We start from the raw sequence: 57671 nt of genomic DNA on the forward strand, positions 1-57671 counted from the left end.
TTTGCAGCACGGCAAGAGGAGTTCTGAGCTCGTGGGCCGCATTTGCGGAAAATCTTCCTTGCATCGTAAAGGCATTATCCAGCTTGTCCGCCATTTCATTAAACGTTTCCGTAAGCCCTGCAATTTCATCCTTTGTAGGCGGCACAGCTAATGTTTCAGATAGATTATGCACATTTATATTTTTCATTTGATCATTTAGCGTATGAAGAGGCTTTAATGCCTTTCCCGAAATAGAGTAGGTTAAGAGTCCACCGCCAATAATAACAGCAATCATATATATCACGCTTTTCATTCTAAAATCCATTCTTGCTTGAAGGGAATCCGTAGTGGGGACGGGAGATGAAATGTCGCTTGCTGGCGATTGAGGGGTTTCATTCACCCCTCCATCCTCGCCGATTTGTTTGGCCGGTAAAATCAATGTGGCATCAATCCTTGTAGCCATTGTATCTGCTGATACGTTCAGTATGAAGGTTAGGCCCACACAACAAAGGATCAGAAGCGCAACGGTCATCACCGTTAGTCGCAATCGAATGGGCACTTTCTTAAGCATGAGCATCATCACCCTTATCCAGCAACAAGTAACCTTCGCCGATCTTCGTACCAATGGGGTCATAGTTTATTATCGCCTTCAGCTTCTTCCGGAGAGTTGCGATATGTACCCGTATTGCACCGCTAAAGCTATCCGCATGCTGATCCCACACATGCTCAATGAGCTCTTCTTGGCTAACCACTCGATCCTTGTTAAGCAAGAAATATTCAAGCAATGCAAATTCCTTTTTGGTCAGCGATACCTCCATATCATGAACAACTGCAACACGCTTCGATAAATCCACATGAATAGCGCCGCAGGTAAGCATACGACTTTCTTGCACAAATTTTCGCCTTAACAAATTTCGTATTCTGGCTTCCAACTCGGCAAAATCAAACGGCTTCGCCAAGTAATCGTTTGCCCCTATGTCTAAGCCCTTTACTTTGTCATGAACGCTACTTCTTGCACTGAGAATAAGCACCTTTAATTCCGGTTTCTCATCTCGTATTTTAGCTAATACCTCAAGCCCATCCCATTTCGGGAGATTTAAATCAAGTACAACCAGGTCGTAATCGACTTCATATAAAAGCTCGTAAGCATCTTCACCGTTGTCACACGTATCCACCGCATAACCATCTATTCTAAGCCCATCTGCAATGCCTTCTTGCAAATCTAGCTCGTCCTCGACAACGAGTATCCTCATGCGCCCATCACCTCATCTCTATTGTATCTTAACAGGGATTTAACATCGTTTGTTATATGATGGTGGCATCACGTTAAGGAGGAACAAAACAGATGTTCGAAATCAAGAATGTATCCAAACAGTATAATGGCGAATTCGCATTGAACAATATTTCCTTTTCCATAGCCAAAGGAATGAATTTTATCGTCGGTGCATCGGGCAGCGGTAAAACGACTCTTCTGAAAATTATTAGCGGGATGGAACAAGATTTTGACGGAGAAGCTTACTATTGCGGTAAGAGCGTTAAACAATTAACTCCCAGCGAAAAAAGCTATTATTATAACAACATTTTCGGATTTATTTGGCAGGATTTTAATTTGCTCGAGGATTTATCGGTTTTAGACAATGTATTGTTACCGCAGTATTTGAAAAATAATCAAAGCCGCAAGAACGCCGAATCGATTCTAAAAGACCTCAAAATATCGGACCTTGCACAACAAAAAGTAAAATATCTCTCCGGCGGTCAGAAGCAGCGCGTTGCCATCGCCAGAGAGCTGATGAAAAATCCGCGGGTCATTATCGCCGATGAGCCGACAAGCGCTTTGGATGAAAAAACCGCGAAAGTCACAATGGATATTCTGAAAGCTATTTCTAAAAAGAGGACCGTCATCGTAGTCACCCACAATACCCATTTCATCGATCATACATCGAACGTAATAAGCTTAGATAAGGGAGAGTTGGTTACATCACCGCAAGAAGTGGTCACTACAACAGAAAGCCTTAAATATGATCAGCGCCATTCCTTATCCGTCAAAAATGCTTTTGCACTTACCAAGTCGACTATCAGAAGCAAATGGGGACGGTTTGGCGTATCGGCCCTTACTCTCATGGTGGCGGGAGTATTATGTCTGACAACCGTAAGCGGAGCAATCGGGGACAGCAGTCAAGGCGAGTTTGACAAGCTGATCGATACGTACGGCGAAGGGCTTAAAGATATTAGCGTCGTTGGCAGCTTTATGAGCGCGGGAGGAACAGACGGCAAGCAAGAAGAAAAACCGAACGCTAATGTAACACAGAATATTGGCGGCTTATATGCTAAATATGTAGACGATAAGCGTGTTGATTTTATTGCATTTTCGCAAGCGTTTAATGATATCAAAGTAACGATGAACGGCAAAGAATTCAGCATCCCCAGCACAGGCAGCGCTCCGGTCATCAATAAGCTGGTAGCCGGGAAAATGCCGACGGATAAAGCGAACGAGGTTGTTGTCCCGGATGGCTTTGTTCAAACCTTGGGCATATCCAACGAGCAGGCCATAGGGAAAGAAATTCATTTTAGCAGCAAAATATACAATTGGGACACCGGCGAGCCTGTCTTAAAAGACGCCTCCATAACCGCAACCATAGTAGGCGTTGCAGATACGACCGTCTATTACGAATATGAAGGTAAAGTATCCGAATACAGCGTGACTGACTCCTTCTTCTTCAGCAAGGTCGCACTTGACGATCTGAGAAGGCAAGCAGAGATGAAAAATGAAAACATCAACTTTACGATTCGCGCAAAGACCCCTGCCGATATGATTTCCATTAAAGACGAGCTTAACGAAGCAGGCATTGTCCCTCTTGGCAGATTCGAGCTTGTTGAAGATATTGTTCGATTAAATGCGCAAACAATCGAACAGTCAGGCTCTGCAAATGCGATCATCGGAATCCTGTCCGTCGTTATCGTGATTGCCATCTTCCTGATCACAGGCTTTATGAGAACCAGAGAATTTGCCATTTATAAAGTCAGCGGCTTTCGCAATCTCCATCTGGGCTTGCTTAACTTGACGGAAAGGATGACGGAAACCGTAACAGCGATCCTTGTGATGCTCATCGCATCGCCTCTTATTAACGTAGCCACCAAGGGCTTGTTCAGCATAAACCTATTTCATTCCAACCTGTTGTTTACGGGAGTGCCGTTGATTGCTTTAGTCGCCGTTGCGGCTTACTTTACAACAACGATTGCCATCCTGAACACCCATACCATCAAAGCTTTGAAGACAGGTGATCGATAATGATTCAGATCAATAACCTTATCAAAAGATATGGTCATTCGCTCGTTCTGGACGATATTAGCTTTACTTTGCCAAGCAAAGGACTTATTTGCCTCTTAGGCGCATCGGGCTCTGGCAAAACCACTCTGCTGAATCTACTTGCAGGCTTTGACAGCCAATACAGCGGGGAGATTACGGTTTGGGGGACGTCTATAAGCGAACTGGACGCAGATGAATTGAGCGCGTATCGCCGAGATCATATCGGATTTGTTTTTCAAAACTACCACCTATTAAGCGGCTACACCGTACTAGAAAACATCTTGCTTCCTTGTGAGCTTAATCCATCAGATGAAGAGGATTATAGAAAAAAAGCTAAAGAGCTGCTAAATAAGCTGGGATTATCGCAAAAGACAAACGCAAAAATCGAAAATCTGTCGGGCGGTCAGAAACAAAGAGTTGCTATTGCAAGAGCCCTAATTCGTAATCCTCGTATCGTGTTGGCCGATGAGCCGACAGGGGCATTGGACCGCAGCAACTCGAATGAAATGATGGCGCTATTAAAGGAGATTTCGAAAGACCGCCTGGTTATTGTGATTACCCACGATCAGAAGATTTGCGGTTTTGCCGACGATGTCGTTCATATCGAGAATGGAAAATTGAGGGCCAAAGAGATCGGCACTGGAACAGCTCTTACCGAACCCCATAAGCTCAGCTTAAATAAGGCTGTCAACGGTTCTGCGTTCAAGCGAGGACTTAAGAACTTCAACGTTCATTTCACACGTTATATGGCTATCAGCTTAGCTATTTCCATTGGCATTCTGGCCTTTATGTTGTCTCTATCTTCGGAGAATGTGATGGAGAAGTCGATTTCAGATTTTAAGGAGAAGAACACTGCCTATAACAACGGCTATATTAAAAATCAAGGCGACAACGACGGAACTGTTTTTCAACTGCTGAACTCCGATAAGCGTATCGAGAATGTGTATTATCAATACAAAATATCGGATGTTACTTTAAGCGTGGGAGATCAAACGGAAGCTTTGGCAGAGAAATGCCCCATGCCCAAGGCAACTGAAAGTATGTCTTATGGGACGATGCCCAAATCGGGTGAACATGAAATCGCCCTAAGTCCAAGCCTTGCAAGAAAATTCGGAAATGACATTCGTGACTTGCTGGGCAAAGAACTCGTCTTAGACTATGGTCATAAAGACTACAAGCTTACGATCAGCGGTATCTATAATGCGGGTTACGATGATTTCTTTGTGAGCTCCGATATTGAACAGGATTTCTACAAGGCTGTGGATGGCGATAAAACCTATTCCATTAGTTACGACGTAAAAAACTTTGAAGATATTGTACCCGTAAGTCGAATGCTCGCTGACCATCAAATCGATAGCAAAACTTCAGCTAAAGAAGTAAAAGCTCTACAAAGCACATTCAACAATCTTAGCCGTTTGTTCTTGATTCTATCTATTTTAATATTAGCGGTTGGTTTGTTCATCAGTACCGTACTGCTTATCAAGCTGCAAAATCTGCGATACAGGGAAATCGGGCTGTTGTCCGCTTTGGGATTTACGAAAGGAGCAATAGGAAAAATGATTGTAAGCGAAAATCTGCTTCTATCGGCGATGTCATCCATGATTAATGCTGTCCTTGTTGGCTGTACTTATTTCATCCGTACGACCTTCCATTTCGCCATCATGATTACGCCATTGCAAATCTTACTTTCCATCCTTTCCACAGGCGTTGTTGTGATTCTGATTAGCATAATAGCCAGCTACAAATTAATCCGTACAGAACCTGCTGTTGCGTTGAGAATGTAAATGATCCAGTCAACCGCAGAGATTATTTTCCAAGCCAATTGTCAAACCTAAAACGGAGTGATCAATTTAGGGGAAATGTCCCCACAACAGTTGAGGGGGCACTTGAATGGCTATTCATAGCGACACGATACAAATGGATATTTATCAATGCGGTGATGAAGCTGCAAGGCAATTACCGGTATCGTTCGACGAATGGGAAAACCGGGCAAAGGAAATTCTCGCCGCAGCGCCATTTGGCTACGTTTATGGCGCTGCAGGAGCAGGCGATACACATCGCGGCAATGTCGATGCTTTTCAGAAATATCGAATAAGACCAAGAGTATGTTGTGATATTACCAAACGCGACCTCTCCGTATCGATTTTCGGAACCCAATTCCCTGTTCCATTCCTACTAGCCCCGATCGGAGTCAATACCATTCTCCATCCCGATGGCGAACTTGCCCCCGCTAAAGCCGCGGCAAAATGCGGAGTCCCGTATATCCTAAGCAACGTTTCCAGCGTTTCTATGGAACAAGTGGCAGAAGCTGCGGGGGATGGGGTGAGATGGTTCCAACTTTATCCTCCGAAAGATCACGAGCTTACGAAGAGTTTCCTCAAGCGCGCGGAAAGTGCCGGATTCAAGGCTATCGTTGTCACCGTGGATTCAACGCTTCTTGGATGGCGCGAGACCGACTTACGTAACGCATACTTACCGTTCCTTACAGGACAAGGGATGGGCAATTATTTCTCTGATCCCGTCTTTTGTTCAAAGCTCAAGGAGGCCCCTGACAAAAACGTCAAAGCAGCGGCTTTGAAAGCGTTAGAGGAAGGGAATAATACGTGCTTTACTTGGAAAGAGCTTGACTTTATTCGCGAACATACCCGATTGCCCTTACTTATTAAAGGAATTACCCATCCGGACGATGCCCTTCTGGCTTTGGAGCATGGCGTTGACGGTATCATTGTTTCGAACCATGGAGGCAGACAGCTTGACGGAGCCGTGGCTACTTTGGACGTCTTACCTTCCATTAGCGAGTCGATACGGGGGAAAATTCCGATTCTCATGGATAGCGGTATTCGCAGAGGAGCCGATATCTTAAAGGCCATCGCCCTTGGCGCTACAGCCGTTCTCATCGGTCGCCCGTATGCTTACGCCATGGCTGTTGCAGGCGAGGCCGGGGTAGAAGAGGTCATTAAGCACCTTGTTGCCGAAACCGAATTGCAACTCGCGATATCCGGAAGAGGCTCCATTCAAGATGTGGACCCATCCTTGATCCTGAAAGTGAAATGACTAATAAATCAGAACCCTCTTATCTAGAACAGATTGGTTCTGAACTTGATTTCCCAAAAGATATAACTTCTGCAAACGTTCCAGCTTCGCTAAAGGCTCCACATCGGAAATCGCATTATTTTCCAAGTGAAGCAGTTCGATATGCCGCCAATTTCTCATGAATTGCAACGATTGAAGCGAATCGTCCTGTAACGTAAATGAACGCAAGGTTGTCAGAGCGGCGAAGTAAGGCATAACCTTATCGATTTCATGCAGCCAATCCCCGTTGCCTATTCGAAAAGAGGAATGGTTCAAAGTTAAATGTTCCAGTGTATCGTTCGCAAACGGATTCTGACTATTGAATTGGAACCTGCATTCCTTGCAATTTATCGTTTTAACCTGCTTTAGGCTGAATAGCGCGCTCGTCTCACCGTAAAACGCCGTCTCATTCAAATTTAAAGTTTGCAGCTTGGGCAGACGATTTAAAGCAGGAAGCTCTACAAATTCTCCGGACTCCATCGCGGAAAGCTCTTCGAGCTGCGGGAATTTTACTAATTGTGCCCCATTCAGTTCGTTGCCCGACCCGCCAATGTATACGGTCAGCGATTTTAAAGCAGGTGCTTCCAGCTTAGGGATGAAAGAACCTTCTAATTCGGCTTTCCTTAAATTCGGCGCCGAGATCGACGATACCGCGCCGCTATACCCGGTTACAGTCAACTCGGTCAGTGAAGGTAAGCTGTTCAATACTTCAACGGATTCGATTTTATAGAGAGAAGATAAACGCAACTTCGTCAATGACGACTTATTTCTCAGGCGTTCTACATTCGTAAGGTCAATGGAATCCAGATCCAGAGACTGCAAATTCGGCATGTTTTGTATGAAATCAATCGTTTTTAAATTCCTTACAAGCGAGAGCTTCAGTTCTTTTAATTGACTTAGCGCATACATCGCGCTAAAATCCGTCGCATCGCTATTCTCTAACGTTAATGATTCTAAACCGGTTAACGAAGACACCCATTTCAAATCTTTGACGAGACTTAAAGACAATGATTTGATCGGCAGCTGACCCAATAGATGAAAGTCCGTTACAGACTCGTTGATATAGGTGATTTTAAGCGAATGCAAATTCGGAAACTGCAATAATAAGGCCAGTTCCTCGTTGCTTCGGATTTGCGTGGTGAGTTCGGTTATTTTAGAGTTATCGCTAAAATATTGCGCAATTAACCTAAACGATTCGTTAAACCCGCCTGAATAGCTCTGCAGCCCTTGCAAATGCCGAAAACTGATTTTCTGGCCTTGCGAGATTTCGTATTCGCCCATGAGATTCAGCACGGTCAACCCGCTGAACGCCTCAAAATCCTTCTGCTCTATCTTCTGCGTATTCAATATTTTATCCATGACGACATAGTTGGAAATTTCAGCTTTCTCGTTCGTAAACGGATCTTCAAGGCTATAATCAAAGCTCCACTGATCATCTTTATGGCGAGCAGATAAATAGCGGATGCTAGCGAGTTCTTCTTCCGTTGGCATGGCTTCGCCTTTATTAAAAATGTCCTTCAGAAAGAACAGAAGCGCCTCGCTCTCGGGCACTGTACGAATCGGCAGCGGCGTCTCCCCGATTTCTCGAAAGGAGCGGTTGTTCCAAAAGAGATAACCAACAAATGCAAGGATCAGTATGAACGAGACAACGAACAGCCTCTTGAAATTCGCTCGAGGCTGCGATGGTGTACGAGCAGGAGCTGCTCCGTAATAATTGTTAATCGTCTGGTCGACATAATAAACGTTGTTCTCTTTCAATAATAGTTCCGCTTGGCAATACGGACATTTGAGCGTAGAAGTAGAACCTTCTTTGTATTCGATATTTCCATTACAGTTAGGACATTTCAGTAGAATAAGTTCCACGGCTGCTCTCCTAGTATCCTAGTCTCTTAAGGTCATGCTATCATCCGCTAAATTCCATTCATTATACTACACTCGTCAAGCTTGCATTTTGGATCAAACTGCTGTAAAATAATATTTCTGACCAACATTAAGTTCATATTGCTTAGTCATACTTTCGCGGGGTGGAGCAGCCCGGTAGCTCGTCGGGCTCATAACCCGAAGGCCGCAGGTTCAAATCCTGCCCCCGCAACCAACTTACAATTTAAGCTCTGCACATATACTTAAATGCCTTTAATCTGCTGAATGTGGATTAAAGGCATTTTTTCGTTGTCTGTCCCTTATTTGTACAACACCTTATCCACATTGTACTTGGCCTTATGTTCATTGATAATGAACGTCTCGTAAATTTCTCTATGAACGGGGTTCTCGACTAAACAAACCTCGATCTTGGTCACTTCATTCCGATGGTCTTTGATGTCCGACACCGTATCCTCGAAGTGCTTCTTGATTCGAGGTCTTAGCTTCCGTGCCTTACCGACGAAGAGGAGTTCATCCTTATCATTGTAGAACATGAAGATCCCCGCTTTATCTCTAGGAATCAGAATGAAATCCGTAAACCCGTAAATATGGCTTAATGTTGGGGCCTCCTGCTTGTAAATCGTAACTTCCGGAGTCGGCACTTTTATGAGTATCACTTACATCCACTCTCTCTTCTCGTCATTGTTAGATCGTCGCTACATTCATTTTATCAAGAACGGGGCGCCCTTTGCCAATCCTGATGAAAATGGCATCAGGCTGTCGAGAAAGCCTCGACAGCCTGAACACAGATTATCTATTTACTTGGTCAACTCTTCTCCGCCTTCAGGTCGAAGCGTAAAAGCGTGATCCGTCGAAGCCTCTTCGATGCTTGCGTATGCCCAGTGGGACGGAGCCACATCCGGCCAGCTCGGCTTCGCGTTCCCTTGAAGCGGCCCCCGCTTCAGCATCCGATTCAGGATGGTTACCGCTTCGGCGCGGGTGAGCTTATCGTTCGGACGGAACGTCCGATTCGGGTAGCCGTCCATATAGCCGGACAGCGCCGGGATCATGCTGCTCGCCCAATGGGACGCAGGTACGTCCGAGAATGCGCGGGAAGACGCGCTGTCCGGCTTCAGATACCGATAAGCGATGGTAGCCATCTCTGCGCGCGTGATCGAAGCGTTAGCCCGGTAGGTTCCGTCCGGATACCCGACAAGAAGCCCCGACTTCTCCGCCTTGCCGATATTCGCGAATGCCCAGTGCGACGACGCAACATCCGGGAACAACTCTCCAGCCGGATCCGAAGATGCCGGTACAATGCCGCTGTTGACTAGCAGCGTTGCCATCTCAGCCCTCGTAACGTTGCGATCCGCTCCGAATGTGCCGTCCGGATAGCCGCCGACATACTTGGCGTGGGTCCCGGACTGCCCGGCGCCGCCCCATGCAGCCATATGCAGAATCGTGAACGTACTGAACTTGTTGATGTCGAATTGCAAGCCCAGCTTGCCGTCCGCTCCGGTAACCGCCTTGCCGGTCACCACTTCTTTTTCTCCATCCGAATGCTCGATAAAGATGCCCATATGCTTCAAATACGCCGCCCGTTCTTGCGGGTCTTGCGGCAGAACGACATCTCGCAGAGGAAGCGTCAGCGTAATCGCCCTGCTGGACAAGTTCGTCTCGATCGTCATCGGACGGGCTACGACTTGGATATTTTCCTTGCCGGCAATCTTCCTGACGACTTCTTCCGTTCGGGCACGCTGCTCAATCTCTTGACGAAGTGCAGCCTCTCTAATGGGAACGAGGCGGAAGTAAAAATCTTCGTCCAATCCGTTCAGCGAAGCGATCGGAACGCGAATGACCGCGTTGTCGGTATAGATTTCCAGGTCGATCTTGTTCTTCTGAAGCACGGCCAGCGCGTTCCGCGGCACGTTCACGCGAACTTCGCCGACTTCGTCTTTGACGTCGGGGATCACGATTCTCGCTACGTGCCGATTGGCCGCCGCAGCCCGCTCGGCGACTTCTTTCGCCTTGGCTTCGTCGAACGTGACAAGGTCGGATATTTTTCCGTCGGAATGCCTTGTCCGCTCGATCTCGACTTTGGCGGTGTCGGCCGGCTGATCTCCGCCGATGACGACGTCCACCGATATGATTTCCTTGCCGCCGTTCGATGGGGACGTATTGTTGTTGTTATTGCTGCATGGCGTCGTCTGCTTCACTTGACTGCATGCGAGCATTACATCCGACCAGTAAGCTACTTTCTTATCGCCGTCCTCCACGTACTCCGCCATGACATAGATGTGCTGTCCCGGAGAGACGGCCAGCTCGTCGCCCGACTGAAGCTCCGTGTCGTAGTCGAGATCAGCCGAATCCTCGTTGACATAAGGATGTCTGACGCTTCCCGCATTGCCGATCCGATATTTCAAAGTCAGCTCGCCGTAACGCTCGTCCTGCAGACTGCCATTCGCAATCGTCGCCGCCGTCGTGCCGATCTCGCTGCCGGGCGACCATGACAAACCGCCGATGGACGGTGCCGGGTTGACCGTTTCGCCGTGCACGTTATTCCCCCAGCCGACCAGGGAACCGTCCGACTTCAACGCGATCAGATGGGACCTTCCCGCTGCGATCGCTACGACGCCGTTGAGCCCGGGCGGCGGCTGCAGTCCTCCGCCGTCTCCCCATACGACAACTTTCCCGTCTCTCTTAAGCGCCACGGAATAGTTGTCATTCGCATCGATCGCCACGACGTCCGTCAAGTTTTCAGGGGGCTGCTCAGCCCGAGATCCCCACAATCTGACCGTGCCATTTGTCAGCAGTGCCAATGTGTGATTGAGTCCCGAAGCGATGGCCGTCGTTTCCGGCAAGTCTTCATGCACTGAAGTCGCCCCGGTCGAACCTTGGCCCCAACTGACGACATTGTTATCCCACGTCAGCGCAGCCGCATGGTTATCTCCACCCGAGATGGATTTAAACGGCCCATAGAGTACTTCCCATCCCTCCGGCATCTTGGACCATCCAAATCCCCAGTTGACGATCGTCCCGTCACTCATCAGGACGGCGGGAACAGACCCGTCAAGTACGAGCCCGACGACATTGCCGTTCGGGACGTCGTCGGGAACTTCACAGCCGTCGCCCAAGGCCACGACAAAACCGCCTGTCTTTATCGCATATCCGCATTCGTTGGACGCGTAAACCGCCTGCACGCCGGTTAGGCTGTCAGGCACCTCGATCTTGTGTTCGTTAATCCGACCATAGGCCTTGACCGTACCGTCATTCTGAAGGAACAGCGTAAAGCCTTTCCCTGCCGCAATTCGTGTTTGCTTAATCGGCAGTTCGACGGCCGCCATCGTATAGGAAATCTTCAGCTTAGGACTGAGCTCACCGGACGCTGCAAATTGGAAATGCCCCTCTGAATCTTCATACGGCCAAGAGCCCGACAGGACGAGATCGAGCTTGTCCTCTTGTTTGGCGATCTTGTCACGCACCAGCGACGCAATATTAAATTTCATCCATTTGCCGTTGCCGCCTACATCCGTTATGGCAGCCTTGCGTGAACTCGGTTCGCTGGAAGAAGGCCAACCAGCCGAGGCCTCCGTAGGCGATTGGGGCGCCGTCCAGCTCCCGTGGTGCTCGTAAATCGTCAGCCCGGGCCTGCCTTCTTTATCGGTTACGTACAGCTCTAGATCAGCATCCAGCACCGTTCCGCCGAAGCCGCTCAAATCGAATTTGAGTGCGCCTGTATACGCGTAATCCCCCTTAGCGCCGATCGATATTGTATCCGGGCAGGACACGGTTGTGATCCCATTGTCCATAATCATTTTATACTCGCAGCTTGCCAGCAGCCTGCTGTCATACGTGCCCGTCGAGGGCTCCGCATTCGCTGTGCCAGCCATCGCGATCGGCGGAACCGCCAGGACAATAGCAAGCAGCAGTTGAATCTTTATTCTGGACAATAAGCGGAACATCGATCGTTCTTTCAATGAACCTCTCCCCTTCTGCAATGGAATCGTGTTGCATGGGAGAAGATTAGCAATCGAGCTCTAAACATTTTCCAAACAAATCGATCAATCGCCTTTATTCATATTACTCCTCATAAGGATGCAGCTCGAGCAATTTGCGCAGCAGACGTTCCTTCAGCGATGAGTCAATCTCATGCTCCGCCCATTGCTCGAGATGCCGAACGACTGCCTCGCGCAGCTCGTATCTTCTGCTATTCGCCCAACCGTAGTTTTCCGTCTCGAAATAATCGCCGCGATAGAGCGACAGCAGTTCCTCCGCATCGCTCGCCCTTCTCCCATTCCCGATTAACTCTTCCAGCCGCGTCACATCGCATGCGACTTCGTCGGTTCGCATCCAGTAGCGCTCATCTCCGAAACCGATCATTTCCGGACAGCCGGCCAACTTCAGTGTATTCCGCAAATAGTACATCGTCGTATGGAAAAGCGCTTGCGCGCGTTCTGCATCCAATTCCGGCCACACATGCTCGAGTATGCGATACCGATAAACGGGAGTTCCGCTATGGTGCCACAAATAACCGAACATTTCTTTCGTCTTCTTCGTCCGCCATGTGATCAAACGACCTTCGGCATCGTACAGTTCCATGCTTTGGAGCAGCTTCAGAGATAACGTTCGTCTGGACGGCTCGGGGGACTTCATGCTGTCCCGGCTGCGGGTCAATCTGTCAGCCTCTGCCCGCCGAGCTGCTTTCTCGCGGAGCTCCGCGTGCCTCTCCAATGTTTTGACAAGCCGATGCTTGGCTACAGGCTTAAGCAAATAACCGATCGCTTTCGTATCGAAAGCATCTACCGCATACTGATTATGAGCGGTCACATATACGATATCCGCGTCGGGAAAAATCGCGAGAAGCGCGGCCGAAGCCGCAAGTCCGTTCGTCTCCGGCATCTCGATATCGAGGAAGATCAGATCCGGCTGCACCCCTTCGGACTGCGCAATCGCATCGGACACGAGGCGGAATTTACCGAGTACCGTTACTCCGCCGACCTCCTGCAGCACGATCTCCATCACGTCGAGCGCGATTTCCTCGTCGTCAATCAATATCGCCTTTACCACCGCTTTATTTCGCCTCCGGTATGTGCAGCTTGATCTGCGTGCCTTTGCCTACGCTGCTGTGAATGTCCAATCCGCCGTCGCACGCCATCTGAAGGCGTCGGTTCACATTGCCGATGCCGACCCCTGCGGCTCGCCCTTCTCTCAGTACGAGCAGCAATTCCTCGCCGATGCCGACGCCATCGTCTTCCACCGTTATTTCCGCTCTGCCTTCGCGCCTGCATGCGGCAATCCGCAGCGTGCCTCCGGACGGTTTCGGCCCGATGCCGTGCCGGACCGCATTTTCTACGATTGGCTGAAGCGCAAGCGGAGGCAACATGCAATTGAAACCCTCTTCGATCTCTATTCGGACAGCCAGCCAGCTGCCGAAACGCAGCTGCTCGATCGCCAAATAGGCCGTGACCAATTCCAATTCGCGTTCGAATGGAACGAGCTCCCCCGAGAACACGAACGTAAATTTGGCCCGCAAGTAGGTCGTCAGATGGTGAATCGTCTCTCTCAGCTTGTCAACGTTTTTATAACTAAGCCCCACGAGGGCATTCATACTGTTGTAGAGGAAATGCGGCGTAATTTGGGCTTGCAGGAAATCCATTTCCCGACGTACCGCACGTTCCGAAGAGCTCTTCATCGCCAGCAGCGACTGTACCCTCGCCCGCAATTCGGCTAACTCGAACGGTTTCTGTACGATATCGTTCGCGCCGGCAGCGAACGAGGCCACGATATCTCCCGTCTGACCGGAGGCGGTCATCATCAATATCGGCAGCTCCGCAAGCCCTCGCAGCAGTCGAATCTCCCGGCATACGTCAAGGCCGGAGATGCCCGGCATCATCAGATCAAGCAGCAACAAGTCCGGTTTAATCTTCCGGCGGCGCAAGGCATCAAGCGCTTCTTCTCCGCTTCCGACCGCCGTATACCCATAACGCATGGAAGAAACTTCATCGATCAGCACCTTCAGATTGGAAGGTTCGTCGTCTACGATAAGAAGGTGAAAATCGGCCGCTTGATTGTCCCGCATCGGCGCGAACAATGGGGATGTTAAGACCTCCTCGACAGCCGCGGCGGTTGCCGCCTCTTCCGATGCCAGGTCGATCGGCAGCGTGAACGTGAACCTCGAGCCTGCGCCGACCGTGGATTCCGCCTCCAAATTGCCGCCTTGCAGTTCGACCAGTTGCTTCGCAATGCTCAGCCCCAGCCCTAATCCCTCACCGGCATCCCCCGACTCCTCCAACTGTACGAACGGCTGAAACAAGCCGGCGATTTCATGCGCGGGAATGCCTCTCCCCGTATCCGACACCGAGATGGCCAGCTCGTCCCCCCTCCGCTCCGCGGAGAGGATTACCGTCCCTTTTTTCGTATATTTCAGCCCGTTTTCCAGCAGGTTGTACAATATTTGCTTCACCCGGTTCTCGTCCGCTAGGACGAGCGGGAGCTTGGCCGGCAGCGAGTTGATGAGCCGCACCTCTTTATTGACCGGCGAGATGGACAGCGTCTCCATGACGAACCGAACCGACAGACCCAAGTTGACTGATGTCGTATGGATCAGGAGTTGTCCATGACGAATCCGATTCAGATCGAGAATATCGTGCACGAGACCCGCAAGCCTTCTGCCCAGCAGATGCAGCATGTGAATATTGTCGCGATGTTCCGCCTGAAGAGGTATCGTCTGATTGTCCAGCAGCGCCTGCGACAAGTTCACGATCCCGTGCAGCGGCGTTCGCAGCTCGTGTGAGGTCTTGACCAGAAATTCGTCTTTCTGACGATCATATCGCAGTAATCTTTCGGACAACCGTTCGCTTTTCCGGTAATTCTGCTGAATTTGTTCGGACATGAGCAGCGCTTGCGACAAAACAAGCAGCGCCGGCGTCACGACCATATAATAGGGATTATCCAGCGCTAGCTGGTAACGCAAGTGTGCATATAACCAACTGACAAGCAGGAAGAAGATGCCCAGCGTCATATAATGTCTGCTGTGGTTCTCGCGGCTTCGGCTTCGGAAGACAGCATAGAACATCACCCCGAAGGCGGCCGCTCCGATCGCGATCCCGACGTCGAGGAAGCTGACCAAATATCGATTGGGAAGCAGCACAATTGTCGCAAGGTACGCGTAGGACAATCTGCGAAGCCATACAAATGCAACGTTATCCCTTTCCTTCAGGTAACGGTATACATAAAGCGTGAAGAAGAAGAAAGACACGAGCGGCAATAGGAAAAGCATTTTCTGAAGCCATGGAAACGTCAATCCGGGCACGAAACCAAGCGCCAATATTTCGTTATCGATGCTAAAGAACAGTCCGAGCGCCAGACAGAAAAGGCAAAAATACATCAGATGCGGCTCCCGTCGCCACTGTCTGAACATGCCCGCATAATACAACCCGAACGCAAGCAGGATCGTCGTCAGAATCATATCGGCGAGCTTGGAATCTTCGCGGCGGTTCATCACGTCATTCGCGAGTCCGAATTCCGGCGGCTGAACCAAGCCGCCTTCCAAGTAGTTAAAGCTGGCTACCTGAATAATAATCTCGACGACTCCCGAATCCGCTTGGACGGTGCCGAAGAAAGGCGCATTGCTCGGCACGAAGCCTTCCGCCGATAAGGTGGGTTGACCATTGCCGCCCAAATCGATGCCATTCATGAATATGCGGCTGGACATTCTGATTTTTTTCGCCCGTATGCTGAACAACGCCGCTTCGTTCGTACGGACGAGCAGCCGATACGTGCCTGCTCCGTAACCGTTCTTGTCTCCCGAAGCCAGCTGGCTTTTCCAGCCTCCGGGCACTTGAACGAACCGACCCCCGATTTCCCCGCCAGATCGAAAATCTTCCGGCCCTAGCAATTTTCCTTCATAGAACTTCCATTCCCCGCGCAGCGAGAGGACGCCATGCTTCGAGAAATCCCATTTCGACGCGTCGAGCACTCCGCCGCTCGCCCTCTCGGCTTGCGTCGGGGGACTTAGCCATTGAAACACATTCACGATTGTAACGATGACGAACACGCCGATCATTCCGAGCAATATGGCATTTTTCCTAACCAATACAACTCAGCCCTCTTTCTCGACAAAACGCCGCCCCACGGAGTAATATTGATCCTTATTGACGGCGTCGTCCAGCCACTTCATCAGCTTCACCCCGTCCTGTTCGGCTTTGTAGAAATGATTTAGTGGGGAGAGCGTATGCGGTGTCCTTCCCGTCTTCTTGTTAAGACCGTAATCCGTGATGAAATAATAGTAGCCTGGTAATCTTTCAGTTAGCTCTCCGGCAGATTGCAGCATGCGGGCCGACCAGCGATGCACATATTCGTCATTGTCCGAGACGTCACCGTTCAGATCCTTTTCAAAGTCGAACAGCAGCTCATCATAAAGCGTATTGGACTGCAAAAGTACCGCGTTGTCCGGAAGCAGCTTGCGGTTCGCCGCGAATACGGATGAAATCAAATCGCCGTGGACTTCATAACCAAAGGTTGCCGCAAAGTTGGCCTTCCATTCGTTATCGATAATATCCGGCCAGCGGTCGGCATTTAAGTAGGAACTGTCCGAATATTGATAAATGCGGGAATCCGGGTAGCGTCTCGCAATCTCAGGCGTCCAGAAAGCAGCTCCGAATCCGCCGGCGCTTTCTCCCGCAATAAGGATCTTTTCCGGCGAGGCAAAATGGTTTGTTATCCATTCCAATGCGGCGCGCGTATTGGCTTGGCCGTTGTAACGCATTGTAAACGGCTTGCCTTTGGCGTCCTTATATTCCTTGGATGTATTTCCGATATGTAGATCACCAGTAGAATAAGGGATATATACGATATTCCAATCCTTGAACGGATTGTTAGGGTTATTATTTTTCAAAATGCCGCCAAGCGTACTTACTTTAAAGAATGGAATGTTCGGAAAGTAATATTTGATCTCGCCGCTCTTCATGATATTGCCCAGACTGATCGGCTGCGCGGCAGTCTCCGCATCCCAGGCCACTCCGCCCCCGGAAAAATAAATGATCAATTTATTTTCGGCAGCTGCTCCCTCATTGGCAAGCAAATAGTACTCGGAACCGTCGGCAGACATCACTTGTGCATCCTGGTCGAACTTGATTTTGTTCCAGACATAGCGCTTCGCAGCAGCCCATTTATCCGGTTCAGCCGGCTTTTCAAGGACGAAGAAATAAACATAACCCGCTAAAGCGCCCAGCACAAGCACAATGCCGCCTGCCGCAATCAGGAGAATCTTGTTGATTCTTTTCGCTGTTTTCTTTTCTGCCACACGAAGACCGCCTTTTCAACCCATTTCGATATCAACCAATTGCTTTCTCTCCGTGTCCCAGCGCCATGTTAATCCGCCATGCAATCGCAGACCGCCGTACCACTCATCCATTCCTTTCACATTCACCCAATCCTTTTCTCCAACGGCTACCTCCAATCCTAGCTCCGTTAATGCAACTTCGCAATTTTCGAAGGACGGGGCCATTTTCTGTCGATAATCAGGAAAAGCATACTGACCCCGCAGCTCTAATAATGCATTCGGCTGCTGTGACATACTCCATAGTCGATACCAAAACTCCAAATCGCCCATTCCTAGCACACTCAAACGGTTCCCGACCTCTTTAAAAAGTTCGCGCGGGTTGTTTATCCCTCTCCTGATCAGATCTAAGGCTGTTTGCTCTACGATCCCCAGCCCATTCTTTACGGAAGGCAAACGGGATAAGTGCAGTTCAAGTGCCGCGTTCGCGAAGGGCAGCGCCGATGTGTCTTCATGCAAAATTTCTACATGCCTTTCAATTTCCGGGGAAGCGTATGCCTCCCAGATCCTTCTACCTGTTTCAAGCTCCTTCTGTCCGATCCTCTGCCAAGTACCGGATAAGGCTTCCAATTGTCTGGTTGTAAGCTGACCCAATCCTCGAAACAAATCAATACCTGGGTAGTCGCCGATACACAGTAAATTTAGTTTTGTGTGCCCTAGTGTCCGCTTTGAAAACCAATGGAGCAAATAGCTTAGCATGAGCTGATCAAACAAATCATGCTCGAACCATAACACAATTTCATCGTATTGGTGGTAGTTCTGCAGGATTTGTTCCTGCGACTTATAGTTTGTCACATAGTCATCTGCCGAAATGCCCAAGGTTCTCTCCAAATATTCCACTCTCGGCGACCAGGGCTCCTCCATATTAACGGATACCGGACCTACTGGATACACTTCTCTCCAGACCAGGACGTCTCCGCGAATATTCCCCTTCCTTAACTTATCACCGACAAAATCTCCGTTGACAATATGCAGCATCGAGACTCTCCCTTCGTAAAGTTGTAGCTTACAAATGCGAACCGCCTGTCGCATCTAGCATCTGTCCCGTTACCCAGCGGCCGTCCGGGGATGCCGTGAAGGCAACGATATCCGCGATATCCGTAGGCTCGCCTACACGCCCAAGAGCTGACATGTCTACGGCAAGCTTACGGCCTTCGGGCGTATGCAGCCATGATGCGTTGACGTCCGTATCGACAATACCAGGCATTACTGCATTCACGGTAATCCCCCTCGGACCCAGAAGCTGAGCCAGGTGCAGGGTGAATGTATTTATGGCGCCTTTGGTCAGGTTGTAGGTCATCAAATGCGGATAAGCAATTCTCGTCACTCCCGATGAGATATTGACGATACGACCGCCGTCCCGCAGCCGTTCGAGCGATTGTTGGACGAGGAAGAACGGTGCCTTGACGTTGACCGCGAACAACCGATCGAATTCCTCTTCGCTCGTCGCTTCAAATGATGATGACGTGCCGATCCCGGCATTATTGACCAAAATATCGAATCGATTGGTACCTGTTCTACGGATGAGTTCATCATCCAGGAACTGAAGGAGCCGCTCGACTCCGTCTAGCGAATCCAATTCGGCGCCTACGGCGAACGCTTTGCCGCCCGATGCTTCGATCGCAGCGACCGTCTCCGCCGCTGCGTCTTGCCGGCTACCGTAATGTACGGCGACAAGCGCACCTTCGGCGGCAAGACGCAACGCGATCGCTCTCCCGATTCCTCGGCTTCCTCCCGTGACAACTGCGACTCGACCTTCTAAACGTTTCATACTCATGAAAACCACTCCTTATCATTAAGTTGATGCTATGATAAACCCTCCCCTTGGGGGGAGGGTCAAGTTGGTTTTCAAGTTTTTCAGACCCGCACAACAGGAACGATTGCCTCTGCCTTTCGCAGCTGGCCATAGATGTCATTGTCAGACGTCAAATAAATATCGCGAACTGGAATCGTCTCTAGCGGCCGGTAGCCCTGATCAGCGATCCACGACTGCAGTACTTCGCTTGCCTTATAATTGTCTTTATACGGGTCACTCCGATGGACGTAGGAAGCAGCTTCCTTCACGCCGGGTAATTGATGAACCTTGACCCGGTGGCTGTCAGGGATCGGTTTTGAGACGGGAATTGCGACCTCAAAGTCCGAAGGCTCTTCGTTGCCATCAGCCCTCCTATGCCAGATGATTGTCATCTCACGGTCCGACTCTTCGCCTTGCGAGCGAACATACTGCTTCAGCTCGTCAAGCAGTAGACACAATCGGCCTCTCGGCAAATTCTCGCGGATAGAGGCGACGAGAACCGGGTCCACGCTTCGCACGGAGAGCTTCCCTTCCTCCGTGTCCTCTGCTGCCTTTTCGATCCTCACGAGTCGTTCATCAACCCCCGCAAGCTGCCGCTGAGCCTCTTGTATCTGTTGCTCCAGATCCTTCCGCTTTTCAAGCAAAGTACGCTCTACTTGCGTCAGGGCGACCGATCCGGTCAGCAGCGGTCGCATCATTTCGAGTGTTAAGCCCTGCTCTTTGAACCCATTAATGCGCCGGATGGTCAGCAACTGCTCAGCTGTATACAAACGATAGCCCGATTCTTCGTCCACTTGCGCAGGCTTTAACAAGCCGAGTTCATCATAATGACGCAGCGTCTTCACCGTCACGCCGCTTAGTTTCGCGAACGCCCCGATCTTGAACAATCCACTCACCTCTTTCCAGCAGCTTTCTTGATCCTCTTATTTATAATTGTAAGCCCCTTCCATTAAAATGTCATTACGGTTCACCCTGCCATCCGAAACGGCAAGTTTTTAATTGCTCACGCGGCGTTAGACCATTCATACTTCCCCACCATGAATAACCTAGAAATAGCTCCTTCAGATTTATGAGAGGAATGGACAAATCAATAAGGGGGAGTGAGCATGAGGGTATCCATTGGGTCAAGGGTAGAACAAATGTACGGAATAAAAATCAGAGATACTTTTCAAATACGCGATGTTTACAGGATCCGAACCGCCGACGCGAGCTATTGTTTAAAAAGTTATGTTTTCCCGGAAGACGAGGTCCGTTTCATTACCCGCATCTTATCCTACATGGATGAGCATGGATTTACCCGCGGTCAAAAAGTTTACCCTACATTGGAGCAATCCTCCTACATGACTCATGACGGCGTTTCGTACACGTTAACGAATTGGGTCGACGGACAGAGACCGGTCTTTGCAATGAAGATAGACTTAAAGAATGGGGTTCGAACTTTGGCCAAGTTCCATTCCATTGCCGAAGGATTCCCTTCAGCCGAAGCCCCGGTCGCAAGAATCCGATACTCGGGACTGAACCACGAAGTTTCGGAATATAAACAACTGCTCAGCCAATACAAAAACTCAGAGCATTTAGCAGCGCTTTGCGAGGAAGTGCTGGGCTACTTGCATCAGCCCAAAGTCTTAGAGGCCGTCGATGCAGAACAAAAGGCTTCCGCATTTGTACATGGCGATTATAATTATCCCAATCTGATGAAAGACAAACGGGGAAAATTGCATTTGATCGATTTCGATAACAGTTCTCTCCATGCAAGAATGAAGGATTTGTCCCACATTCTTCATCGAAATTTCGTGTGGAACGGTGCGGAGATGCTTCGTTGGATCGACTATTATCAGAGATACCGACAATTAAGCTCTTCTGATTTAAGTCTCCTGCATGCGCTTTTATCTGCCCCTTACCATGTCGTCCGAAACATTAGAATCGGCGGCATTCGTTTGGCCAAACGGGTTATTCCGACATTAGCGCATATGAATAAATATCAACGTGAGCTTAGGGCGTTATTGTAATCTGAACAGCCTGCACAGCGCGTCCATAGATTGGCGAAAAAGGTACAGGCATGTGCCTTTTTTTGATGATCAATTGGGTACGATTCCGCAAATATATAGGTTCTAAGGAATACTCCCCTCATAAACTGTCACTATGCTATGGACAAGGGGATGAGGCAAAAGCATGGTACCCGAACTTCATTTATTTATCATATGGGAACACGCCGTTCCGCTAGTACAATCTATCATGATGGACCTTCTTACTAAATTCACAGTCAAAAAGGCTTTTCAGATTTATTGGACACCCGCTCTGTTTGCCGACAATCTCTCACGCTTCTATGGTCAGAATTTACCTTCAGGATCCGAAAAAGAACAGCACTGCGGAAGAGGCGCTTTTTTCTGCATCATCGTAATGGACGAGCATCCCGTGTATGCACCGCGGCAAACTTCCAAAGGAACGCTTCCGGTCAATGCCAATGTTTTTGATGCCAAAGCTCAATACCGGCAATGGGCCGGGGGAGGCCATCGTATACACGCGACGAATACTCCGAAGGAGTGCAACCGGGATTTGACTTTACTGTTCGGTTGCGACCCGGATACCTTTATCCAATATTATCCGGGGGCGTGGGACGGACATTGCCCCGTTCTACATCAAGATTTGTTGGGAACTCACGGCTGGCAAGACCTGAGCCAACTTTTTTCCGCGCTTCGTTCCACTACGGACTATGTTGTATTGCGTAATTTCGAATGCCTGCCGGACACTTACCATACGGCGCTGCACGGCGATATTGATTTGTTGGTCCGCGATTCCGTCGACGTCGCTCTGTTGTTAAATGGGAAAAAGGTATTTCCGGAGCCCTATCGTATTCACTACCAGGTTCATGTTGGAGGACAACCGGTGTATTTCGATTTTCGTCATGTAGGAGACGGCTATATGGATGAAGTATGGGAAAGGGATATTTTGAAACGCAGGACGCTATCGCCAAAGGGCTTCTTTACCCCGGAACCAAAGGATTACTTTTATAGTTTGCTCTACCATGCATCCGTCCACAAACCGTCTATTGCCCCGGATTATTTCGCGCGGTTGTCGGCGATAGCCGAACGTATGGAAATCACGGGGTTTTCCCCTTCTACTATGATGGATCCTTATAGTCTTAAGCATTTCATGGATACGTACATGCAACAAGAAGGATATCGCTATACCGTTCCTCGCGATCTTTCCGTATTCTTCAATCAAAGTTTTTTTGAAAAAGGATGATGTTCCATTGACTGTCCCTGTTTGGCTTCGTACCCATATGGAGAGCATGTATCAAATTGTTAATCTCAATTCTTATTTGGATTCATACGCCCATCATGGCTTTTATTACCTCGAAGGAAATTCTGCCGTAGACGGCAAAAGGATATTTGTAAAGATGGACGGTACTTTGGGGGAAGCGGCGAGTCGCGAAGCCATCATCATCCAAAAACTAGCCGCGCAGAAGGGAAATATCAACTTTCCCCGCCTCATTGCGTACGAAGGGAGCGGACCTCTATCTTTCGTTGCATTGGAGTGGATTGACGGCATCCAGTTGGAAAAACTTCTGATGCTGAACATTTATCTTTCCTATCGGCAAAGACAATTCTTGTTGAAGCAATTGTGTGCCATACTAGATACGCTCCATGAAACTGAAATCATTCATCGCGACATACGGCCCGCTAACATTATGGTTGAGATGCGTGAAGAAGAATGGCGATTGGTATTGATCGACTTCGCTTTTTCTATCGGAAAAGACTCGAACACCTTCAAGGAGCTCGCCTTTTTTTTAGATCGTCCGGAGCTCTTGGAGGGTTTGGGGGGAGAGTGCTATAAACCGGAAAGTTACAAATGGGACGATGCCTATTCCATTCGCGAGGTAGCTTGCAATATCGATACGGAATACGAGCGAAACTTTCCGGAAATCTGGAATCACCTCAATTCGATGCAAGACAAACTCGTTCATTTGGGTCCCTGAAGCTCCGAAGCGAAAAGCGAGCTGTACCCTTGCGGGGCTGTCCCAAAAGTGTTCACATGACAGGCGAACGTCCCTATTCACACGTGAAAGGACCTCAATTTCCACCACATCAATGTGGGGGCTGAGGTCCTTTCTACGACGGTACAATCGACGAACAACCGACGATTGCTTCGAATGAGCGTCGAACGATTAACAACTGGACGAGGTATGTGTATGGAAATTCACACAAAATCGGATAAATCGGCAACCGGACCGGGTATGTGTATGAAAATTCACACAAAATAGGGTAGGTCGGCAACCGGACGAGCGAGTGTGTATGAAAATTCGTACAAAACCGAGCAGATCCGCAACCGAACGAGTGTGTGTGTATGAAAATTCGTACAAAATCGGGCAGAACGGCAACCGCACGGGGTATGTGGACGAGAAAACACACGGGGCACAAAAGATCGCAAAATGGCTTTTGGGACAGTCCCGTTTATCGCTTCAATATTCTCCTTTAATAACGAAGAACGAACCTCGAATGGTCCCAGCCAGCTTGGATTTCTGTCTTGCGAATTTGAATTTCTTCTCTTCCAGCTCCTTAGGTACTTCCATCCCCTCGGATAGCTTAAATCCAACGGCACGCTTCTTGGGATCATCCACTGTATACAGGACGTTGATCGCTAGACCATCCTCATAAAAGACGAAAGCCCAATCGATGTTTTCGACTTGAAAACGCGATGTTTCCAGAGGCCGGGCTGCAAACTCAATCCCACGTTCTTCTTTCAACACTCGATTCACGTATTCAAGCGTTTCCTGGCTTTCGCTGGCGGGTACGACCGTAAATTCGTGCTTGTATTTGTTCATAAAGTAACGGGCTTCATTCGCACGCAAACCAGCAAGCGCTTCTGCTACTGGTGAAGATTCCAGACCTACTGTAGATACATTTTTAAAGTCGACGATATGGGACATTCCACATTCCTCCTAATGATCTCGTTTACTTCTTCACAACCGGAATCCACATTTCACCATAAACGGAGCCGTCTCGCTGCCCCATCTCAACCGTTGCATTGGGCCCGCCAACATAGGCGTAATGATCGGCTGCCGGCAAGACTTGACCAAAGGCAATGCCAGTAAGCATGCTGCTAAGCTCATCGGCCGACTTCCCTTCCCCTTTAACGACGAGATATTGCCCCTTAGGGAATTGGATCACTCTGTGCTCTTCCGGCACTGATGAATCTGTCATGACGCCCGCATAATACATCATCTTGTGATTTACCGCTTCGTTTACGGCAAAAATATAGTCGTTCGCAGCGATAGCCTTTAACGTATCAAGCCTTCCATCCTGCTCCACTGTCCGCCAGAAGTTTTCCTTCTCCTTGTTCATTCCGGCATAGTCCGTGTAATCGCTCTTCAGTTCCGTTCCAATACCAAGAACGATAAAGCTGTCTTTTTCCTCAAAAGTATACGTTGCCATGATCCCAGCTCCTTTGTTTGCATGGATGAATTGAATTGTATCATGAAAGTCTGCGGCTTTTCGGACGCAGTGCCCAGGAGGCGATGCCAAGCGCGGCATAGAAAAGCCGGTAATCGTACTCATTTCATTTCCTCCTCGTTGTTTTCTATCTGATGGGTTTATAATAACGATAAATCATGTCAAAATATGATACTGTTTAGAGGGCTCTATGAAAAAAGTTGAACGGATTAACATCATCATGCGGTACATCAACAACCGCGCCCATTTTACCATTTCGGAGCTCATGCATGAGTTCGACATCTCCCGCTCGACAGCGATTAGAGATATCAAGGAAATTGAAGCGATGGGAATGCCTCTAGTCGCCGAAGTCGGGAGGGACGGGGGTTATTTTGTGATGAGCAACTCCGTCCTGCCTACTGTCCGCTTTACCGATAATGAGATTAAGGCTCTTTTTATCGCCTTCATGGCCACACGAAATCTACAACTCCCTTATCTCAAGAGTCGCCACTCTTTAGCGGAAAAATTGCTCGGCCTCATCTCTCAAAACCAGCAAGATGATCTTGTTCTGTTAAATCAAATCTTGCTCTTCGAGGGGACCAACCCCCACAATCCTGACCTGCTTGATCTATCGGATCTGCCCCATCCTATGTTAGAACAACTCATCCAAACCCTTCTTGTGGACTGTTACTTAGTCGTTTCCGTCGGAGAGGGAAGGGAAATCAAGTCTTATCCCCTCTATCTCCTGCGGCTATATCGTGAAAAAAGCTCTTGGCAAATCGAGGGCTTCGATCTAGAGGAGGAGAAGAGGCGGATTATTCCTGTCGACAATCTCACCGAGGTCAAACCCTACCCCGAGAAAAAAAGAATAAGCAAGAAGAAGATTGTAGTACAACTAAGCAAGCAGGAAGAAGCCTTCAACCTCATCCTCGAACTTGGTCCCAAGGCGATTGCCCAATTCAAAAAGTACCATCCCTTAAAAATGACAATTTCGTACACGAATCCTTATCAAACTACGGCTATTTTAAAGAGCTTCATCCATGTTCATCATCCGGAGGAATTGGCCGAAATCACAAATTGGCTGCTTTTCTTAGGTCGAGATATTAAGGTCAGGGAAATACCGAAAGAAGTTGTAGAAGGATTACAGATTAGAGTGGATGTGTTAGGAAACAAATAAAATATTAAGGTCTCTTAGGCGTTAAGCCATACACCGCTGCCCCTCAATGAATAACCTGTCTAATAGCTTTTTACTCTCAAGAAGCGAGGTTGTTCATGGCAAATTCCTATTCCAAAAGCCGAATACGCCAAATTGTCCGCCGCTTCGGTCTGATTCCGTTAAGTTCAGACTCGATTGCGTCCTTTTACCGAAAAAATGCCGTCGTCCGCGTCCGAACCGGGACGGGAACCTATGCCATGAAGCCCTTTTTGCGGAGTGTATTGCTCCCTTCGGGTACAATGGATCAAATGAAAACAGCTGCAAATTATGTGCAGCTGTTGATGAATTGCGGCTTCAATTACATGCCCAGATGGCTCGCGAGTAATACCGGAAAGTTATGGACCTTAAATCAAGGAAAACCCTTCTACGTAACGACTTGGATCAATGGAAAGAGGTTGGAGAATCATGAGGATTTCGAAAATCTAGGACGGGCTCTTGCCTCCTTGCATATCACATCTCGTGATTCCCTTCCCATGAATGGTCCCTTTTATGATCATATCCGATTCTGGCAATACAGAGACCGTCTCTTTCGTAGACGAATGACCCAAACAAAACCTGCGAATAGGGGGATACGCCAATGGCGCAAAAGGTTCGGACAATCCTGCATCCAATTTGCGGATCGCTCCTGGACCGAATTAAAGAGCCCGGAAATTGTAGACCTCTTGGGGCGGGAAAGGAACCGCCCCGCGTTGATTCACAGCGATATTACTTCACTAAACGTTATTATTTCGGATGAAGGAATGCCTTTCATCATTGATTGGGACCGCGTTAAGCTCGGATCCATCTATGCTGAAATAGCATCTGCCCTCATGAACACGACACAATTTAATCCCGATTTCATGCAATCGCTGTTAAAAGGGTACGAGGAACTCCATCCTTTAGACCGGACCGAGCGCAAATTGATTGCTGCCTTGTATCGATTACCTCGGGAGGCTTGGCAAGCCACTCGGTTCCCTAACCGCACGAGCAGCCGCACCCTATTAAAGCTAACGGAACAATCCTGGCCTCTTCGATTAAAGTCAATGGACTTATTAGAGGAATGGACCCTACAGGCGGGCGATTAACCTCACGAACGTCCGCTGTTTTAATGTTTCTGATACCATCGTATTCTGCGGTACATCGAGGAATCTTTCAAGGACCGGAATGGGAGCAAATCCGGCCAATAATTGCCTTCGATGATCCAAATTCGTCGGTTCCTATCGATGCCTATATCGAACCCGACTTGCCTAAGCTTTGGGTAACGTTCCCCAAGCCGTTCGGCAGCCAATAGCGCGATCTGATTGATTTTGCGGATCAGGCTGCGATCCCCGATGCGGGCCAGTTTCAGCGCCTCGGGAACCGGAATGATGTGACTAGAGACATTCGTGACGAGATATCCCCGCACCGCTACTTTCGCATATGAGCCTGTCACTTTCCAAATGGACGAAGTGGCTTTCCTTCGCTGTACAATGATCCGAATGTCGAACGGCTTTTGTTGAATTTGAGCAAGCTGTAGACGCCGTTGGACAATATATCCACGTCCTCCGGTTTTTTTACCGACCCATTTGAGCAGTTGCTTGGTGTCATTCATGGCGACCGTTTTCTTCTCGTTATGAATACGATAGGTACTCGCTCTTTGTCGGGTAATGAACAAGATGTCCCGTCCGTATCTCCCCTCGCGCGGCTTAAGAACGAGGTTTTTGTATTGGGGCAGCAGCTTGGCTAACCTGTTCGGTTTCAGCAGCCGGGTTTCAGGCAAATGAACGGCGAGCGAGGAGCTACCGTTCATGATACGATATTGCATCCATTTGTCTCGTTTGATCGACATTGGAGTCACATACCTTCACGGGTTCCTTGACGATGGGCCGATCATTACGTGATCCTTACGAAACGCAACAAGTTCGGCGTTCTCTCCTCAATTGTAAAGCCATTTCTCAACAGACAAATTCTAGCGTTGGAAACCCTTAATCCTACTTGAATTAACGGCGTGCATGGTTCAGCGCTGCCAATGATCTGGAAATTGGTTATTTCCGCTGCTACATTATTGAAGAAAAGAATCACAATATCGTTTCTTATTCCCATGGAGCTCACCTCATTTTCATTTTTATAATTTCATACTATTACGCGACAGAGGGTGTTGATAGAGTCATACCACGGGGGCGACTCGTCCATTTTATGACTAAAAACTGAAAAACTCCGAGCGTACTACTCGCCGGAGTTTTATGGGGCTTGATTTGGTGTTCTACAGGCGCGTCTTATTCGCGTGGACTTCCTAGAAGACGCGTCTCCAATGCATCAGCTGCGGCGCTTGGCCCACCCGCTAGCGCGTATCCTTCGGATACTCTGCGGGCGCCTTCGACGCACATCATCGCCTCGCGTACCTTGACGCGCAGAAGATTGGGGTTTAACCGGCTTACTGGCAATCGCGTGCCTGCTCCAGCTACCTCAACTCGACGTGCTACCTCCAGTTGGTCACGTCCGAAAGGCACTGCGCATACAGGTACACCGTGAATCAGCGCCTTCTGGGTAGCCCCCATTCCGCCATGGGTTATTGCACATACCGCTCGGTTTAGCACGAGTCCATGTGGGAGAAACGGCAATAAGCTGGCGTTGGCTGATGTTCGGAATGCTGCGGAATCTTGTGCGGGAAGCGTTGCGATGATGTGGACATTCTCTTCCGATAATGCTTCCAGCGCTACTTCGATGAGGCGATTGTCATTTTGAAACTCTGAGGAAGTTGTGACAAGCACGATTGGACGTTCGATTTTAGCTAACCATTCAGGAGATTCGGCAGGAGGGTCCCAAGCGCAGGGGCCGACCATGACGATGTTTGAAGGCCAATCCGTGCGTGGATATTCGAAAGGCTCGGCTGTAAGGTAGAGCACAAGCGGCGGGCGGCCAAACAGATCGTCGGCGTTAATTACCGGAGCAAGCCCAAAGCTTCCGCGTACTGCATTGAGCGGCGGCAGCATAATGTGCTCGAAAGCACCTACAAACAGCGGCCGAAGAGCGCGATCGCGCATCCTGCCCAGGAATCCGCGCGCAGGTGGGAACCCCGGACCAAAAGGCGGCGTATCGCGTGAGGTCAACGCGAGCGGATAGGGGCAAAATGTCGCCCATGGACCGCCCCACGCCTCGGCAGCCGCGACAGCCCCCCAGCAGTTTACGTCGACGATTACAGCATCGGGGCGAACACTCGCGATCGCTTGCTGTAGATCGGGGCCATCATAGGCTGCACGTTCGCTAAACATGCGTACTGCGCGTTGCAGTCCCCCTCGAGCCGTGCGTGCCTTGTAATCATCGTGAGGCATGGCCTCGATTCGGCTATCGATTGCAGCTGCGTCGAAGCCAAGTGACCGTACAAGCTCCAATTGTGAGGCCAATGTGCATAGTACGATATCGTGACCCCGTTTGCTAAGTTCGAACAAAATCGATGTCACCGGAAACAAGTGTCCACGCGCGGGCGATGTGTAGGCAAGAATACGAGCCATCTCATTACCTCCTGTCGGGGGGATAATTAATCATATCATGCGCTTGGAAAATGGTGGTGCAATTATGACCATAAAAGGCAGAAATAGCTCCTCATAAGACATCAAAAAGCCCTCCAGAATTTTTGAAGGGCCATATTTCACGCGGATTATTCTCAAAATGTTCTATCTGTATTATTCGTTAGATCCGCTACTATCAATTGGTTGAAGAGGCGCACCCGCTACAATCTTCTCGACTTCTTCGTATCCCGTCGGAAAAGCGAAGTTGTAGCGCGCCGGAAGCGCATAAACATATTTGGAACTACGGCCAAGCTCGTTAGGGCCAACGGGCGCCGCCCCAATATGAAAATCTTCTTGTTGCAGCGAGTTCCATTGCGCAAGAGTAAAGATCATGATCGGAATATCCCGTCTTGGATTTTTCTTTGTCCATTCCGGATGTCTGATGGATAGGATCGGACCTGTTGCGACAACCTTCTCACCGGTTGAATCCCCAAGGGACAAGCCTTCCCATTGGTTACTTACGATCGTGTAACCCTGCCAACTGTTCGGCAACGTGAACCGAAAACCATAACGGGTATTTTCGTATACAATCGAGCTGATCTCTTCTTCAGCACCGATCGTAGCCGTATCAATAAGCCACTGATTCCCGGATTTTCTCACCTCGAAAGCAACGCCCTGTTTGGTGAAGGTTCCACCATTTTTCTCCTCGGCGCTCGTAATTTCGACGATATCGCCTTTGATTTGGTATGTATCCTCTGTTAATTGCTCAACGGACGCAACTTCTATGCGGTCCGGCCAAGGACTGGAAACCATCTTTCCAAGCGCATTCTTGGGGTCCTTCTGCCATTTTGCCAAAAGATCAGGAGACAGAAAATCGCCGTATTGTTCTTGCATATTCTTTCTTACGATCTCACTGGGAGCCAAAAGAGAGACCATTCTTAGCTTTTTGCCGAATTCCTCAATCAGGCTCTTCACATCTTTTTCATCAGATGCAACAGTGTTTACTTCGGGAACTTCGGATTGTTGTACCGTTTGTTGTACCCCTTGTCCTGCCTGAACCTCGGAGCTTTTAGCCGAACAACCCCAAAGTCCAACACTAAGCGTGGAAACCAGAGCAAGTGATAATACTTTTCTCATGATGTCTCACTTCCTGATGCCGTTTTACTGCTTTAGACGGAAGTACGCGCATGAAAGTTCAATGAACTGATCGGCTCAATGCAGTTATCCTATCCGTTGTCATCTTGCCAGACAGAATGTAAGCCATCTTTATCTCTACTTATAACTCTCAGCCATCTTCAAAAAAAAGCGCTTGCAAAATGAAATAAGGTCATGCTATTCTATCTTCAGAAACCGATTTATTTTTTTTATACGATTCAGAAACCGGTTTCTGAAACCGAAGACTGTTGACGCAGCTGATCAAAAATAAGCGCTTTAAAAATGAAATACAGGCTGATAATCTAACCTTAGAAACCGATTTTATTTTTTTAATCAATTCAGAAACCGGTTTCTGACTTGAAAGAAGGTGGATAAAGCGAATGAAACCGACGATTATCGACGTGGCTGAGCGGGCTAAAGTGTCCAAGGCGACTGTGTCTCGCGTGCTTAACAATAACCCGCAGGTAAAGGATGAGATCAGGGAGCGTGTTCTTCGAGTAATCGAAGAGTTGGGCTATCGCCCGAGCGCGATCGCAAGAAATTTGGCGACGAATCGGTCGAACGTGATCGGCTTAATCCTTCCCGATATTACTAACCCATACTTCCCAGTCATTGCTCGCGGAATCGAGGATGCTGCTCACCAGCTCGGATATGCCCTATTCATCAGCAACACCGATAATGATCCGAAGCTGGAGCAAGAATATATTCAAAAAATGGTAGAACAACAGGTAAGCGGCATCGTGCTTATTTCCTCGACTCTCGACGAGGAGACGGTCCACGAATTGACCAGTCTGCAAATGCCTATCGTTCTATGTGACCGTCTGATCGTAGGCAAGCCATTTGACGCCGTGTTGATTGATGATTACAAAGCGGCATATGAAGCGGTTAGCTACTTTATTGGACAGGGTCATCAACGCATCGCCCATTTAGCCGGCCCAAGAAATATCCAATCGGCGGAAAACCGCAAGACCGGGTATCTCGACGCCATGCGGAGCGCCAATCTGGAACCGTTCGTCAGCGTGGGCACATTCAGTTACGAGTCGGGGATGCACCAAATGGGGGCAGTCATCGACGAGTACCGGCCAACGGCTCTGTTCGCTTCGAACGATCTGCTCGCGCTTGGAGCCATGCAAGAAATCCACCGAAGGGGCTTGACCATACCGGGGGATATAGCGGTTATCGGTTGTGACGACATACCGTTTAGTAAGATGTCTCGTCCTATGCTCAGCACGATTTCGATCCCCGTCTACCAGATCGGCGTTACTGCGGTTCAGCTGCTGGAAGATCAGATGAAGGGGGTGAGGGTCGGAATGAAAAGCGTGATTATGGAACACAAACTTATTCATAGAGAATCATGTGGCGGGGTGGACCTATTATGAGCGCACAGATTGTGGTCGTTGGAAGTCTGAATATGGATATGGTCGTCAGCTTGAACCATCGTCCAAAACGCGGAGAAACCGTACTGGGATCCCATTTTTTCATGAATGCGGGCGGTAAAGGAGCCAATCAGGCCGTAGCCGCTCGAAAGCTCGGGGCAACTGTGGCCATGATCGGGAAACTGGGAACGGATATATTTGCAGATCAACTACTAGCCAGTTTGGATCAAGTAGGGGTCGAATGCAACGCGATCGAGAAAATACCTGAGCAAGTGACAGGGGTAGCGTTCGTTACGCTGGATCCGGATGGCGACAATAGCATCGTAGTGGCACCGGGAGCCAATCTCCTGCTTACCCCGGAGGATATCCGTCGACAGGAACAATTGATCAAGCAGGCCAAGCTGTTGATGGTGCAGTTAGAAGTTCCGATGGAAACGGTGATGGAGTCGATTGCCATCGCCAAACGCCATAATGTTCCAGTACTCTTGGATCCAGCCCCGGCGCAGCACCTATCGGCAGAACTACTGAGTATGGTGGATTACATCGTTCCGAATGAAACGGAAATCGCCCAACTGACAGGTATTCAAGTCTTCGATCAGGTGACCGCCAAGCTTGCGGCCGTCGAATTACTTCGGAAGGGCGTATCAACCGTATTTGCAAAACTAGGCGAAAAAGGTTTGGTCGTCGTTAATTCGAACAGCACTTTCGTAGTAGAGTCATACAAGGTGAATGCCGTGGATTCCACGGCGGCCGGTGATGCTTTTGCAGGCGCGGTGGGAGCTGCGATCGTGAGCGGCAAAGACAATTGGACGGCCGCGAAATTCGCTTCCGCAATCGGCGCGATCACGGTGACGCGTAAGGGAGCGCAAGCATCTATACCTAGCCTCGATGAAGCAGAGAATTTCATTAAACAGGAAGCGCATAGAGGAACAAGCCTTTAATATCAGATAAACGATAGAACACGCATTGTGTGTCATAATAGGCTATTCACTTCCATTATATTGATAATAAGATAGAAAAAAGTAGTAATTTTGTATGAAATCGATCATGGGTATATCCATAGGAGGTTTTTGAAAGATGTCTTACATTTCGATAAAAAATGTCTCCAAACGATTTATTCGTCGGGGGCAATGGACCGAGGCTTTACGCAACGTTCATCTGGAAATCGATGAAGGCTCGTTCGTTAGCTTTATCGGCCCAAGCGGCTGCGGTAAATCTACTCTGCTTAGAATTATCGGCGGGTTGATGGAAATCGACGATGGCGAAATCAGCATCGGAGGTCGCTCGCCGCTCGAGATGCAATCGGCCAAGCAATTCGGATTTGTTCCGCAAGCACCGGCTCTTTTTCCTTGGAGAACCGTGCTGCAGAATATGAAAATCCCGTTCGAAGTCAATCGCAAATACAACGCAAGAAATGAAAAAGAACAGACAGATCCCATTGAACTCTTGCAGTCTGTCGGCCTAGGAGATTTTCTGCACGCTTATCCGAAGGAGCTTTCGGGGGGAATGAAGCAGCGGGTCGGAATCGCTAGAGCTTTTGCAACCGGTGCTCCGATTCTGCTGATGGATGAGCCCTTCTCTGCGCTAGACGAAATTACTCGAGAGGTTCTCATGCTTCAGCTGATGAGAATTTGGGAGCATCATAAGAAGACGGTCGTATTTGTAACCCATAGCCTTCAGGAAGCGGTCTATCTCTCGGACAAGGTCGTTGTGATGTCCAGCCGTCCGGGCAGAATATCCAACATCATCGACATCAACCTCCCCCGAGTACGCGACGAATCCATTATCGGGACCGAAGATTTCCGTCAATATGTGTCTAAAGTACGTGATTCTTTACGCGAAAGGTGGGAGTAGAACGATGAGTCAATCCATGGCCAAAATAAGCGCAAATGCAGAGAGTTCCGTTTTTTCGAAAATGAAAGCGGCTACAAACTCGGTGTTTCTACCCTTGTTGTCCTTTGTCATTATATTCGTCGGATGGGAGTCGGCCGTTCGGTTATTAAATGTAAAAACGATTATTTTGCCCGCTCCTTCCTATATATTAAAGGAACTTTTTGGCTCATTCAGTTTTTACATCCCACATATTGGAATTACATTCTATGAGGCGATCATGGGATTCTTTGTCGGGACGATACTGGCATTGATCGGCGGGATCGTGATGTCGCATTCGCGCGTGCTGGAGCGCATGATGCTGCCGGTCGCCGTTCTGGCGAACGTCACGCCGATCGTAGTCATCGCGCCGCTGTTTATGATATGGTTCGGCTTCGGTTCATTTCCGAAAATACTCATTTCCGCAATCTGTACCTTTTTCCCGATGCTGATCAATTCCATAGCCGGATTCCGATCCGTAGACGAGAACAACTATGAATATATGCAATCCTTGCACGCAAGCAAGCTGGAAATTTTCCTCAAGCTGCGTCTTCCGAACAGTCTGCCTTATCTTTTCACGGCCGCTAAAACTTGCATGAGCATGAGCGTTATCGGCGCGGTGGTAGGGGAGATGGTTGGATCTACCAAAGGCTTGGGAAATATTGTGACCCAGTCTGCCAATTATCTCGAGATGGATCGTATGTTCTCAGCCATTATTCTGTTGGCGACCATGGGGATTCTCATGACCAATGTCGTTAGATTGCTTGAGCGTCAGCTTCTCGCTTGGCACAGATCGGAGCGATAAAAGCTAAGGTTGCTCATCAGGATATAAACCGCGAATATGCGGTTTTATCATAAAAATGCACTTAATTATTCGGAGGTGTCTAAATTGAAAAAAAAATCAAGTCGATTGGTATTGTCTCTGTTCAGTGCTGTATTGATGTTTGTGATGGCGGCCTGCTCGAGTAATTCGAATAACGGTGCGTCACCGAGCGTATCGCCGAGTGCATCGCCAAGCGAAACATCAAGCGTTTCGCCGAGTGCAAGTCCGGATGCGAAGCCCGGAATAGACTGGGAAGCGCGGATCGCCGCGAACAAGAAAGCGGGAAAGATTACGTACGGCACCTCATTTTATTACGCGGCGTCACCCCCGGATGCAAATGCGGTGATAGCGGACGAGCTCGGTTATTTTAAGGAACTGGGGCTGGATGTAGAGGTAATACCCGGATTGGAAGGCGAACAAATGAAAATGCTTGCAGCCGGCAGGATACAATTTACGGCTTCCGGCACGGCTAGCACGGTCATCCAGTCCGTCGCCAACGGCGCTGAAATCAAAGGTATTGCCGTGATGAGTCCGGTAACCATTGGCGCTTTGATGGTCCTGGATAAATCGGGTATTAAATCTCCGAAGGATCTGGAAGGGAAAACGGTCGGATACAAAGGAGCGCTGCCGGCAAGCTTTAAGGCGATGTTTAAAAATGCGGGAGCGGATATTTCCAAGATCAAACTGGTGTCCGTCGGTTTCGATCCAACGATTCTGAATACCGCGGATGTGGACGCGATTACCGTTTTTAAGTCCAACGAGCCGAATGCGATGGAAAAACTGGGCTTTAAGGTTCGACTGCTTGATCCTAAGGACTATGGGGTAAACTCCTCGTCCGGCGTCGTAGTTGCGAATAACGATTTTGTCAACAAGTATCCGACGGCAGCAGAGGATGTCCTGAGAGCGCTACTCAAGGCGCAAGAATATATCGCATCGCACCAAGACGAAACCATCAAAATTTTGGCGGGCCGTTCGGAGACGACCTATAACGTGGAAACCGAGACGAATCGGTTGAAGGTAGAAATGGGAATCATCGCATCTTCGCAAGTCTCGGGATTCGGGATTGGCTTGCATACAGCAAAACAATGGCAAGACGAGATTGACATGTTGGTGAATACGGACTCTATCAAGAAAGCCGTACCGGTAGATCAAGTCATGGACAACAAACTTATTTCCAATATCTACGATGGCGATAAGCTAATTTGGATCAAATAATGAGTGGAAAAGAAAGGGCGATTAATATGAATAAAAAAATGCACCTTGGTTGGTTTACTGAATACAGCCCAGTCGGCTGGGATTATTCTTCTGCGGCTACAGGAGACTGGCGCAAACCGGATATGTTTCAGGAAATGGCGCAAATCTGCGAGAAAGGCATGTTTGATTTTGCTTTGTATGCGGACCAACTTGGAATCAATTCTTCCTTCAACGGTTCAATAGATAACTATGTGAAATACGGGTTGAACGGCACGATGCACGATTCGACGATGTTAGCCGCGATGGTGGCCGCAGCGACGAAGCATCTGGGCGTCGGAACGACTGTTTCGACCACGCTTACTCCGCCGTACCTTCTGGCGCGGCAACTTGCATCTTTAGATCATCTTACCTCGGGGCGCGTGATATGGAACGTCGTTACATCCGGTAACTCTTCTAGTTTCTTAAATTTCGGAATCGATATGCCGGACCATGATGAACGTTATGAGCAAGCTGATGAATTCTTGGAACTTTGCTTCAAATTGTGGAGCAGTTGGGAAGCGGATTCATTAATTATGGACAAAGAGACAGGCGTTTTTGCTGATCCGAACAAAGTAAAACCGATTAACTTCGAGGGCAAATATTACAAAAGCCAGGGACCGTTGAATGTCGTGCCGCTCCCTCAAGGCAGACCAACGCTGATTCAGGCCGGCCAATCGCCGCGTGGACGAGATTTCGCGGCAAAATGGGCAGATGCAGTAATTGTAGATGCTCATTATTTGGAAGATATGAAAGCCTATTACGATGATATCAAGAAACGCGTTGTCAAATTCGGACGCAAACCAGAGGATTTGAAAGTGTTCTTCATCATCAAACCGGTAATTGGGCAGACGGAGGAGCTCGTTAACGCGAGCCTTGAGGCATTGAATAATCCTCCGAATTCCACTATTCATGCCACATTGTCCTATCTTTCGGCCAACATGGATTACGACTTGTCCAAATTTGACCTTGATGAACCGGTACCGCATATTGATGAAAAAGAAATAAAGGGCGGTCAAACGACTTTGTCGCGATTTTATACTTCCGGCCGACGCCCGACGCTGCGGGAGATCGCCATTAAGGAGGCCGCCGGAAACAAAGGCTCTATTATTGGTACACCGGAGCAAGTGGCATCCCAAATGCAGCATATTATGGAGTCGGTTGGCGGTGACGGATTTGTTATCCGCGTGAATGCCCACGAACGTCAATATATGCAGGAATTTGTTGAGACAGTTATTCCCGTTCTGCAAGAAAGAGATTTGGTGCGTAAAGAGTACACGGGAAAAACGCTGCGCGAAAACTTGATGGAGTTCTAAATAAAAGGAGGAGCTCAAGATGACGAATCTCGGGCTCCTCGATACGACTGGAAAGGAGAATGAATATGAGTAAAGTCGTTGTCATTTCAGGCAGCCCTTCAAGCACATCAAGAATGGATGGACTTCTAAAACACACGATCGCTTACTTGGAAAAGAGCGGGGTGCAAACAACCTGGATTCGGGTACGCGATCTTCCTGCAGAGGATTTGCTTAAGGCCCGCTTCGACAGCCCTGCTATCATACAGGCAAATGCAACCGTAGCGCAGTCGGATGCCGTGATCGTGGCGACGCCTATATATAAGGCATCGTACTCTGGAGTATTAAAGGCATTCATTGATCTGCTCCCGCAGGATGCGTTCGAGAATAAACTTCTACTGCCCCTAGCCATGGGAGGTACATTGGCTCATTATAATAGCATTGACTACGCTATGAAACCGATGCTGTCGGCTCTGGGCGGCACCCAGATTCTAACAGGGATGTTTGTAGTGGATACGCAAGTGAGCTGGAACGGTGACGGGGAACTGGAGATGCAAGAGGAAGTACGTGCTCGGCACACCAGAACATTGGAACAATTCGTAATGAAATTAAACAAAATAACGGTTTAGCCTTATGTCGAACATAAAAACGAATCGGACTCTCGTAACGGCCGGGCTGCTCGCCGCTCTGTTCATCGGGGCGCTGGACGGCACGGTCGTGAACACCGCGACGAAAAGGATCGCCGAGGATTTGAACAACTTCTCGATGATCAGTTGGATTTTCTCGATTTACACCTTGACGACTTGCGTTACGACGCCGATATTCGGCAAGCTGGCGGATTTGTTCGGCAGGAAAACGATCTTCTCGATCGGGCTGGTACTGTTCTTGGCAGGCTCCGTCCTTTGCGGCGCCGCGCATTCGATGACGGAGCTCATCTGGTTCCGCGCGGTCCAAGGCATAGGGGCGGGCGCGCTAACGCCGGTGACGTTCACGATTATCGGAGACATGTACACTGGCGAACAGCGAGGCAAAGTGCAAGGCGTTCTCTCGTCGATGTGGTCGATCGCTGGCCTCATCGGGCCGTTCGTCGGCGGGTATTTCGTCGATACGATTTCGTGGCGCTGGATTTTCTTCATGAACGTGCCGGTCAGCGTCGTATCGTTCGTTCTCGTGTTCGGTTTCCTTCACGAGCGGTTCTCGAAGGTGCACAAGAGCATCGATTACGCGGGTGCGGCGACGTTCACGATCGGCGTATCCAGTCTGTTGCTCGCGCTGCTGACCGGCGGGAAGAATTACGCTTGGGATTCCGCGGTCATCCTGTCGCTGTTCGCGGCGGCGGCCGTATTCCTGGCGGTGTTCCTAATTATCGAGAGCAGAGCGAAGGAGCCGATGCTCCCGCTTGACCTGTTCCGCGACAGAACGCTGACGGTCACTTACGCGCTCGGATTTTTCGGTTTCTGCGTCGTGGCCGGCATCTCCTTGTACATCCCGATGTGGGTACAGGCGGTCATGGGCCTCAGCGCGACGAAATCGGGACTGATGCTCATGCCGATGTCGATGACATGGCCGATCGCGGCGAATTTGTCTGGACGTTTCATGTTCAAGTACGGGGCGAAGCCGTTTATGGTAACGGGAACGGTATTGCTTGCGGCGGGCACGCTGTGGCTGCTTACGCTCGATACCGGAAGCCCTTATTGGCACGTCATCGGCATCGTGTCCATCGTCGGTTTCGCCATGGGCTGCATCAGCACTCCGGCGATCGTATCGATTCAGAACGCCGCGGGAGACGACAAACTCGGCGTCGCGACGTCGACTAATTCGTTCATGGGCACGCTCGGCCAGACGGTCGCCTTCGCCGTATTCGGGATGCTGCTGAACCGGGTCGTCGTCGGCGAAGGCACCCAATTGCAGTTCGCGGACGGCATGCACCTCATCTTCGTCGCGATATTCGCGATCGCGATGGCGAAGGTGTTAATCTCCTCCTCGTTACCGGGGAGAGCGGCGAAGAAGCAAGAGGGTTAAGGCGGTAAAAAATGACAGCCTCTCCTATCTGGAGAGGCTGCACTTGTACATAGGCTAATTTCCAGCCGAGCTGCTGAGCTTGGCTTCAAATTTGTTCACAAATATGGAAGGCGACCCTAGTGGATTGTAGAAATCAAATTCGAGGGACTGGGCAAATTTACTGGTGCCTGTGATGCTTAACAACATAGGCATAGGATCGTGCCCTTCCGGCATCCATCTCGCAGCGATCTTGTACCGGCCGAGCGGTATTTTATCCACTCCATGACCTCCTGTCGGGAGTGCATCCGCACGTACCGTTATCGTTTGGCCTGCGCTACCGTCAAATAAAGCGCCAACTGGCGTGAGCGTAACTTCCAGGTCGCTCATTTTGAATTCCGGCAAATTATCATCGAATGACCAAAAATCGGGATTGATTTCAATATGCCCTACGACATTCTTCAAAGTAAAATTGCGAATGGCTCCTGAACTCCCGGCGAACGGTTGATCGACATCAGACCTTAGATAGAATCTTTGCTCCTTGCCGTTGTACTCACGGGTGAAAGTCGTGGACATTACCCAGGTTGCGGGAATGTGAGCTAATTCAATCCGATAGAATCCCTTCTCGTCGGTAACGCTTTGCATGTTGCTGTCATAGAGCAGTTGGTTATCTGCATTGATCGTGACTCCCGGTATGGGCTTACCCTGAGCATTCAGTAAGTACCCTTTAACGACGTAGGCTTCGACTTTCCCTGCGGACGGTACGGGAGCTGGTGTCGGTGTCGGGGTTGGTGTCGGGGTTGGTGTCGGAGTCGGTGTTGGACCCGGATTCGTGCCAGGGGCGGCGTCCTCGATCCGAATCGTCAAAACATTTGCGCTGCTGGAAAAGGAAACTTTGAGCCCGCTATTCTCCGACACGAAGCGCAACGGTACCATCGTACGACCATCAATGATTTGAGCAGGTACGTCCAGAGCGACCACTTTTCCGTTTACGATGGCATTCTTATTATTGATCGTCAATTCGATGGAAAGGCCATCCTTCGTTCCGACCGCCTTCTTGACTGCCCCCTCTTCTACCCATTTCACCGTAAAACCTAGCGTTTCAAACAGTTTGCGGAATGGGACCAGCGTGCGACCGTCTTTCAAGATAGGCTGTGCATCGTCGAATTGAAGCTCTGTTCCTTTGAAAAGCACATGGATCGCCATATCTTTCGACCCATCCGCAGAGGACGGGGCAGGGCTCGGTGTCGGTGCAGGACTTGGAGTCGGAGCAGGACTCGGAGTCGGAGCAGGACTCGGAGTCGGAGCAGGACTCGGAGTCGGAGCAGGACTCGGAGTCGGTGCAGGCTGTGTCGGAACTGGTGCAGGCGAGGTTGTAGCCCCTTCGGATTTCATCGGCTTGTTATATTTAATCGGTTGGGAAACAATCGTACCTTGCGGGGTCTCGATTTCCAACACATAAAATTGCGATTCCTTAATCGTACCGTTGTTGCTGGCATACAAGTCGAATGTAAGCTCCCCATTGAACTCGCCGACAGGCTCCTTTACATCTTTTCGGAAACCCGGGTTAATGATCACACTTTCATGGGTGGTGCCGCTTGATGTTGTTACCGTTTTATCCTGGACAATGCCGAGCAACCAACCCGTGGTGGCGCGGTTTGTTCTCCACACTCCCTGAAAATTATCCTTGCCGTAATCATCAGTAGAGCGAAGCACAATCGCATTAATGACCGTTTTCTGCGCTAAGCTCAGCAATAGCTTGAAGTGGCCATCCTTATTGCCCTCCGGCTTGAAGTCAGCTGCGCCGACGATGTCGGAAGCCGTATCCAACAGACTGAACTCCTTGATTTCAGCGCCAGTAGGCGTTGTCTCGCCGAAAGCAGACGCGCTGCCGGTAAATGCGAACACTGCAGCCAGCACTGAACTGATGAATACCGATTGCAATTTATTTAATTTAGACCTCATTTTTTGTCCTCCCTTATTTTCATACCGCATGGGTAGTCGTTATAACAGCCGGTTTATTATTGGTTTTCCCTGTCCAAATTAGAAAGCCCATCCCTGCATAAGATAGCCCCCAGAAGAAGGCAAACCACTTATCGAGCCATGGAAGTCCGAATGAAACCAGCATAATGACCATAAGGATAACCGTCCAACGGGGAAACACTTTTGCGCGGAAGGTTAGAATCGCAAGGATAATGGTCCCCAGCAGCATTCCCATTCCCGAAACTCCTCCCATAACACTTGCGAATGCTCCTTCTTTGGCGTAAAAGCCGTATGCGAACAAACCATAGAAATTAGATGCTACCAACAAGTTCCCGGTCATAAGGAGTAAGGCTGCAACAAATCCGAGTACCCCGGTTTCGCGGGACTGCGCCATATAAAGCGCGATGGAGCTGATGGCCATCATAATGCAGGCAGTAAATCCGCAAATAACTTCCGGAGTACTATCGTCTCCCCAAATCAGCGACGACGGCGTCATCCCCATTCTGACGATTCCCGCCGCTAAGCAAAGAAACCCAAGCCACTTGACTACTCTCTCCAATGTCATTCCGTTCATCCTCCATCTGATTTCGATTTCCTGAAATAAACATAACAAATCTGCATTCCTGTTTTGGAGAGTAGCTCCCCCTAGGTGCATCGGGAAGTTTCCGTAGGTAATTTCGGGAAATGACTCACTGGGTGCTGTATCACGTATACATTTATTATGGGGTCATCTATAATTTTCTTATTGGTTCCTCTAGGCAGAAGGGAAGGCGGCAAGATGTCGATACCGAATAAGATACGCCCTGTATGGCTTTTGCAGGCCTTTTCCATCACCTTCAGTATCGTAACCCTTCTTTTCTTCATCAGCGCTATTCCCAAATACTACGAAAACCTACGCACCAAATGCGTATTGCAATCATGCGGTCCCCTGGCTCCCGCTCCACCGACAACAATAGAAGCTTTAAACCGCTATCACTACACGCCCGATACTTACGCCCTTGCCTTCGTCATTATCGATTGTGTGCTCCCTCTTCTTTTTTATATCGCATCAGCGGTTATTATATGGAAATGTAAGAGAAGGGTTATGGGGTCCATCGCCGCACTTGCCCTTGTGGCTTACGGAACAACCTTCCCCTCATTAGTCGACATAGCTTCTGAAGGAATTTCATTATGGGTACGATGGTATGATGCTGTCAGAGCGGTTGGCTGGATCTCCCTTTTCCTGCTATTCCTATTGTTTCCGACCGGTCGGTTTTCACCTTCCCGAACTTATTTTGTTTTTATCCCCTTTTCCATTGTGCAAATCGTTAGCTTCGCATTCCCCGATACCGTGCTCGATTTGGAAAATTGGTCGGGCATTGCGAGAATTATCTACTATTTATCTGCTATCGGTACGATGATCTATTCTCAGTTTTACCGCTATATGAAAGTATCCTCATCAGAAGAGCGGCAACAGACGAAATGGGTCGTGTATGGCATTTCGATTTCTTTTCTTGGATTTATCGGAGTAAGCGGTTTTTTCGTCTATCCGGTTTTTAACGAAAATCCAACATCTTATATTTATTTGAATGCGGCACTCCATATCTTTGTTGCCCTCATCCCATTAACACTGACATTTGCCATCCTACGACACCGGTTATGGGATATTGATCCGCTTGTCAACCGAACGATTGTGTACGGAGCCTTATATCTTTCTATCGTCCTGATTTACTCTTTCTCCGTCCTCTACTTAATTCGTGTGTTTCAGACCAAAGAGAACTTTCTCATTTCGCTGATGGCGACATCTATCGTTGCTTTTTTATTCATGCCTCTTAAAGTACGACTGCAGCGCATAGTAAGCAGGATCATGAAGGGAAAACACGACGACCCGTTTGCCGTGCTTTCCGAACTAGGGGATCACCTGGTCAAACCGATTGATCACGACACATTGCTCGATATTATGGTCAAAACCATTCAGGATGCCCTTCGGCTCCCCTACGTCGGCATATCGATCAGGATCGACGGAGAAGAGAAACTGATAGCCGTAGCGGGGAAAACGGCTTACGACATGCAGAGCATCCCGATCATTCACGGCGGAGTGGAGCTTGGCAAGCTGCTTATATCCAGCCGTTCTCCCGGAGAAGTCTTTACATCGGAAGATCGCAAGTTGCTGGATGTCCTTTTGCGGCAAGCAGGGCAGATTGTCCATAGCGTGAACATGGCCCGCGATATGAAGCATCTAGCCAAAGACCTCCAGGATTCGCGCTCACGTCTCATCTATGCCAGGGAAGAGGAAAGGCGACAAATTCGCAGGAATCTTCATGATGATCTCGCACCCCGTTTGATGTCTTTAGCCTTTAATGTGGCAGCGGCCGAGCAATATATCGAGAAGAATCCAAATAAAGCCGTAGGACTGCTTGGAGAATTAAGGGCGACAATCCGGTCTACGGTCGACGATATTCGAACCATGGTTCACGATTTGCGTCCGCCGACACTTGATGAATTTGGTTTGATAGGCTCCATTAAAGCACGTATTGAAGATGCCGTTAAAACATCGGAACAAGTATCCGCTTCCCTGCATATCACACCTTTGAGCGTAAAATTACATATTCCTCAAGAGCTTCCCGATTTGCCGGCAGCCGTGGAAGTGGCAGCGTATCGCATCGTAACCGAGTCGCTCGTAAACATCATCAAACATGCGAAAGCTACAAATTGCGACGTATATTTGCAAATGAATTCGGAAAATGAATTGCAAATAGAAGTCGTAGATAATGGGATTGGCATTCCCGTCTATATTAAGTCGTCAGGCAATGGCGGAATCGGTTTAACATCCATCCGCGAGCGTGCAAGGGAGCTAGGCGGTCAATGCGAATTTGAACGATTGGAATCAGGCGGAACACGAGTAAAAGCACTACTTCCATTCTCACAGGGGGAGGAACAGGCATGAGAATCCTATTAGCGGACGACCATCCGTTATTTCGCAGCGGCGTAAGAAATTTAATACACACGACGGAGGATTTGCAGGTTATCGGGGAGGCGGCTACAGGAGAAGAAGCCGTTGAGATGGCTGTATCCCTGCATCCGGATGTCATCGTTATGGATATTCGGATGCCCGGCATCAACGGAATTGAAGCTACTAGAATCATCAGGGAAAAGCTACCCGATATGAAAATTCTAATTGTAACGATGCTGAAGAATGACAAATCCGTATTTACCGCTATGCAAATGGGGGCAAGAGGTTATGTCCTAAAGGACGCGGGAGAAATGGAGCTGCTGCAGTCCATTCGCATGGTCGAAAGAGGCGGAGCCGTGTTTAGTTCTGACATCGCGGCGCGCATGATGCATTATTTTATGATTCCGCAACAATCACAACCCGCCACCCCCGCTCTCTCCGAGCTAACCGGCCGCGAAAGCGAAATACTGGAGCTTATTTCCGACGGATGTACGAACTCTCAAATTGCCTCTCGCCTTCAACTGAGCGCGAAAACTGTCGCCAATCATGTCTCGAATATTCTAAACAAACTCCAAGTGGCCGACCGTCATGAAGCCAAAAAACTGTTAAGCTCATCCCGGGACTTGTTTGGTGGGGAAGAGAGTGAGTGACTCTTGCCGTAATGCAATAGCATGGATCGAGTCCCAATCGTTTTTGATTTATGTTGGCTGCAAACAGGCTTTTTGATTCCGCTTATATGATGATATGTCTTCGTTCAATGCCAGCCACTGCACCGCCAACCCGAACTTGGTTGATTTCACCGCTCTCGCTCAGGCGCAATCCTGCCTTGATTTCAGAAGGACAATCCATCGAATACCCTTGCCTGAACATGACATGCTCCACTTCCCACAAAGATCGTTGGCCATGTTGGTACAAATAGCTGAGAAGGGCACCGTTGGATGTTCCTGTCGCACTCTCCTCGGGAATATCGTACAGCGGCGCAAAATTCCGGCATTCCGCAGCAGCACCGTCTGGAGTATCCAACGTGAACAGATGATATCCAACCACATCATATTTTTCGCTGATGGCGGTTATGGCGTCAAAATTTGGCTGAACCTCATCCAAGAGCTTCCTGCTGCGGATCGGGATCAAGATGTCCCGCAGACCCGTCGAAACAATCTGGATGGGCAACCCGGTTTCCAGAGCCTCGGGATCCATCCCCAATGATGGGGCGATTTCCTCACAGGATATCCTTTCAAGAAATTGTGGTATAGCCTGTGATAAATAAACTAGACCCTCGGAGCTAATATCCACATCCAAAATTCCTGCCTTGGTTTCTATCGTATAGGAGGTTCCTGCTTTAGCCAAGCCCAGAGAATGCATTAGTCCAAATGCAGCAATCGTGGCGTGCCCGCACAGATCAACTTCGCTGGCGGGGGTGAAATAGCGGATTTTGTAATTCGCTAGCATGGATTTCTCCATAAAGGCCGTCTCCGAATAGCCCAATTCCTTCGCTATGAGCTGCATTTCAGCAGCATCCAGCGAAAGGCCATCCTCCAAGACAACGCCTGCTGGATTACCGCCACGCTCACCTTTCGCAAACGCATTTAACGTATACACTTCCACATTCATGTTCCGATCGTCCCCTCCTTATCTTCAAAAAACAATATACGTATCAGTTTCCCGTTAGTTTAACACAGGTTCCGATGAGTAGTCTTGAAGTTTGCCGTCCAGCACGATGGCTAAATCGTCCAGTGTCTCCTTAACGTCAGCACCTTCGAACACAATTCGAGCCAGAGCAGGATTCACATAATGGTCCAACATATGATACAGGGCGGTGTTTCCTGCTGAGATCGGAAGTTGTGCACTACTCGCGAGCTCAGCCAGTATGGCATTACGCAAAGGGTTACTGTTATGCCCTACCTCCGAATATACGGAGCGAAGAGGTGCGATTGACCCTTCAGTCACAAGCCGGGTCAACTCATTGCTGGTACAAGTCAACTCACAAAGGAGAGACCAAGCTAGTTCAGGGTTAACGGTTTTGGACGAAATGCCGAACCCACAAACCCACGGCTCGTTCACCCTATTGATAAATTGCGGCAATCCCGCGACACCGAGATCTTCCTTCAATTGAGGTTGAAATTCATGCAGCATATTATAGTAATCAAGAATCATCCCCACTTCGTTGCGAAGCAAATCGCTGTTCTTGAAATACTCTTGGGTCGCTCGTGCAACTTGATATTTGCGAACAAGATCAACTGCCCATTTCACAGCTTGCACAGCTTGCACACTGTTTGTATACCCGGAAGCTCTATTTCTATCGGGGGACAACCAATCTGTCCCGGCGGTGAGCAGTAGTAGGCCAATATACTCGTGATGAAACGAGATTCGGGCCGCAAACCGTTCTTCTCCTTCTTGAACATTCGCACGTTGCAGCCGAACTCCTATCTCCTTAAAATCATTCCAGGTCCAACCTTCTACTGGGTAAGGAATACCGGCCTTGTCAAACCATTGCTTGTTATAAAAAATACCTTTCATGCTTGCGCTTAGCGGAAGCACGGCAACTCGTCCGTCAGTCTCAACCAGGCGGAAGATCGAAGGGTGAAACAAATTTTTCAATTCGTGGTTCTGGCCCAGCCATACCTGCAGATCAAGCAATAGTCCATTCTTGCTGCAATCGACAATGTCTCCGTTAAACAACTGGACGAGATCGGCATCGGATTCCCCATTATAAAGGGTTGTACGGATCTCGCCGTTAGGAACAACTTTAACGATTATTTTTACCCCAGGGTTCGTTGCTTCGAAGCGGCGCGCAATCTCTTCTACAGACTCTTTTTGCCACGGTTCATCGATATGCACGACTAGTTGCATTAGTGCATCTCCTTGTCTTCTGTGTTATTGTGTGGTTCACTAGAATGATTCCTATGGTGTGGATTCTGAAATTTGTAAAAAAATAATACTTTGTTCTATATTCTTCATAGTATGAAAATTTCCTTTTTCTGTAATGACTAAAACTGTCAGTTAGCGTGGAAAAGGCAGCCGATCATCATGGCCGGCTGCCAAGGTGTCTTTATTCAGCTATCGTTCTTGATTATTCCACAGGTATTAATAGCTCGACTCTCTCTTCGTCTGCTTGTTCTATATAAAAAATTTCAATAGAACAAGCTCCGCTTAGCTGTTTAACCCCCTGCTTTTGAATCCAATCAAATACATGACCATACCCATCACGGATTGTTTTATTGGTACAAGTCACCTTTGCATATGTATGACTAGGAAGTTTAAAGCTCATCATGCCTTCTGGAATCGCATTACCTTCGGGCACCTCATAACAAGCAAAATATGTAGCCAGATTGTCACATACAAAATACGGACTAAAAACAACGTCTGTGTTTATGTTTGGAGTAAATTCGGACTTTCTGCTTCCAAGTTGTTGCTGAACTTTCACCGCTTCTGAAGGAAATGATTGAGGGAAAGGACCTGAGAAGCTAAATCCAGCAAAATGACTGGTATCTCTCTTAATGAGTTCACAATTAAACATGACGAAGCTCACTCCCCCTAAAATATGGTTTAATTTACCACTATAAAAATACTAATGCATTCATACTTTCTTGTAAATGGTTTCAAAATACGATGTAATTCAAGAAAACTGCCCGTTAGCGGAATGATTTAAATCTATCAACATCAACTTCAATCGAGTGGGAACTGCCCTTACACAAGCATACGCTCATTTAAAAATCGATTATCCCTGACGATTTTTCTTACCTTCTTCATCGTATCCACGTGTTTAGGTACTCCAGAAATTCGGTCAAGCAACAGCCACCTCAGACAGGCAAGCGCTTCAAAGATCTCCAACTCTGCCGTTGTCATGGGCATTTCCTCTTGATATTTGTACAAAAACGTAAGGCTTTTGCTCTCGCTCAAATAGATACGCAGAAGCAGACAAGCCCATGACAGATCGTATCTAGGATCTCCTAATTGCCCGTTCGTCCAGTCGATCACTGTGTATTGTCCATTCTCTTCTAGAATATTGCCTAAATTGAAATCGCCGTGAATAATCCGGTCCATTTTCATATCCGCGGAAGCGACGAGCCGGATCAGTTCCTCTTTCATCTCCGGAAACGCCTCGATACCCGGGAAAAAGTACCCAATAAAATCATACCTAGCTAGCACCCTACCCTCCAATCCATCCGGAGACAGCCGGTGAATGTCGGCAAAAACAGTAGCAATTTTCTTAAAAATACTCGGGTTCACCTTCGTTACTGCAGTACCATGAAAGCGGGTTAGCATCACACTGTCCCCAGTTTCGGTCCGCCCATAGCCGATCGACTCGGATACGCTGATTCCTTGACGACGAAGAACTTCCAAAAGGCGATATTGGCGCAGGACGTCGGGTTCCGAGCTTTTGTTCCACACCTTCAGTACAAAATGCTCTTCCCCTTGCGTGATCTTAACCACATCCGCCTCAAACCCCGACAAAAGCGGGCTAAACGTCAGTTCAGCCCCTGAAGTAAGGTTGTTTAAAATCGGGGTTGTTTCATGCCATTCAATACCCACCAATGAGTCGTTCATGGTTTTTCCTGCAACCTTACCTTCAAGATGGTTCATATCTCACCCCTGGTTTTTTTTACTACTTCCAGGAAATTCAACATTTAGCCGCGTTATCCTGCCCGTTAGTTGAATAGACACCCTTAAGTTTCACTTATCCTTCACTCGTTAGACGTAAAGTTTATTGCCAGTGGTAGTCCATAACGTGTGTATGATCTTTTGTTTTCTGTGAACCGTTCCGGCTGCAACAATAGCAAGTACCAAGCTCTCTTGCGCCTCTTCATCAATTACAGTTCCAAATACCATGTTCGCTTCCGGTTTGATTTTTAACTGTATCGTTTCTACGATCAATTTGACTTCGTCGAAATGTAAGTCTTTGGAACCTGTTATATTTAGGATAATGCTATCGGCTGTGCTGATATCGTTAACTAACTGAGGATTGTGCAACAATCGTTCTACAGCATCTACTGCCCGTTTCTCTCCTGTGGCTCTACTAATGCCGAATTGGGCAGCCCTTTTTTCCCGAATCAGAAATTTAAAGTCTTCTAGATCCATCGTAAATGTTGCTCTGACGAGGGACAACAAACAATTAACGGCATTGTTCATAGAATCATCGGCTATTTCGAGTGGTAAATCAAGCAGCAAATCCACATTCTCTCTCAATTTCGTAAGACCCGTTTCGACGTTCCCGTCAGCTTCTTCAGTGATTAGACTGACAGTAAGAATACCAAGTTTCCGTGCTTCTCGTGCAATAAGTGGTGCCATAGACGAGACATACCCACCATCTAGGCTCGCCAGCAGGAACAAAATATCACTGCCTTTTATCGCATTCAAAATCTGAGTCCATTCTTCTTCAGCCGGCGAGTCGGAAAGCAGTATTTTGCAGTAGGCATCGGATTGCATTAAATTGTTCATACTTTGATCAACGTGGATAATATCCATTTTCGCGCCGTTTACATTCAGCTTGTTTATTGCAGTAGTACTTGCGCTGCCTATGCCGATGACTTTTACCGGGAAATTGTCCTTCAGCTCCATATGGATTTGCTCCTTTTTGTTATGGATCGTATCACTCATCACTTCTAAAGGGTTAACCTCTGTGCTGCCTCTAATCGTTTTCGCTAATGCCCGAAGAACCTCAATCTTCTCGAGCATTTGCGTGATCTCATGATCCATTTTCTTCTGCAACTCACCGATTATGTGAAGAACAGGCATTCTCCGATTCTCGGACAAAACGATCTTGATGTCTTGAAGTGAAAAACCAATCTTTCTTAAGAAGATAATGATCCCAAGTTTCTCGATCTCAGCCGGCCCATAATATCGGTAGTTAGAGTCCGCAGTTTTTGCGGGCTTAAAAATGCCGACTTCCTCGTAATACCTGATGGTGCGAATGGAAATGCCCACTTCCGAAGATAGCTGTCCGATGCTGATCAAGCCCTCCACTCTGCCCGTATCCCCCCTTCTTTGAAAATATAACTGCAGTATAAAGTCTTCCGTCCCGGAAGAGTCAAGCTGTTTTGCCCCGTTCGTTATGGGAGTGTTCATTGAATTATTCTGCTCTTTAGCGTAACAAGGCTGCCATACAATATCGTGGCAGCCTTGTTGCTTTCCATTATTTAACTATCGTGTCCCGTTGGCGCAGTTGGCACTGATAATCCTATTTGTAAACGATTGTACATACTTGTTTAAATTTTCCCGAAACACTTCAGAATACTGACCAGCGGTATACTGGTTTACTACATCTCGCCAGAAATGAATTGCTTGTTCATTCGTTTTCATTTGAACAACTTTCCATTTCGCTTGGTATAAATTAAATGCTTGAAATGCCGCCAACTTTCCGAATCCTTTTCTTCGATACTTACTGAGGATTAGAAAATCATAAATAACATGAGTTGGATCAGGATCTGTATCATAATTTTCGAAAAGTATTATTAAAAAACCAATAATCCGCCCCTCATAATTAATAAAAAAGGGATTCCACCGTGGATCTTCCCAATAATGCTCCAACTTGATTTCGAAACGTCCATCAAAGCCCAAATCTTCTTCCGATATTCGACTAAAATCATATAGATAGAATTGGTAAAGATTATACAAAATTTGTTTGTGATTCAGCTCAACAGGCATTAGTTGAATTTCCATGCTTTGTCACCCACCTTAACATAGCGTATCACACCCCACTTTGATTTGCCTGTTAGTTAAAAAGTCTATTGAGTTTCTCAAACTCATCTTTTGTTTGTCCATACACGTACTCGTCGTAATGCTTGCCCTTAGTAAAAATCATTTCTCTGAGAATCCCTTCTTGGACGAATCCAAGATTCTCCTGCAAAGCACGTGATCCATCATTGTAGGCATAGACATAAGCGTTAACCTTACGGTATCGTAATTCTTCAAAGTAATAATGAAGCAATATCCTTATAGCCTCAGAAGCATATCCTTTTCGCCAATGTTTACGAAAGATAGCTACACCGTATTTAAAGGTGCCATTACGTGTATCACAACTGTTTGCCGTTATACTGCCAACAAGAGCTCCATCGAGTGTTTCAATTGCAAGAAATACATTATCACCTTCGGATGCCTTAGATGATGTGCTTTCCGCCCAAGCTTTTGTTCCTTCTTCAGATCTCGGAAAATATATAGAATCGCAAAGTCTTGCGCATTCCGAATCTTGGTCATTCTCATGGAATTCTTTCCAATCCAATGGTATCACAGGGCGTAATCTGACTTTTGAACCAGACCAAATATTATCGATCATTTTTATTCCCCTTCATGGGCTTTTGACCCAATTTTACCAATCTTGCTTGGAGTAAACTCACTCATTCGCAAGATTTCATCAACCTTGTATTGCAGAGTTCGACAAGAAAGTAGGCTCTCTTGATTTGCTGGATAATTTATCGGTCACCAAATGATAACAAGTCTGTGATGCCAAATGTAATCGGAATGCCTATCAGCGATGCATCAAGGTGTAGTCTCCTTTGTATAAAGAAATTACAAGAAGAGATACTCAAATTCAGCTTGTAGTTGTTATTGGTAACAAATAGTTGTGAATGTGGTGGAATCAGACCTGTTAATGTTAATTAATCAACCTGTTCATTCAATCATTCCCTTTTCGATAACAATCTTGCCAGCCGAGTAATTCTCTGTGTAGAAATAATATTCTCCTGCTTCATCTGCCGTGATTGTGTAGGAGAACTCTTTATCCTTTTCAAAATAGGCTTGGATTAACTCACCGTTCCTTATAAAGCCGATCTCCATATTTTCACCTTTGGGATCCGAGTATTGGTTGGTAGTCAAATCAAGATTGAACCGAATGGACAGCTTTTCGCCTTTGTCCAAATGCCATCCACTTTGATCCATTTTCGTAAAAATCACAAGGTCACCGTTATCTGTAAGAATCTCAGGTATTGAAAATAATTCATCATCTTTCTCAACTGCAATATTCGTTACAGAATCGGCGTTGATCGATTGTAACTGGTTTTCATGAATAATATTACTGATTAAAAGACGTTTTTCATAAGCCTCCGTCTTCGTTCCGCTAGGAGCTTCCTCCATATATGCATAATTAGTTTGCCGAGCAAGATGCCTGTTTTCTTCATTTAATGTTATTGCACCAAAGAGCTTACCTCCAGTTGCCGCATTCGCTCCGAAGGCGAATATAGACATCAGGATAATAACTGCAAAAATTAATGCGATTCTTCGAGTAATTTTTTTTGTTCTTACTGGAGGCTTTCTAAGTCCGATTATCTGACTGTTGATTTTATTTAGGACCATTTGCCGAACCTTTTCTTTGTCGATGTCAGAATTCATTTTTATTTCAATGCTATCCGTATTCATAGAAGCATCGTCAAACATTTCTGAGATTCTTATTTTCACGTTGACAGGCCTCCTTTTATTAAGATCTGTTTCAAGTTGCTGCGTCCACGCGAAAGTCTACTTCTGACAGTTGATTCGTTCATTTTCAGTTGTTCTGCTATATGATTTGTTTTCTCCATGAAATAATAATATCGAATGAAGATTTCCCGATCTAACTCATTCATTAATGACAATGCCGATTCGAGCATATGCTTTTGCTCTGACCTTTCAATCGGATCGATGGACTCATCTAATATCAAAATATCATCATCAAGAGTACAAATCAGTGGATTATGGTTTCTCAGTTTTTTTAACGCTTGATTTCTTGCAATTGAAGCAAGATATGATTTCAATGTCGTGCTATCTTCACGAATCTGTTCTGCGTGATTCCAAAGCAGGACAAATGCATCTGATACGACCTCCTCAATATCCTCGGCTTTCATATACGTACCAAGTACATTTCTCACAACCGTATGTACATAGGCAGAATAATAAGAAATAATCTTCTCCAAAGCTATTTGGTTTTTTTGTTTTAATTGTTGAATCAGCATCTTTTCCTCCAACCTATCCCCTCCTAACGGCCGTCGTATATAGATATCCAATTTCATCGCTTTTTGTTGCGGAATTCTTTGGATATTTTCGAGTAAAGGATAAGTACTATTATTTAGAATAAAAATAAATATTTATTAAACCATTCTGCCATTTAGCGTAACAAGGCTGCCATACAATATCGTGGCAGCCTTGTTGATTTCCTTTATTTAACTATCGTTTCCCGTTAGCGCAACGACTTACTCTGTTGAATTTCGTGTTCCTCAACATAAAGCGGCATCAGTGAAGGCGAATCGTACCTTATCGCGGCCTTTAAACGACAAAATGGTGCCGATAGCCATAGCCCCATAGCTGCAACGAAATAATGAGCCTAATCCGACAGTGCCCGCATGATGTTGGATTTCGCCTCTGCCGCAATCGCTTCATTCCCGTCATCGACCGCTTGCATCAAGATCAGTACGGGTATGTATACCGCGATCAGCCGCGCCAGCAGCTTCGTTTCCTCGTCCACTCCTCCGTAAGTTTCGAAAAACACGCTGCGAACGTAAGGTGGTAAAAAGCTGTAAGCAACGCTCAAATCGCAAGCCGGATGGCCTACGCTCAGATCGCCCCAATCAATGATGCCGGAAACGATCCCGTTCTCATTCACAAGCATATTTTTGAAATGAAGATCGCCATGTAGCAGTGCATTCACCGCCTCGACACGGTCCGTTTGCAGCCTGCTAATATACGCTTCGATCACACCGGACTCCTCCGGCGACAAGTGTTCAACCACCTTCGATAGAAAGCCCTCCAATTTCACTTTGCGCGATGCTATGTCCGTCAAGCTTCGATGATCTTGCTGAACTCCGCACTTCAGCGCCGCCTGCACCGGAAACTCATGCAATCTCCGCAAAAATTTCGCCAGCGTCTCTGCCGATAAAGCCCGGCGTTCTTCCGTCAAACCGATGGGGAAATCTCCTGGCACGTAGGCATAGCCAAGAAATGGTGCCGGGTATTCGTCACTTGCTTCGCCATAAAACAACGGTTTCGGATAGGGGATGGTCATATATGCCTCCAGCATCGGCAGCAGCTTCCCTTCCATACGAATCGAGCCAACTGCAATCGTTCTTCTTGGAAACCGGAACACGTACTCGTCACCGATGAGAAAAACCGTATTGTCCCAGCCCCAGCCCAATCGCTTCACTTGCTTCGATGACAGCTGAGGGAATTGTCTGCCGATCAGCGTCCGCGCCTGCTCTTCGTTAACCTCCCACTCCGCATCCCATACATTCGTTCCTCCCATGAAATGTCTGCCTCCTCCATCGGTTACAACGGCGAAACGTTCGGTTTAGCCGGTCTTCCTTCATGTCCCGAACTCATCCTCCAGTTGTTTGTTTTCAGTTTGGAGTTCTTATATCCGCTTGTTTTTAGCAGCGATGAGAACACTCTTGCTTGTTTCAGTCATTCCACGTTTGTTTAGCAGAGGACATGCCTTCTTGCTGATTGCGCAGCGTTTCTATTCGTTCGCGAATCTCCGAATGGTTATAAAGGTAGGCTTTAGAGACGCCCAACTCTGTGGAAAAGCTATTGAAGTTTAAATTGCCTTGTTGCTCAATAAGTCTTTGGATTGCCTCATCAACTTTTTCTGCAGCGGATAGCTTCTATTGCCTGGGTGTGCATGTTTCTCTTCGGCTCTAATTGCCGTTCCTTACGTTATTTAAACATTTACATTCCCTGGAAGTTGCGCATAACTGCCCGTTAGCTGCACAGGCTGCTGATATTGTCAGCAGCCTGGTTGTTTGTTGTTTGCTATCGTGCCCCGATAGGTTAATCAATTTGAGTTCAACGTCATTGATAATTTTACCATATAGTGTTACGATTACCTTACGAACAATTGAATAAAGTTACCTAAATCAAATAGAAGGAAGTGGCATATTGTCAAATAACGAACCACGTCTAGGTATTCCTCGAAATGACGGTCAACTAAGCATCATATTAAATAAAGGAGGAGCACGTTCTGGATCAGGGAAAAAACGTTTGGGTTTAACAAAAAAAACTTCTTTGACTTTGACAGAAGATATCTGGAAAAAAATTGAATCCTATTGTAAAGAGCATAAAATATCTCAGTCAGAAGCATTGAGGAACATGATTAACCACTACTTTGAAAAATAAAGGGGGACCAATTTTGCCGAATATCACCGAAACAATTGAAGAATATTTAAAAAATTTCGACAGTAATAGCACCCTATCAGGAACTGTGTTGATATCAAAGCAAAACGAGATATTAATTTCTAAGGGCTACGGGAAAGCCAGTTATGAATTAGGGGTACCTAACTACCCAAATTCAAAATTTAGAATCGGCTCGATTACCAAAACCTTCACTGCCGTTTCAGTATTACAATTAGTTGAAAAAGGTTTAATTGGACTAGATGACTGCATTAATAGATATTTTCCGACACAGCAAGGCGGAGACAAAATAACTATCAGCAACTTGTTATCCCATACGTCTGGCATTCAAAGCTACACTGATAGCCCTTTAATGATTGAATGGTCAAAAAACAACTCAAGTCCTGATGAAATATTCAAACGGTTTTCAAAGTTAGAATTAAACACTATCCCTGGTACCGAGTTTTCTTATTCAAACTCCAATTACTGTATTCTTGGAATGCTTATTGAGAAAATAACTGACCAGCCATACGATCGTGTTCTCAAGGAAACCATCTTCGACGCATTAGGAATGTATGAATCGGAGGTTGAAACACCCTTAAAAATAATTAAAAATCTGTCAAGTGGGTATGAACTTGATCTGTCCAAATCCTTAATTCAAGCCCCCTATTTAAATACAACTAATGCTTTCGCCTCAGGAGATATTCTCTCCACAGCAGCAGATCTCCATATTTGGGATGAAGCCTTACATTCCGATAAATTAATAACTTCGGACTTAAAAAGTAAAATGTACAAGCCTTTCTTAGAGCATTCACAGTATGGGTTTGGGTGGTTTGTACAGGATACTCCTTTCGGAAAACTTGCTTTTCATAGTGGTGGGATTACGGGTTATTCCTCAATGCTTTTAAGATTTTTAGATAGCGGTGTGACAGTAATTGTATTGAACAATGTCTCGACTGACATTAGTGAGTTAAGCAAAGGACTAGCTGTTATTGCACACGGTTCCTCTTTTACTTAACCCCAAGAGAGTTGGCATTTTTCAAAAGAAGGGTCTGTTTTTGTCCCTTACGGATAAGCATTTTTTACACTTTTTTCGGAAGATTATTGACGTAATCTGCCAGTTAGCGCAACAGGCCACCGATTAATCGGTAGCCTGTTCTTCGTTGTGCTATCGTTCCCCGTCGTAATCACAACTCGCTGTTATCTCCATAGTTAGACCGGTCTGGAACAGACCAGAGGTGTTTTGTCGTATATGCTTCGTTATGAGCGGTAGATCAGGTTCGTACGGGCTGAGTATCCATACGTCTCAGCATATCTTTACGCCTGTAGACGCCAAGCATCAGCCCGACCGCTCCTAGCTCGATAAGCGTGACGCTCGACCAATTCATGATCGGCATCTGCATGCCTCCGAGAATTGGCATAATCCCAATGGACATCAACAGACTCCACGCATATTGAAGCCCCAGCACCGTTGTTAATCCGATGACAAGTCCTTTGGCGTAACCATCTTGCAGTCGCATGCCCATCATCGCGATGCGCACCAGAAACAGCAGAGACAATAAAGCGACGACGATGCCGAAAACCCAGCCAAGGCTGTACACCAGGTAAGAATATGTCATTTCGCTTGTAATTAGGGGTAACCGCTTGGTGGCTATACCAAACCCTTGTCCCCACAGGCCTCCGTCGTGAATAGCTTCCATCGAGCGGAGCGTATGGTATGAAGTCTTTTCGCTGCGATGGAGAAACTCCGAATACCGTTCCCACAATCTCGTCAGCAAATCCTGATTATAAAACGACTGAATGATCAGCACCAGAGCACCCATGGAGCAGCAGGCCGCGAGAAATAACCGCCATCTTCCCTTCATAAGCAACAGAACCGTTACGCCGATCAAATACGTCATAAGATTCCCAAGCGCCGGAGCTACAATGAAGAATCCAACCGGTAGGACCATGTAGACAGCAATGTCCTTGACCAGATTCTTAAGCCGCTCAATATCGTTCCCCGCAACAGGCCGCTTTAACGTATCCCGATGCAGCATGCCTGCCACAGCAGCGATCAGCAGATAAGGCGCAATCGCGCAAACATTGAACGAGAATGCGCCCACGGATATCCACTGCTTAGCCCCATTCACGGACATTCCCTGCCAATGCGGTGCGGCCAATATCGCCAGCGCCCCTATGTACAGGAAGTTAGAGTAATTCAGCAACCTCCGGTAATTGACGAAATACAGCCCGCCCATCACGCCGATTCCCGCCAACACGAACAACATTTTACGCTCGATGTTAAGCTGCCCGTCCATCGCATAATACAGCGATAATAACGTTACCGCCCCGATCCCCAGCATGCCGGCGACGAGCGCAATGACGCTCCATTCTGGTTTTGGCTTATGCGTGGCGTCCAGCTGCCTGCCAACCGTATCCGGATCACCCATCTGCCCAATGGCGGCTTCAATTGCCTCATGCTCCTCCATTCCTCCG

General features: G+C 47.8%; 50 protein-coding genes and 1 tRNA gene (2 of these 51 running past the window's edge). 21 read left to right on the forward strand and 30 right to left on the reverse strand.

What is annotated here, in order from left to right; all coding sequences use genetic code 11:
• Positions 1-556, reverse strand: the 5' end (the start) of a protein-coding gene (locus tag ACFPOF_RS27625) for a sensor histidine kinase (RefSeq protein WP_378138820.1). 617 nt of this gene lie to the left of the window's left edge; 556 of the gene's 1173 nt are visible here — the first part of the coding sequence; it begins with the start codon at positions 554-556; its stop codon lies beyond the left edge, outside the window.
• Positions 543-1232: a response regulator transcription factor gene (locus ACFPOF_RS27630; protein ID WP_378138620.1), complete on the reverse strand. Its 690-nt coding sequence runs from the start codon at positions 1230-1232 to the stop codon at positions 543-545. Before ACFPOF_RS27630 ends, ACFPOF_RS27625 begins: the two co-directional genes overlap by 14 nt.
• Before the next feature lie 92 nt (positions 1233-1324).
• Here ACFPOF_RS27630 and ACFPOF_RS27635 point away from each other — a divergent pair, with 92 nt between their 5' ends.
• The 3 genes from ACFPOF_RS27635 (at position 1325) to ACFPOF_RS27645 (ending at position 6340) form a co-directional block, all read left to right on the forward strand.
• Positions 1325-3268 (forward strand): ATP-binding cassette domain-containing protein, encoded by a 1944-nt coding sequence (locus ACFPOF_RS27635; protein WP_378138621.1) that lies wholly within the window; start codon positions 1325-1327, stop codon positions 3266-3268.
• Positions 3268-5070: an ABC transporter ATP-binding protein/permease gene (locus ACFPOF_RS27640; RefSeq protein WP_378138622.1), complete on the forward strand. Its 1803-nt coding sequence runs from the start codon at positions 3268-3270 to the stop codon at positions 5068-5070. The genes ACFPOF_RS27635 and ACFPOF_RS27640 overlap by 1 nt, the downstream gene beginning before the upstream one ends.
• A 106-nt stretch (positions 5071-5176) precedes the next feature.
• Entirely contained in the window at positions 5177-6340 is a 1164-nt protein-coding gene (locus ACFPOF_RS27645; protein ID WP_378138623.1) for an alpha-hydroxy-acid oxidizing protein, read from the forward strand.
• Here the strand turns inward: ACFPOF_RS27645 and ACFPOF_RS27650 are convergent, their stop codons facing one another.
• Positions 6341-8116, reverse strand: coding sequence for a leucine-rich repeat domain-containing protein (locus ACFPOF_RS27650; protein WP_378138624.1), 1776 nt, complete (start codon positions 8114-8116; stop codon positions 6341-6343).
• Between the two features lie 260 nt (positions 8117-8376).
• Here ACFPOF_RS27650 and ACFPOF_RS27655 point away from each other — a divergent pair.
• Positions 8377-8453: transfer RNA gene (locus ACFPOF_RS27655), tRNA-Met, on the forward strand.
• 85 nt (positions 8454-8538) lie between these two features.
• Here the strand turns inward: ACFPOF_RS27655 and ACFPOF_RS27660 are convergent.
• From ACFPOF_RS27660 to ACFPOF_RS27695, 8 genes are all read right to left on the reverse strand, one after another.
• A complete protein-coding gene (locus ACFPOF_RS27660; protein ID WP_378138625.1) occupies positions 8539-8895 on the reverse strand; it encodes a nucleotide excision repair endonuclease in 357 nt (118 codons plus the stop codon).
• Positions 8896-9036: 141 nt separating this feature from the next.
• Positions 9037-12195 carry an S-layer homology domain-containing protein gene (locus tag ACFPOF_RS27665; RefSeq protein WP_378138626.1) on the reverse strand — a complete coding sequence of 1053 codons (3159 nt, stop codon included), beginning with the start codon at positions 12193-12195 and terminating at the stop codon, positions 9037-9039.
• 103 nt (positions 12196-12298) lie between these two features.
• Positions 12299-13285, reverse strand: a complete 987-nt coding sequence (locus ACFPOF_RS27670; RefSeq protein ID WP_378138627.1) for a response regulator — start codon at positions 13283-13285, stop codon at positions 12299-12301.
• Between the two features lie 4 nt (positions 13286-13289).
• On the reverse strand, positions 13290-16313 hold the full coding sequence (locus ACFPOF_RS27675; protein ID WP_378138628.1) for a hybrid sensor histidine kinase/response regulator: 3024 nt from the start codon (positions 16311-16313) through the stop codon (positions 13290-13292).
• Between the two features lie 6 nt (positions 16314-16319).
• Positions 16320-17522, reverse strand: coding sequence for a pectin acetylesterase-family hydrolase (locus ACFPOF_RS27680; RefSeq protein WP_378138629.1), 1203 nt, complete (start codon positions 17520-17522; stop codon positions 16320-16322).
• A gap of 15 nt (positions 17523-17537) precedes the next feature.
• Complete coding sequence (locus tag ACFPOF_RS27685; protein WP_378138630.1) at positions 17538-18536, reverse strand: DUF1835 domain-containing protein; 999 nt, start codon at positions 18534-18536, stop codon at positions 17538-17540.
• 28 nt (positions 18537-18564) lie between these two features.
• The gene (locus tag ACFPOF_RS27690; RefSeq protein WP_378138821.1) at positions 18565-19329 is read right to left on the reverse strand and encodes an SDR family oxidoreductase; all 765 of its coding nucleotides are present in this window, start codon (positions 19327-19329) and stop codon (positions 18565-18567) included.
• Between the two features lie 86 nt (positions 19330-19415).
• Entirely contained in the window at positions 19416-20240 is an 825-nt protein-coding gene (locus ACFPOF_RS27695) for a MerR family transcriptional regulator (protein ID WP_378138631.1), read from the reverse strand.
• A 219-nt stretch (positions 20241-20459) separates the two neighbouring features.
• Between ACFPOF_RS27695 and ACFPOF_RS27700 the strand changes: the two genes are divergently transcribed.
• The 3 genes from ACFPOF_RS27700 (at position 20460) to ACFPOF_RS27710 (ending at position 23332) form a co-directional block, all read left to right on the forward strand.
• The gene (locus tag ACFPOF_RS27700) at positions 20460-21362 is read left to right on the forward strand and encodes a phosphotransferase (RefSeq protein WP_378138632.1); all 903 of its coding nucleotides are present in this window, start codon (positions 20460-20462) and stop codon (positions 21360-21362) included.
• Between the two features lie 163 nt (positions 21363-21525).
• Positions 21526-22599: a hypothetical protein gene (locus tag ACFPOF_RS27705; protein WP_378138633.1), complete on the forward strand. Its 1074-nt coding sequence runs from the start codon at positions 21526-21528 to the stop codon at positions 22597-22599.
• A gap of 7 nt (positions 22600-22606) precedes the next feature.
• Positions 22607-23332 (forward strand): protein kinase domain-containing protein, encoded by a 726-nt coding sequence (locus ACFPOF_RS27710; RefSeq protein WP_378138634.1) that lies wholly within the window; start codon positions 22607-22609, stop codon positions 23330-23332.
• Between the two features lie 483 nt (positions 23333-23815).
• Here the strand turns inward: ACFPOF_RS27710 and ACFPOF_RS27715 are convergent, their stop codons facing one another.
• Both ACFPOF_RS27715 and ACFPOF_RS27720 read right to left on the reverse strand, forming a co-directional pair.
• Positions 23816-24283, reverse strand: a complete 468-nt coding sequence (locus ACFPOF_RS27715) for a phage tail protein (protein ID WP_378138635.1) — start codon at positions 24281-24283, stop codon at positions 23816-23818.
• A 25-nt stretch (positions 24284-24308) separates the two neighbouring features.
• The gene (locus ACFPOF_RS27720; protein ID WP_378138636.1) at positions 24309-24788 is read right to left on the reverse strand and encodes a GyrI-like domain-containing protein; all 480 of its coding nucleotides are present in this window, start codon (positions 24786-24788) and stop codon (positions 24309-24311) included.
• Between the two features lie 208 nt (positions 24789-24996).
• Here ACFPOF_RS27720 and ACFPOF_RS27725 point away from each other — a divergent pair, with 208 nt between their 5' ends.
• Positions 24997-25962, forward strand: a complete 966-nt coding sequence (locus ACFPOF_RS27725; protein ID WP_378138637.1) for a helix-turn-helix transcriptional regulator — start codon at positions 24997-24999, stop codon at positions 25960-25962.
• 95 nt (positions 25963-26057) lie between these two features.
• The gene (locus ACFPOF_RS27730; RefSeq protein WP_378138638.1) at positions 26058-27065 is read left to right on the forward strand and encodes a phosphotransferase; all 1008 of its coding nucleotides are present in this window, start codon (positions 26058-26060) and stop codon (positions 27063-27065) included.
• 20 nt (positions 27066-27085) lie between these two features.
• Here the strand turns inward: ACFPOF_RS27730 and ACFPOF_RS27735 are convergent, their stop codons facing one another.
• The 3 genes from ACFPOF_RS27735 to ACFPOF_RS27745 form a co-directional block, all read right to left on the reverse strand.
• The gene (locus tag ACFPOF_RS27735; protein ID WP_378138639.1) at positions 27086-27784 is read right to left on the reverse strand and encodes a YheC/YheD family protein; all 699 of its coding nucleotides are present in this window, start codon (positions 27782-27784) and stop codon (positions 27086-27088) included.
• A gap of 451 nt (positions 27785-28235) precedes the next feature.
• Positions 28236-29471, reverse strand: a complete 1236-nt coding sequence (locus ACFPOF_RS27740) for a glycosyltransferase (protein ID WP_378138640.1) — start codon at positions 29469-29471, stop codon at positions 28236-28238.
• A gap of 171 nt (positions 29472-29642) precedes the next feature.
• Entirely contained in the window at positions 29643-30605 is a 963-nt protein-coding gene (locus ACFPOF_RS27745) for a hypothetical protein (RefSeq protein ID WP_378138641.1), read from the reverse strand.
• Positions 30606-31003: 398 nt separating this feature from the next.
• On the opposite strand from ACFPOF_RS27745, the gene ACFPOF_RS27750 reads away from it, so the two are divergent.
• The 8 genes from ACFPOF_RS27750 (at position 31004) to ACFPOF_RS27785 (ending at position 39235) form a co-directional block, all read left to right on the forward strand.
• Positions 31004-32002, forward strand: a complete 999-nt coding sequence (locus ACFPOF_RS27750; protein ID WP_378138642.1) for a LacI family DNA-binding transcriptional regulator — start codon at positions 31004-31006, stop codon at positions 32000-32002.
• Positions 31999-32940: a ribokinase gene (gene rbsK / locus ACFPOF_RS27755; protein ID WP_378138643.1), complete on the forward strand. Its 942-nt coding sequence runs from the start codon at positions 31999-32001 to the stop codon at positions 32938-32940. Before ACFPOF_RS27750 ends, rbsK begins: the two co-directional genes overlap by 4 nt.
• 136 nt (positions 32941-33076) lie before the next feature.
• Positions 33077-33853, forward strand: a complete 777-nt coding sequence (locus ACFPOF_RS27760; RefSeq protein WP_378138644.1) for an ABC transporter ATP-binding protein — start codon at positions 33077-33079, stop codon at positions 33851-33853.
• A 256-nt stretch (positions 33854-34109) separates the two neighbouring features.
• Positions 34110-34673 (forward strand): ABC transporter permease, encoded by a 564-nt coding sequence (locus ACFPOF_RS27765; protein WP_378138645.1) that lies wholly within the window; start codon positions 34110-34112, stop codon positions 34671-34673.
• A gap of 84 nt (positions 34674-34757) precedes the next feature.
• Positions 34758-35906 (forward strand): ABC transporter substrate-binding protein, encoded by a 1149-nt coding sequence (locus tag ACFPOF_RS27770; RefSeq protein ID WP_378138646.1) that lies wholly within the window; start codon positions 34758-34760, stop codon positions 35904-35906.
• Complete coding sequence (locus ACFPOF_RS27775) at positions 35894-37237, forward strand: NtaA/DmoA family FMN-dependent monooxygenase (RefSeq protein WP_378138647.1); 1344 nt, start codon at positions 35894-35896, stop codon at positions 37235-37237. Before ACFPOF_RS27770 ends, ACFPOF_RS27775 begins: the two co-directional genes overlap by 13 nt.
• Before the next feature lie 65 nt (positions 37238-37302).
• Positions 37303-37842 (forward strand): NADPH-dependent FMN reductase, encoded by a 540-nt coding sequence (gene ssuE / locus ACFPOF_RS27780; RefSeq protein WP_378138648.1) that lies wholly within the window; start codon positions 37303-37305, stop codon positions 37840-37842.
• Between the two features lie 4 nt (positions 37843-37846).
• Complete coding sequence (locus tag ACFPOF_RS27785) at positions 37847-39235, forward strand: MDR family MFS transporter (protein ID WP_378138649.1); 1389 nt, start codon at positions 37847-37849, stop codon at positions 39233-39235.
• Positions 39236-39289: 54 nt separating this feature from the next.
• On the opposite strand, the gene ACFPOF_RS27790 is transcribed toward ACFPOF_RS27785, so the two are convergent.
• Positions 39290-41176, reverse strand: coding sequence for a copper amine oxidase N-terminal domain-containing protein (locus tag ACFPOF_RS27790; RefSeq protein WP_378138650.1), 1887 nt, complete (start codon positions 41174-41176; stop codon positions 39290-39292).
• A gap of 19 nt (positions 41177-41195) precedes the next feature.
• Positions 41196-41759, reverse strand: coding sequence for a hypothetical protein (locus ACFPOF_RS27795; protein WP_378138651.1), 564 nt, complete (start codon positions 41757-41759; stop codon positions 41196-41198).
• Positions 41760-41972: 213 nt separating this feature from the next.
• On the opposite strand from ACFPOF_RS27795, the gene ACFPOF_RS27800 reads away from it, so the two are divergent.
• Positions 41973-44120 carry a sensor histidine kinase gene (locus ACFPOF_RS27800; protein ID WP_378138652.1) on the forward strand — a complete coding sequence of 716 codons (2148 nt, stop codon included), beginning with the start codon at positions 41973-41975 and terminating at the stop codon, positions 44118-44120.
• Positions 44117-44776, forward strand: a complete 660-nt coding sequence (locus ACFPOF_RS27805; protein WP_378138653.1) for a response regulator — start codon at positions 44117-44119, stop codon at positions 44774-44776. The genes ACFPOF_RS27800 and ACFPOF_RS27805 overlap by 4 nt, the downstream gene beginning before the upstream one ends.
• A gap of 82 nt (positions 44777-44858) precedes the next feature.
• Here the strand turns inward: ACFPOF_RS27805 and ACFPOF_RS27810 are convergent, their stop codons facing one another.
• From ACFPOF_RS27810 to ACFPOF_RS27860, 11 genes are all read right to left on the reverse strand, one after another.
• Positions 44859-45737, reverse strand: coding sequence for a PhzF family phenazine biosynthesis protein (locus ACFPOF_RS27810; RefSeq protein ID WP_378138654.1), 879 nt, complete (start codon positions 45735-45737; stop codon positions 44859-44861).
• A gap of 54 nt (positions 45738-45791) precedes the next feature.
• Complete coding sequence (locus tag ACFPOF_RS27815; protein WP_378138655.1) at positions 45792-46976, reverse strand: ABC transporter substrate-binding protein; 1185 nt, start codon at positions 46974-46976, stop codon at positions 45792-45794.
• Positions 46977-47196: 220 nt separating this feature from the next.
• Positions 47197-47643 (reverse strand): effector binding domain-containing protein, encoded by a 447-nt coding sequence (locus tag ACFPOF_RS27820; RefSeq protein WP_378138656.1) that lies wholly within the window; start codon positions 47641-47643, stop codon positions 47197-47199.
• A 170-nt stretch (positions 47644-47813) separates the two neighbouring features.
• Positions 47814-48710, reverse strand: a complete 897-nt coding sequence (locus ACFPOF_RS27825) for a phosphotransferase family protein (RefSeq protein WP_378138657.1) — start codon at positions 48708-48710, stop codon at positions 47814-47816.
• Positions 48711-48818: 108 nt separating this feature from the next.
• Positions 48819-50090 (reverse strand): MerR family transcriptional regulator, encoded by a 1272-nt coding sequence (locus ACFPOF_RS27830; RefSeq protein WP_378138658.1) that lies wholly within the window; start codon positions 50088-50090, stop codon positions 48819-48821.
• 177 nt (positions 50091-50267) lie between these two features.
• Positions 50268-50786 carry a GNAT family N-acetyltransferase gene (locus tag ACFPOF_RS27835; RefSeq protein ID WP_378138659.1) on the reverse strand — a complete coding sequence of 173 codons (519 nt, stop codon included), beginning with the start codon at positions 50784-50786 and terminating at the stop codon, positions 50268-50270.
• A gap of 52 nt (positions 50787-50838) precedes the next feature.
• Entirely contained in the window at positions 50839-51399 is a 561-nt protein-coding gene (locus ACFPOF_RS27840; RefSeq protein WP_378138660.1) for a GNAT family N-acetyltransferase, read from the reverse strand.
• A gap of 335 nt (positions 51400-51734) precedes the next feature.
• On the reverse strand, positions 51735-52517 hold the full coding sequence (locus tag ACFPOF_RS27845) for a hypothetical protein (protein ID WP_378138661.1): 783 nt from the start codon (positions 52515-52517) through the stop codon (positions 51735-51737).
• The gene (locus tag ACFPOF_RS27850) at positions 52514-53059 is read right to left on the reverse strand and encodes a sigma-70 family RNA polymerase sigma factor (RefSeq protein ID WP_378138662.1); all 546 of its coding nucleotides are present in this window, start codon (positions 53057-53059) and stop codon (positions 52514-52516) included. The genes ACFPOF_RS27845 and ACFPOF_RS27850 overlap by 4 nt, the downstream gene beginning before the upstream one ends.
• A 356-nt stretch (positions 53060-53415) precedes the next feature.
• Complete coding sequence (locus tag ACFPOF_RS27855; protein WP_378138663.1) at positions 53416-54330, reverse strand: phosphotransferase; 915 nt, start codon at positions 54328-54330, stop codon at positions 53416-53418.
• Between the two features lie 154 nt (positions 54331-54484).
• On the reverse strand, positions 54485-54655 hold the full coding sequence (locus ACFPOF_RS27860; protein WP_378138822.1) for a DUF6262 family protein: 171 nt from the start codon (positions 54653-54655) through the stop codon (positions 54485-54487).
• Positions 54656-54962: 307 nt separating this feature from the next.
• Here ACFPOF_RS27860 and ACFPOF_RS27865 point away from each other — a divergent pair, with 307 nt between their 5' ends.
• The gene (locus ACFPOF_RS27865) at positions 54963-55199 is read left to right on the forward strand and encodes a ribbon-helix-helix domain-containing protein (protein ID WP_378138664.1); all 237 of its coding nucleotides are present in this window, start codon (positions 54963-54965) and stop codon (positions 55197-55199) included.
• Between the two features lie 13 nt (positions 55200-55212).
• Positions 55213-56211: a serine hydrolase domain-containing protein gene (locus tag ACFPOF_RS27870; protein ID WP_378138665.1), complete on the forward strand. Its 999-nt coding sequence runs from the start codon at positions 55213-55215 to the stop codon at positions 56209-56211.
• Positions 56212-56467: 256 nt separating this feature from the next.
• On the opposite strand, the gene ACFPOF_RS27875 is transcribed toward ACFPOF_RS27870, so the two are convergent.
• Positions 56468-57671, reverse strand: the 3' portion of a protein-coding gene (locus ACFPOF_RS27875) for an FtsW/RodA/SpoVE family cell cycle protein (RefSeq protein WP_378138666.1). Its footprint extends 146 nt past the window's final position; 1204 of the gene's 1350 nt are visible here — the last part of the coding sequence; its start codon lies off the right edge, out of view — the gene reads right to left on this strand; its stop codon occupies positions 56468-56470.

The sequence above is a fragment of the Cohnella soli genome (assembly GCF_042655525.1).
Lineage (GTDB): Bacteria > Bacillota > Bacilli > Paenibacillales > Paenibacillaceae > Cohnella > Cohnella soli.

Excerpts from the sequence above, each read along its gene's own strand:
- ACFPOF_RS27750 (WP_378138642.1), top strand. The coding sequence starts at position 31,004 with ATGAAACCGACGATTATCGACGTGGCTGAGCGGGCTAAAGTGTCCAAG.
- ACFPOF_RS27760 (WP_378138644.1), top strand. The coding sequence starts at position 33,077 with ATGTCTTACATTTCGATAAAAAATGTCTCCAAACGATTTATTCGTCGG.
- ACFPOF_RS27745 (WP_378138641.1), bottom strand. The coding sequence starts at position 30,605 with ATGAGAAAAGTATTATCACTTGCTCTGGTTTCCACGCTTAGTGTTGGA.
- ACFPOF_RS27635 (WP_378138621.1), top strand. The coding sequence starts at position 1,325 with ATGTTCGAAATCAAGAATGTATCCAAACAGTATAATGGCGAATTCGCA.
- ACFPOF_RS27705 (WP_378138633.1), top strand. The coding sequence starts at position 21,526 with ATGGTACCCGAACTTCATTTATTTATCATATGGGAACACGCCGTTCCG.
- rbsK (WP_378138643.1), top strand. The coding sequence starts at position 31,999 with ATGAGCGCACAGATTGTGGTCGTTGGAAGTCTGAATATGGATATGGTC.
- ACFPOF_RS27725 (WP_378138637.1), top strand. The coding sequence starts at position 24,997 with ATGAAAAAAGTTGAACGGATTAACATCATCATGCGGTACATCAACAAC.
- ACFPOF_RS27700 (WP_378138632.1), top strand. The coding sequence starts at position 20,460 with ATGAGGGTATCCATTGGGTCAAGGGTAGAACAAATGTACGGAATAAAA.
- ACFPOF_RS27805 (WP_378138653.1), top strand. The coding sequence starts at position 44,117 with ATGAGAATCCTATTAGCGGACGACCATCCGTTATTTCGCAGCGGCGTA.
- ACFPOF_RS27715 (WP_378138635.1), bottom strand. The coding sequence starts at position 24,283 with ATGTCCCATATCGTCGACTTTAAAAATGTATCTACAGTAGGTCTGGAA.
- ACFPOF_RS27730 (WP_378138638.1), top strand. The coding sequence starts at position 26,058 with ATGGCAAATTCCTATTCCAAAAGCCGAATACGCCAAATTGTCCGCCGC.
- ACFPOF_RS27640 (WP_378138622.1), top strand. The coding sequence starts at position 3,268 with ATGATTCAGATCAATAACCTTATCAAAAGATATGGTCATTCGCTCGTT.
- ssuE (WP_378138648.1), top strand. The coding sequence starts at position 37,303 with ATGAGTAAAGTCGTTGTCATTTCAGGCAGCCCTTCAAGCACATCAAGA.
- ACFPOF_RS27645 (WP_378138623.1), top strand. The coding sequence starts at position 5,177 with ATGGCTATTCATAGCGACACGATACAAATGGATATTTATCAATGCGGT.
- ACFPOF_RS27800 (WP_378138652.1), top strand. The coding sequence starts at position 41,973 with ATGTCGATACCGAATAAGATACGCCCTGTATGGCTTTTGCAGGCCTTT.
- ACFPOF_RS27855 (WP_378138663.1), bottom strand. The coding sequence starts at position 54,330 with ATGGGAGGAACGAATGTATGGGATGCGGAGTGGGAGGTTAACGAAGAG.
- ACFPOF_RS27790 (WP_378138650.1), bottom strand. The coding sequence starts at position 41,176 with ATGAGGTCTAAATTAAATAAATTGCAATCGGTATTCATCAGTTCAGTG.
- ACFPOF_RS27630 (WP_378138620.1), bottom strand. The coding sequence starts at position 1,232 with ATGAGGATACTCGTTGTCGAGGACGAGCTAGATTTGCAAGAAGGCATT.
- ACFPOF_RS27740 (WP_378138640.1), bottom strand. The coding sequence starts at position 29,471 with ATGGCTCGTATTCTTGCCTACACATCGCCCGCGCGTGGACACTTGTTT.
- ACFPOF_RS27820 (WP_378138656.1), bottom strand. The coding sequence starts at position 47,643 with ATGTTTAATTGTGAACTCATTAAGAGAGATACCAGTCATTTTGCTGGA.
- ACFPOF_RS27835 (WP_378138659.1), bottom strand. The coding sequence starts at position 50,786 with ATGGAAATTCAACTAATGCCTGTTGAGCTGAATCACAAACAAATTTTG.
- ACFPOF_RS27765 (WP_378138645.1), top strand. The coding sequence starts at position 34,110 with ATGGGATTCTTTGTCGGGACGATACTGGCATTGATCGGCGGGATCGTG.
- ACFPOF_RS27735 (WP_378138639.1), bottom strand. The coding sequence starts at position 27,784 with ATGCAATATCGTATCATGAACGGTAGCTCCTCGCTCGCCGTTCATTTG.
- ACFPOF_RS27685 (WP_378138630.1), bottom strand. The coding sequence starts at position 18,536 with ATGCTGCATATTGTCAACGGAGATTTTGTCGGTGATAAGTTAAGGAAG.
- ACFPOF_RS27795 (WP_378138651.1), bottom strand. The coding sequence starts at position 41,759 with ATGACATTGGAGAGAGTAGTCAAGTGGCTTGGGTTTCTTTGCTTAGCG.
- ACFPOF_RS27690 (WP_378138821.1), bottom strand. The coding sequence starts at position 19,329 with ATGAAACGTTTAGAAGGTCGAGTCGCAGTTGTCACGGGAGGAAGCCGA.
- ACFPOF_RS27840 (WP_378138660.1), bottom strand. The coding sequence starts at position 51,399 with ATGATCGATAATATTTGGTCTGGTTCAAAAGTCAGATTACGCCCTGTG.
- ACFPOF_RS27810 (WP_378138654.1), bottom strand. The coding sequence starts at position 45,737 with ATGAATGTGGAAGTGTATACGTTAAATGCGTTTGCGAAAGGTGAGCGT.
- ACFPOF_RS27720 (WP_378138636.1), bottom strand. The coding sequence starts at position 24,788 with ATGGCAACGTATACTTTTGAGGAAAAAGACAGCTTTATCGTTCTTGGT.
- ACFPOF_RS27825 (WP_378138657.1), bottom strand. The coding sequence starts at position 48,710 with ATGAACCATCTTGAAGGTAAGGTTGCAGGAAAAACCATGAACGACTCA.
- ACFPOF_RS27815 (WP_378138655.1), bottom strand. The coding sequence starts at position 46,976 with ATGCAACTAGTCGTGCATATCGATGAACCGTGGCAAAAAGAGTCTGTA.
- ACFPOF_RS27785 (WP_378138649.1), top strand. The coding sequence starts at position 37,847 with ATGTCGAACATAAAAACGAATCGGACTCTCGTAACGGCCGGGCTGCTC.